The organism is Nonomuraea sp. NPDC003754 (assembly GCF_053605785.1).
Window position 1 is genome coordinate 54041 of record NZ_JBSGJX010000009.1, and the last position, 56079, is coordinate 110119.

A 56079-nucleotide genomic window follows, 5' to 3' on the forward strand; every position below is an offset into this window, starting at 1 on the left:
GAAGAGGGTCAAAAACGTATCCACTGTCGCCAGCGCGGTCCAGATGTTACTGAAGGTAATGATCGTGGCCGCGACCTGCGAAAAGATGATCTCCGTACTCCCCGGGGACCCGGTCGCGGTCAGGCCGACCCCGCGCCGGGCCCGACCGCGCGCTCCTGGCTACGATCTCTGACGCCGTCACCGCCACGGTGTTCCGGCGAAGGAGGTCTGACCCGAATGAAGATCGTCCTGGCGGGGGCCAACGGGGCCGTCGGCCGTCAGCTGGTGCCGCTGCTGCTCGAGGCGGGACACGAGGTGGTCGGCACCTCGCGGTCGGACGCGGGGGTCGCCGCGATCAGGGCCGCCGGCGCCGACGCCGTACGGCTGGACGTCCTCGACCGCGAGTCCACACTCGCCACGCTCGCCGCCGCCCGGCCCGACGCGGTGATCCACCAGTTGACCGCGCTGGGCGAGCGGCGCTTCGACCAGAACGCCCGGATCCGCCGCGAGGGCACCCGCAACCTGGTGGACGGGGCGCTGAAGGCGGGCGCGGGCCGCATCGTCGCCCAGTCGATCTCGTGGGTCTACGCCGCCGGTGACGCCCCCGCCACGGAGGAGGAGCCGCTGGATCCGGCGCGCGAGGGCATGGTCGGCCCGGTGATCGCGCTGGAGTCGGCCGCGGCCGAGGTGGAACGGCATGTCGTGCTCAGGTACGGCCTGCTGTACGGCCCCGGCACCTGGTACTCCCCGGGCGAGTGGGTCGCGGACCAGCTCCGCGAAGGACAGCTGGCGGCGGGCGCCGCGGTCAGCTCGTTCGTGCACGTGGCGGACGCCGCACTGGCGGCGCTCCTGGCACTCGACTGGCCCGACGGCGTCGTCAACGTCGTCGACGTCGTCGACGACGAGCCGGCTCCGGCCCGGGAGTGGGTGCCGGTGCTGGCGGCCGCCCTCGGCGAGCCCGCTCCGGAGCCAGTGCAGGAGCCAGTGCCGGAGAGCACGCCCGACAGCACAGGGCAGAGCACGGCGGGACGGGAGGGCTGGGAGCGCGGCGCCTCCAACGCGAAGGCCCGTGCCCTCGGCTGGACCCCCGCCTGGCCCTCCTGGCGAACCGGCTTCCCCGCCCTCACCGCCACGGCCTGACCGCGTCAGATCCCGGGTCGCCACCTGCGGCGCCGGGCCGTCGCGGGGCGCGTCCCGCCTCGTGTGGCGCGGTGCGTGGCCTGTCGCGGGGCGGTCAGAACAGCCAGCGGGTCTGGCCGTACTCGCCGTCCCTCGCGAAGCCGAAGGCCCGCTCGGGCGCGACCCTGAACACCGGCACCCGGCCACCCCGTCCGACGAACGCCCCGTCGGCGACGTCGAAGCGCCAGTCGGGGCCGTACTTGGTCGTGTACGCCTCGGCCAGCCGGCGCAGCTCGGCCTCGTCGGTCACCGGCTCCGCGCGTCCCTCGACCACCACGTCCGGGCCGCCGCTCATGGAGCTGGAGCCGGTGGTGAGCACGCAGCGCGTGTTGCTCTCCAGGTTCTTGGCCTTGCGCTCGGTCGCCCCCGTGCAGAAGTACAGCGCGCCGTCGTGCCAGACGGCGATCAGCGGGGTGACGTGCGGGCCGCCGTCCGGCCGTACGGTGGACAGCCAGTAGATTTCCGCCGCCGACAGGATGTCGCGCGCCTCCGCCCAGCTGGTGGGGGTGGCGTTGTCGCTGCTGAAGCGGCGGTCGAGCGTCGTCTCGGGATCCTTGTCCGCCATACCTCCGGCATATCATCCCCCGGCCGAGCGACGCACGAGGGCGCGCACCTCCTCGGCCAGGTCCGCGACGGGGCCCTCCACCGTGACGCCGGGCACCACCTGCTGGATCGGCAGCGCGTTGACGGGCGAGGCGGGCAGGCCGAGCTCGGCCCGCCAGGCGACGAACTGGGCGGCGGAGGCGGCGTAGACGATCCGGCCGAGCCCCACCCAGCCGTGCGCGGCCGAACACATCGGGCAGTGCTCGCCGGAGGTGTAGAGGGTCGTGCCGGCCCGCTCCTCCACCGGCAGGTTCGCGGCCGCCCACCTGGCCAGGTCGATCTCGGGGTGGCGGGTGGGGTCCGACTCGGAGGTCTCGCGGTTGCGGTCCTCGGCCAGGACGGTGCCGTCGGCGGCCACCAGCACCGAGCCGAACGGGTCGTCGCCCGACTCCAGCGCCTCGGCGGCCAGTTCCAGGCAGCGGCGCAGATGCCGCAGATCGATCTCGTTCACCGGCCCATGCTAGGCGCGGCCGGTGAACCCCGGCCGCGCACGACCGCCGCCGAGCACCGGCGTGTCGACAAGGACGGCTCGCCGGCGACCGTCCCGGCTCAGCGGAGGAAGGCCGCGGCGACCCCCGCGTCGACGGGGATGTGCAGCCCCGTGGTGAGCGACAGGTCGCCGCCGGTCAGCGCGAACACCGCCGCCGCGATGTGCTCGGGCAGGACCTCGCGCTTCAGCAGCGTCCGCTGGGCGTAGAACTCGCCCAGCTTCTCCTCCTCCACTCCGTAGACGGCGGCCCGGTTCGCCCCCCACCCTGACGCGAAGATGCCCGACCCCCTCACCACGCCGTCGGGGTTGACGCCGTTGACCCGGATGCCGTGGGCGCCCAGCTCGGCGGCCAGCAGGCGCACCTGGTGGGCCTGGTCCGCCTTGGCGGCTCCGTAGGCGAGGTTGTTCGGCCCGGCGAAGACGGCGTTCTTGGAGGAGATGTAGACGATGTCGCCGCCGATGTCCTGGAGGAGGAGCACTCGGGCGGTCTCCCGCGAGACGAGGAAGGAGCCCCTGGCCATGACGTCGTGCTGGAGGTTCCAGTCGTCGAGGGTGGTGTCGAGGAGCGACCGCGACAGGGACAGGCCGGCGTTGTTCACGATCAGGTCGACGCCGCCGAAGGCGAGGACGGCCTGCCGTACGCACGCGACGACCTGCTCCTCGGACGTGACGTCCACCGCGACGGCGACGGCCGTGTCCGCCCCCCGCCGGCCGGCGGGTTCCACGGCGCTCGGCCCGGCCGCGCCGGGAACGCCTGCGGCGGGCGGCAGGTGGGGGTGGCCGTTGAGCTCGGCGGCGACCTTCTCGGCGGCTGCGAGGTCGCGGTCGGCCACGACGACGCAGGCGCCCTCGGCGGCCAGGCGGCGGGCGGTGGCGGCGCCGATGCCCGAGCCGCCGCCGGTGACCAGCGCCACCCGTCCGGCCAGCGGCTTGGCCTTGGGGAGGCGGCGCAGCTTGGCCTCCTCGAGCTCCCAGTACTCGATGCGGAACTTCTCCGACTCGGGGATCGGCGCGTAGGTGGAGACGGCCTCGGCGCCGCGCATCACGTTGACGGCGTTGACGTAGAACTCGCCGGCGACCCGCGCGGTCTGCTTGTCCTTGCCGAAGGAGAACATGCCGACGCCGGGAACCAGCACGATCGCCGGGTCGGCGCCGCGCATCGCGGGCGAGTCCGGTACGGCATGCCGCCGGTAGTACGCCGCGTACCGGTCACGGTATTCGGCATGCAGGACGCGCAGCCGCGCCATCGCCTCGTCCAGCGAGGCGGTGGGGGGAAGATCGAGGACGAGGGGAGCCACCTTCGTCCGCAGGAAGTGGTCGGGGCAGGAGGTGCCCAGGGCGGCCAGGCGCGGGTGCTCGGCACGGGCGAGGAAGTCCAGGACCTCCGGGCTGTCGGTGTAGTGGCCGACCTGGCGGGCGTCGGTGGAGCACAGGCCGCGGACCAGCGGGAAGAGCGCGGCGGCGCGCGCCCTCCGCTCGGCGGCCGGTGGCGAGGGGTGGATCACCGGGCCGAAGGGTTCCGGCTTGCCGTGCTCGTCGATGTAGCGCTGGGCGGTGCGGATGATCTCGAGGGAGTTCGCCTGGCACTCCTGGCTCGTCGCGCCCCACGCGGTGATGCCGTGGCCGCCGAGGACGCAGCCGATGGCCTGCGGGTTGGCGGCCTGCAGCGCGGCGATGTCGAGACCGAGCTGGAAGCCGGGCCGCCGCCACGGCACCCACAGCACCCGGTCGCCGAAGATGCGGGCGGTCAGCTCGGGCCCGTCGGCGGCGGTGGCCAGGGCGATGCCGGAGTCGGGGTGGAGATGGTCGACGTGGGGCGCGTCGAGCAGGCCGTGCATGGCGGTGTCGATGGACGGCGCGGCGCCGCCCTTGCCGTGCAGGCAGAAGTCGAAGGCGGCGACCATCTCGTCCTCGCGCTCGACCCCCGGGTAGACGCCGGCGAGGGCGCGCAGCCGGTCCAGGCGCAGGACGGCCAGGCCGTCCTCGGTGAGGGTTCCGAGGTCGCCGCCGGAGCCCTTGACCCACATGAGCTCGACGTCGCCGCCGGTCACGGGGTCGCGCCGGACGCCCTTGGCCGAGGCGTTGCCGCCCGCGAAGTTGGTGTTGCGCGGGTCCGAGCCGAGGGCATGGGCCCGGTCGAGCAGCTCGGTAACCGTCATCAGGTGTCTCCCTTTGCGTGTGGTGTCGGTGATGGAGCTGGATCGTCAGACCGCGCCGGTGGGTCGCGGGGCAGGACCTGCCGGTTCATGCGCCCCATCCCGCCTGGGAGCCGCCCACCCGCTCGGCCGCGATCTTCTCGAAGTACCCGGACCTCGCGTACGCCGCCATCGGGTCGGGGTCCAGGCCCATCTCGGCCCGCAACTCCCCCAGCATGGCCCGCACGTCGGTGTTGTAGGCGTCCATCAGCACGGCGTTGGCCCCCAGCACGTCACCCTCGGCCTGCGCCGCGGCCAGTGCCTCCCGGTCGACGAGCAGCGCCTTGGCCGTGGCCTCCTGGACGTTCATGACCGACCTGATCTGCCCGGGGATCTTCGGCTCGATGTTGTGGCACTGGTCGAGCATGAAGGACACGTGCGGGCCGTACCCGCCCCCGCCGATCACCTCGAACATGATCCGAAACAGCTGGAACGGGTCGGCCGCGCCGACCATGAGGTCGTCGTCGGCGTAGAAGCGGGAGTTGAAGTCGAACCCGCCCAGCTTCCCCTCGCGCAGCAGGAACGCCACGATGAACTCGATGTTGGTGCCGGGCGCGTGGTGGCCGGTGTCGACGACGACCTGCGCCTTGTCGCCGAGGGCGCGGCAGTGGGCGTAGGCGGTCCCCCAGTCGGGCACGTCGGTGACGTAGAAGGCGGGCTCGAACAGCTTGTACTCCAGCAGGAGCCGCTGCCCCTCCCCCAGCCGCTCGTGGACCTGCTCCAGCGCGGAGGCCAGCCGGTCCTGGCGCGCCCTGATGTCGTCCTGGCCGGGGTAGTTGGTGCCGTCGGAGAACCACAGCTTGAGGGTGGCCGAGCCGGTGGCGTCCATGATGTCGACGCAGGCGAGCAGGTGGTCGAGGGCCTTGCGGCGGATCGCTGGGTCGGGGTGGGTGACGCTGCCGAGCTTGTAGTCGTCGTCCTGGAAGACGTTGGAGTTGATCGCGCCGATGCCGAGGCCGAGCGAGGCGGCATGGCCGGCGAGGTCCTCGTAGGAGTCGACCCGGTCCCACGGGATGTGCAGCGCCACAGTGGGCGCGATGCCGGTGAAGGCGTGCACCTGGGCGGCGTCGGCCAGCTTCTCGTAGGGGTCGCGGGGCACGCCCGGCTGGGCGAACACCTTGAACCTCGTGCCCGAGTTGCCGTACGCCCAGGAGGGCGTCTCGATGTGCTGCCGCCTGAGCAGGTCCTTGATCATGCGACTCCCCGCCTGGGTGCCTGAAACGTTTTAACGAAAACTAGACTCACCTCCGCTGAAGGTCAATGCCAAGCCGGGAAATACGTTTTAATCAGCGCATGCGAATCACAGCTGTCGACCTCGGCGCGTCCAGCGGCCGGGTCATGCGCGCCGAGGTCACGGCCGACCGGGTCGACCTCGTCGAGGTGCACCGCTTCCCCAACCGTCCCGTCACCGTCGCGGGCACCCTCCACTGGGACATCCTGGCCCTCTACCAGGACACCCTCGACGGCCTGCGGAGGGCCGGCGAGACCGACTCGATCGGCGTCGACTCGTGGGCGGTCGACTACGGCCTGCTGGACGGCGAGGGCGCGCTCATCGGCAACCCGGTCCACTACCGGGACGCGCGCACCGCCCGCTACACCGAGCGGCTCGACCTCGACCGCTACCAGGTCAACGGCCTGCAGTTCCTGCCGTTCAACACGCTCTACCAGCTGCTGGAGAGCCGGCTCGACCACGCCGAGACGCTGCTCCTCATCCCCGACCTGCTCACCTACTGGCTGACCGGCGTCAAGGGGGCCGAGCTCACCAACGCCTCCACCACCGGCCTGTTCGACGTCAGGGGAAGGGACTGGGCACGGCCGATGATCGCCGACCTCGGCCTGCCGGCGCGCATCTTCCCGCGGATCTCCCCTCCGGGGAGCGTGGTGGGCCCGCTGACGGCCGACGTCGGGCACCGCGCGGTCGTCACGCGGGTCGCCTCCCACGACACCGCCTCCGCCGTGGTCGCCGTGCCCGCGCGGACGCCGCGCTTCGCCTACGTCTCCTGTGGCACCTGGTCGCTGGTCGGCGTCGAGCTCGACGAACCGGTGCTGACCGACGGCAGCGTGGCCGCCAACTTCACCAACGAGGCGGGCGCCGACGGCACCATCCGCTACCTGCGCAACGTCATGGGCCTGTGGATTTTGCAGGAGTGCATGCGGGCATGGGGCGAGAGCGACCTGGAGGGCCTGCTGCGGGCGGCCGCGGCCGAACGGTCCACGGCGGTGATCGATCCTGACGATCCGAGCTTCCTGCCGCCGGGCGACATGCCGGCCCGCATCGCGGCCTACTGCGCGCGCACCGGGCAGCCCGCACCGTCGAGCAGGCCGCAGGCCGTACGATGCATCCTGGAAAGCCTCGCCCTCGCCTATCGGAGAGCCGTCAGCGACGCCGCGCGGCTGAGCGGACGGGAGGTCGAGGTCGTGCACATCGTCGGAGGCGGCGCTCGCAACGCGCTGCTGTGCCAGCTGACGGCCGACGCCACGGGCCTGCCCGTGGTCGCGGGGCCGGTGGAGGCGGCGGCGCTGGGCAACGTGCTGGTGCAGGCGCGTGCCCTGGGGCTGGTGGCCGACCCGCGCGAGCTGGTACGGCGCAGCCAGCCGCTGCGCACCTACCATCCGGGGGGCGGGCGTGGCTGAACCGGTCAGCATCAAGGAGGTCGCGGCCAGGGCGGGCGTGTCGCCCGGCACGGTGTCGAACGTCCTCAACCGCCCCGAGAAGGTCGCCGGCTCCACGCGCAGCCGGGTCGAGCAGGCGATCCGCGAGCTGGGCTTCGTCCGCCACGGGTCGGCCTCGACGCTGCGGGCGGGCCACAGCCGGACGATCGGCTTGTCCGTGATCGACATCGGCAACCCGTTCTTCACCGACGTCGCCGCCGGCGTGGAGGATCTGGCCAGCGACCGCGGCTACGCGGTGATCCTCGGCAACAGCTCAGGCAGCAGGGCCAAGGAGGAGCGCAACCTGCTGGTCTTCGCCGAGCAGCGGGTGCGCGGCGTGCTGATCACCCCGTCCGACGACGACTCGCGTCGCCTGGAGCGGCTGCGCTCGCGCGGCATCAGCGTGGTGCTCGTCGACCATCCCGCCGAGCGGCCCGACCAGTGCGCGGTGTCCGTCAACGACGTGATGGGCGGCATGATGGCGGTCTCCCACTTGCTGGCGGGCGGGGCCGAGCGGCTCGTCTACGTCGCCGGACCCGCCTCGATGCGGCAGTGCGGCGAGCGGCGCGAGGGGGCCGAGCGGGCGCTGGCCGCCGCCGGCCGCGACCCCGCCGAGCTGCGCGTGCTGGAGATGCCGTCGATGACCGCCAAGGCGGGCCAGCAGGCCGCGGAGATGCTCGTGGCCGACCTGCCGGACGCCGTCTTCTGCGCCAACGACCTGCTGGCGCTCGGCCTGCTGCGCGGCCTGCTGCAGGCGGGCGTGCGGGTGCCCGAGCAGGTGTCGCTGATCGGCTACGACGACATCGACTTCGCCGCCGCGTCGGCGGTCTCGCTCAGCTCGGTCAGGCAGCCGACCTACCAGCTCGGCAGGGTGGCCACCGAGTTGCTGCTGGACGAGTGTGACAATCCCAACACACACGCCCACCAGCAGATCATGTTCCAACCCGAACTGGTGATCAGGGAATCGACGCGGTGACGTCTAGACTTCCCAGCATGTCCAACGCTGTCCGCCATGTCCTCGGAGTGGTCGCTGGGCTGCTCCTGACTCCCCTGCTGGCCGTCGGCCTCGCCTTCGGCGCGGGCCAGATCCTGTTCGCGTTCAGGACCTACACCGGGCCGTGGTGGGGAGCACTCGCGCTCGCCGGAACCGCGATCGTGCTCGGATTCGTCGCCGGCTCGCGGCTGTCCCCCGTGGCCTCGCTGCTGGCCGGCCTCACCTACACCCTGATGGGCGTGGTGCTGGTCATGCCCTGGCTGTATCCGTCGGACCTGCTGCTCCTGCTGCCTGACACGCTCAAGTACGGCTTCGACGTGCTCGGCCCGACCGGCATGCTGCTCGCCCTCGGCGTGATGCTGGTGACCGTCTCCGCCTTCCCCTCGCGCTGGCGCTCGGCCAGGCCCGAGCTTCCCCCGCCGCCCGCCCCGTACGGCCCGCCGTCCCAGCAGCCGGCCTACCCCTCCGCCTTCACCCCCTTCCAGCGGCCCGACCGCGGCGACGACGACCAGACCAGGCCGCTGCCGCGCTGACCGGGAGACCCCCGATCGCCGAGACCGTCCACTGACCGCCCGGCGCGCCGTCCCTGCCGGGCGGCGTTCGACGATGCCCGCTCCGAGCTCGACCACCCCGCCGAGCCGATCCCCCACCCGGCTCAGAAAGGCCCACGATGCGTGAAGTCCTGATCGTGCAGAACGCCGCCAGCGGCGGCCCGAGAAGGGTCGGCGACTGGCTGGCCGAGGACGGTCTCGACCTGGAGGTCGTGCGGCCCTTCGACGGCGACGAGCTGCCGGCGCGGCTGGGCGGGCGCGCGCTGGTCGTGCTGGGCGGCGGCTACCTGCCCTCCGACGACGCCAGGGCGCCGTGGCTGCCGGCCACCAGGGAGCTGGTCCGGGAGGCGATCGACGACGGCAGGCCGTACCTGGGGATCTGCCTGGGCGGGCAGATGCTCGCCGAGGTGGCCGGCGGGCTGGTGAAGGCCGACGCGGGCGAGCCGGAGAACGGCAGCACGCCGATCACGCTGCGCCCGGAGGCCGCCGCCGACCCGCTCTTCCACGACCTGCCCGGGGTCGTCACCGCGATCGAGCACCACAAGGACGCGGTCGTCGAGCTGCCGGAGGGAGCCGTGTGGCTGGCGCGCACGGAGGCCTGTCCCTACCAGGCGTTCAGGGTCGGCTCGGCGGCGTGGGGCGTGCAGTTCCACCCCGAGGTGGCGCCCGAACGGATCCTGGAGTGGGACGACCGCGGCTTCGACCTGGCCGACCTGCATCGCAGGGCGCTGCTCGACGAACCCGCCGCCGTCGCCGTCTGGCGGGAGGTGACCAGGCGCTTCGCCGGGGTGGCGCGGATGTCGTAGACGAGGCGACGGCCCTCGGTTACGTTGCGGTGATGCGATCAATCCGATCACGCACCCTTATCGCCATGAGCGCGGCCGCGGGGCTCTTCCTCGCCACACCGGCGGCCGCCACCGACAAGGGCCCGGGCGCACCGGGCATCGGAGACTCCTACTTTCCCGAACACGGCAACGGCGGCTACGACGCCAGGCACTACAGCCTGACCCTGGACTACCAGCCCGGCACCGACCTGCTGCGCGGGAAGACCACGATCGTGGCCACGGCGACCCAGCACCTGACCCGCTTCAACCTCGACTTCCTGCTCAAGGTCGACAGCGTCAAGGTCAACGGCAGGACCGCCACGTTCGCCAGGTCCGGCCTGCACGAGCTGGAGATCACGCCGCCGCGCACGCTGGTCAGGGGCACGCCGTTCATCGTCGAGGTGACCTACGCCGACACCCCGTCGAAGGTGCCGGTGCCCGACGAGACGGGCGGCTTCACGCCGTGGATCGCCACCGCCGACGGCGCGCTCGCGCTGGGCCAGCCGCAGGTGGCCTGGTGGTGGTTCCCGAGCAACGACCACCCGCTCGACAAGGCCACCTACGACATCACGATCACCGTGCCCAAGGGCACGCAGGCCATCAGCAACGGTGTCAAGGTCGGGGAACGCACGCGAGGCGATCGGACGACCTCCACCTGGCGGATGGACAAGCCGATGGCCACCTACCTGGCCACGCTGTTCGTCGGGCAGCTCGACGTGCGACAGGGACGCTCGTCGGGCGGGCTGCCCGTCACCACCGCCTACAGCAAGAACCTGGGCCGCTACGAGGCGGCGGCCAAGGAGTCGGTGGAGCGGACGCCGGAGATCGTCGACTGGCTGGCGGACCGGTTCGGCCGCTACCCGTTCCACTCGATGGGCGGCTCGGTCACCAGCGCGCTGCCGGGCTTCGCGCTGGAGACGCAGACGCAGCCGGTCTACGACCCGCGCTTCTTCTCCGGCGGCCCCGACACCTACGTGGTCGTGCACGAGAACGCCCACCAGTGGTTCGGCGACAGCGTCGCGGTGAAGGACTGGAAGCACATCTGGCTCAACGAGGGCTTCGCCACCTACGCCGAGTGGATCTGGTCGGAGAAGCTGGGTGAGGGCACGGCCGCCGAGGTCGCCGACTTCTTCTACGACCAGTACCCGGCCGGTGACCCGTTCTGGCAGGTCAAGCCGGGCGACCCGGGCGCGGCCGACCTGTTCCACAACGCCACCTACTACCGCGGCGGCATGACGTTGCAGGCGCTGCGCACCGAGGTCGGCGACGCGGCCTTCTGGTCGATCATCAGGACGTGGGCGCGCGCCAAGGCGCACGGCAATGCCGAGACCGCCGAGTTCATCGCGCTGGCCGAGCGGATCTCGGGCAAGCAGCTGGACGCGCTGTTCGACACCTGGCTGTTCACGCCCGGCAAGCCGGCCACCTCGCCGACCGGCGCCACGCCCACGGCCGCCGCCAAGTCGGCCGCGGTCGCGCCGGCGTCCATCGCCAAGATCGAGAAGGTGCACGAGCTGCTGAAGCACCGCAAGCCGTGACCCCGCGGAGCCGGTACGGCATGCGCATGCCGTACCGGCTCCCATGACTTGGTGAAATCGGCTGCGCACGCCGCGTGACGCTCTCCACAATGTCGGCGTGCTGGCTTCCTTGATCCTCTTCGCCGGGCTGCTGACCGCGCCCGTCCAGGCCTACCAGGAGTACGTCGCGCTCGGCGACTCGTGGAGCGCCGACGTCTCCGTCCTGCACGTCACGGGTGCGCACGCGCCCCGCGGCTGCGCGCAGAGCACCTACAACTATCCCAAGCAGGTCGCCGCGGCGCTGGGGGTCCCGGTCTTCCGCGACGCGACCTGCGGCGGCGCGACGACCCGCCACATGACGGCCGAGCAGGACGTCAACCACGTCAGGCACCTGTTCGACGGGGTGAACCCGCCGCAGTTCGACCGGCTGACTACGACGACTGACCTGGTGACGCTGGGCATCGGCGGCAACGACGCCAAGCTGGCCACGGCGGCGGCCGGGTGCCTCAACCTGCTGCCCGCTCCGTTCGGCCGGCCGTGCAAGCCGGCGTGGGTGCGGGGCGGCGTCGACCGCATGTCGCGGGCCATCGTCGCGGCCGAGCCCAAGGTGGCGGCGGTCGTCGACGGGATCAGGCAGCGATCGCCACGCGCCCGGATCCTGCTCGTCGACTACCTGGCGGGGCTGCCGCAGGAGGGCGGCTGCTACCCCTACGTCCAGGCCGCCGACGACGACCTCGAATGGCTGGGCGACAAGCTGGAGGAGCTGAACGCCATGCTGGCGAGGGTGGCGGCGGCCAAGGGGATCGAGTTCGTCGACACCTACAGCACCAGCGTCGGGCACGACGTGTGCCGGCGTCCCGGCGTCAAGTGGGTCGAGGGCTACCTGCCGCTGTCGACCGACCCGCTCGGACCGGCCATCCCCCTGCACCCGAACCGGCGCGGCGCCGACCACCAGGCCCTCAGGGTGCTCGACACGTTGCAGCCCGCACGCTAGGCGAACGCGTCGATCCCCAGCTTGACGGCCACCGCCAGCCCGCAGGCCGCCGCCAGGTAGCGCAGCGACCTGCCGGGCAGGCGGCGGGCGATGGCGGGGCCGAGCCAGCCGCCGACGAGGAACCCGGCGGCCAGCGGCGCCACCGCCCACCACTCCACCGGGCCGAACAGCGCGAACCCGACGGCGGCCACGCAGTTGGCCAGCCCCGAGACGACGTTCTTGACCGCGTTCACCCTGGCGGGCGCCTGATCCATGATGGCGGTGAGCACGGCGAACATGAGGATCCCGCCCGCCGCCCCGAAGTAGCCGATGTATCCGGCGACCGCGAACAGCGCGACCCGGGTGAGCAGGCCGTGGTCGCCGTCCGGCCGCGTCCCCGGCGGGCGGACCAGCAGCACGGAGGCGAGCGCGATGAGGAAGGGCGCGATCATCTCGAACGTCCGCGAGGGCGTGAGCAGCAACAGCGCCGCGCCGGTGGCGCCGCCCAGCGCGGTGATCCAGCCCAGCCGCAGCACGAGGGAGCCCTGCCCGTGGAGCTCGGGCCGGGAGCCCGCCGCCGCCCCGACGGCGGTGAAGACCAGGGCGACGGTGTTGGTGACGTTGGCGGCCAGCGGTTGCAGTCCGAAGGCCAGCAGCGCCGGGTAGGAGACGATCGAGGCCAGGCTGACCACGGTGCTGACCACTCCGGCCACGACACCGACCGCGAGCAGGCCGAGCACTTCGAGCACCACGACATGCTACGGCCTGCCCGAAATGTCAGTTAATCCTGGTCGGCGAACCCGGGAATCCAGCGCTCGGCCTCGGCCCGGAAGGGCGCCTTCGCCGCCAGCTGCGACAGGATGCCGTAGCCCGCCGTGAGCACGCGGAAGCTCACGACGTAGTCGGGCGGCACGTTGAGCATGCGGAAGATGCTCGACCCGTCGCTGAACATGTACAGGCCGCGCTCGCGCATCCAGTCGCGGGTGAAGGCGAACTCCGGCACGGCGATCGGCTCGGCGTACGGCCCGACGAACGAGGCAAGGGCGGCCAGGTCGACCTCCACGCCCTCACGGATCACGCCTTCCCGCCGGAACACCTCGGCCACGCCCTCGATGTCGCCGGCGGCTCCGTGGCGCAGCAGCGGCCCGATCGCGGCCGGGTGCCCGCCGGGCAGCCGCTTGACGGCGCCGAAGTCGAGCACGCCCAGCCGCCCGTCCTGGGTGATCTTGAAGTTGCCCGGATGCGGGTCGCCGTGCAGCAGGCCGCAGCGGGTGGGCGCGGAGAAGGAGAAGCGCACCAGCTGCAGCGCGGCCCTGTCGCGCTCCTCCTGGGTGCCCTCCTCGATCACCCTGGACAGCGGCACGCCGTCCAGCCACTCGGTGACGATCACGTGCTCGGAGGCGGCCACGACAGGCGGGATCGCGAAGTCGGGGTCACCCTCGTACGCCTCGGCGAAGGCGTGCCACGCCTCGGCCTCCAGGCCGTAGTCGAGCTCCTCCTCGACCCGCTCCTGCAGCTCCTGGACAAACGCCTTCACATCGAGGCCGGGCAGCAGCACACCGAACAGCTTGGCGACCCTGCCGACCTGGCGCAGATCGGTGCGCAGCGCCCTGGCCGCGCCCGGGTACTGCACCTTGACCGCGACCGGCCTGCCGTCGGCCCACACCGCCCGGTGCACCTGTCCGATGGAGGCCGAGGCGGCGGGGGTGTCGTCGAAGGCGGCGAAGTGCTCGCGCCAGCCGTCCCCGAAGTCCTGCGCCAGCACCCGGTGCACCGTGGCGGAGGGCATGGCCGGCGCCGAGTCCTGCAGCCGGGTCAGCGCCCCCCGGTACGGCTCGACGATCGCGGGCGGCAGCGCCGACTCCAGCACCGACAGCAGCTGGCCCAGCTTCATGGCGCCGCCCTTGAGCTCGCCCAGCACCGTGAAGATCTGCTCGGCGGTGCGCGCCTGCACCTCGGCCGCGATCAGCTCGGCGGGTCTGCCGAACGCGCGCTTGCCGAGCCCCAGCGCGGTACGGCCGGCGTAGCCGAGGGGAAGCGTGGCGAGCTTGGCGGTGCGCGTCACCGCCAGACGGGGAAGGTGGGCCATGCCCTCATTTTTTGGACAGTTTTCTAATAAGGCAACGTGATGGTGACCACACCCTCCCCAGGGCGCCGGGTTCCGTTCACCGCAGACCGAGCACGTCGATCGCGCGCTCGCGCATCTCCACCTTCCTGATCTTGCCGGTGACCGTCATCGGGAAGCCCTCGACCACGTGGACGTAGCGCGGGATCTTGTAGTGGGCGATCTCCCCCGCGCAGAACTCCCTGACCGCCTCGGCCGTCAGCGGCGGCGCGCCCTCGCGCATGACGACCCAGGCCATCAGCTCCTCGCCGTACTTCTCGTCGGGGACGCCGATGACCTGGACGTCGGCGATGTCGGGGTGGCGGTGGAGGTACTCCTCGATCTCGCGCGGGTAGACGTTCTCCCCGCCCCTGATCACCATGTCCTTGATGCGGCCGACCACGCTGACGTAGCCGTCGGCGTCCATGACCGCCAGGTCGCCGGTGTGCATCCACCGGGCGGCGTCGATGGCCTCGGCCGTCTTGCCGGGCTCGTCCCAGTAGCCGAGCATCACCGAGTAGCCGCGGGTGCACAGCTCGCCCGGCTCGCCCCTCGGCACCGTCAGCCCGGTCTCCGGGTGCACGATCTTGACCTCGACGTGCGGCATCACCCGGCCGACCGTCTCGGTGCGGCGCTCCAGGGTGTCGTCGGTCCTGGTCATGGTGGAGACCGGGGAGGTCTCGGTCATGCCGTAGCAGATGGCGACCTCGGTCATGTGCATCTCGATGACGACCCGCTTCATCACCTCGACCGGGCAGGGCGAGCCCGCCATGATCCCGGTACGCAGGCTGGACAGGTCGAACCCGCCGGCCAGGGCCAGCTCGGCGATGAACATCGTCGGCACGCCGTACAGGCTGGTGCAGCGCTCCTGCTCGACCGCGCGCAGCGTGGCCTCGGGGTCGAAGCCGGCGGCGGGGATGACCACGCACGCGCCGTGGGAGACGGCGCCGAGGTTGCCCATCACCATGCCGAAGCAGTGGTAGAAGGGCACCGGAAGGCAGACCCTGTCGCGCTCGGTGTAGTGGATCAGCTCGCCGACGAAGTAGCCGTTGTTGAGGATGTTGTGGTGCGACAGCGTCGCGCCCTTGGGGAAGCCCGTCGTGCCGGAGGTGTACTGGATGTTGATGGGCTCGTCGGGCGACAGCTCGATCGCCGCCAGCCGCTCGGCGGGCACCCGCGCGGCCAGCAGCCGCTCCCAGCTGTCCTCGCCGAGATAGACGACGTCGGCGAAACCGATCTCCTCGATCATCTTCCGGTAGTCGCTGCCCTTGTGCGACACGGCGCTGATCAGCAGCCGCATGCCCGACTGCCGGACCACGTACTCCAGCTCGTGGCCGCGGTAGGCGGGGTTGACGTTGACGAGGATGGCGCCGATCTTCGCCGTGGCGTACTGGACGAAGACCCATTCGGCGCAGTTGGGCGCCCAGATGCCGACCCGGTCGCCCTTGCCGATCCCCCGGGCGAGCAGGGACCTGGCCAGGCCGTCCACCTCGGCGTTGAGTTCGGCGTAGGTCCACCGCCGGCCCGTGGGCACCTCCACGAGGGCCTCCCTGCCGCCGAAGCGGCTGACCGTGCGCTCGAGGTTCTGCCCGATCGTCTCGCCGAGCAGCGGCGCGTGCGCGGCGATGCTGGAGTAGGACTGCATGCTCACAGTCTGCGACCGGGCCGCGCGCCGTACCACCCCCGAACAGGGGTGGTGCCGCCCGGCCGCCAGTGGTTGGATCAGGGCATGCTCGAGCAGGTGGACGCGCTCCAGCAGGCGCTCAGCAGGCTGCAGCGCACGGCGGGCGTGCAGGTGGCCTTCGGCGGGATGGTCGGCGAGCGGCGCCACATCAGGATGTCGCAGCTGCGCGGCACCCGCACGAACGCGCTGCACGGGATCGCCGTGACCGCGGGGGCAGGCCTCGGCGGCAAGGTGCTCGCGCTGGCGCGGCCCGCGGCGGTGGGCGACTACGCCACGGCCACCGACATCACCCACGAGTACGACCGCCCCGTGCTCGCCGAGTCGCTGCGCTCGGTGCTGGCCGTGCCGGTCGTCGTCGACTCCGTGGTGCGGGCGGTGATCTACGGCGCGATCAGGGAGCCGCTGGCCTTCGGCGACCGGGTGCTGCTGGCCGCCATGCGGGTGAGCGGCGAGCTGGCCACCGAGCTGGCCGTCCGCGACGAGGTGTCCCGGCGGCTCGCGCTGGCCGAACGCGCGGGCGCGACGCCGGGCCGCGCACCCGGACAGGAGGATCTGCGCGAGGCCAACGCCGAACTGCGTGCCATCGCGCAGGAGGTCGACGCGCCCGAGCTGCGCGAGCGGCTGCTGACGGTCTGCGCGCGGCTGTCCGGTGAGGTCCGGCGCGACCCCGCGCCCCCGGTACGGCTGTCGCCGCGCGAGCTCGACGTGCTGGCCTGGGTCGGGCTCGGCTGCGGCAACGCCGAGATCGCCAGGCGCCTGGGGTTGCTGCCGGAGACCGTCAAGAGCTACCTGCGCGGGGCGATGCGCAAGCTCGGCACGCACAACCGGCACGAGACGGTGGTGGCCGCCCGGCGGCTGGGGCTGATGCCGTAGGCCCGGTCACATCCGAGGGGGGTCGGCGGCCATCGCCGGACGGCGGCGGCCGGTCCCGTCACGTCGTGCTGGGGGTGGGGCTCGGCGTCTCCTTGGGGTGCACCACGATGGGCACGCTGGACCTGACGACGCCCGAGCCCTTGATCGCCTGGCCGTCGTGCAGCTTCCAGGTCTCGAGCTGGTAGGTGCCCGGCGGGACGTCGGTCCACTTGTGGTACTGCCAGGCGTTGCAGGCGAACTGCACGGCCTCGCGGCTGGGCCGGACGGCCACCCAGTAGACGGTGGTCCCCTGGGGGCAGCTCTCGTACGACCAGAACTCGACATCCCCGTCGGCGGTCTGCGTCCACCACGGAGAGAAGATCCGGAACGCCATCCGGTCGATCCGGGTCGGGAACCCGTACCCCTTGACCACCTGCGGCGCCCCGGACACCGGCACGGCCAGCAGCGCGGCCGCCGGGCCGGTTCCGCTCTCCGACGGCGTCAACAGCGAGTAGCCGAGCAACAGAGCGGCGATCACGGCAGCGGCGGGAGCCAGGTAACGGGGCCGCCTCCACCAGGGGGCGACCGGCGGCGGCGACGCCACGGCGGGCGCGTCCGGCGGCGCCACGGCGGAGTCGTCCGGCCGAGGCCCGGCGGGGTTGTCCGGCTGGGTCTCGGCGGGGTCGTCCGGCTGGGTCTCGGCGGGCTGTTCGCCGAGTTCCCGCCGGCGTTCGAGCCACGGCTGCGGGTCGTGCCCGCAGGCCCGCACGTAGGCGTCCACGAACTCCTGCGGGGGCAACTCCTTCGGCGTGAGCCGCCGCGAGAGCGTGCTGGGGTGGTACCGCATCCGGCGCCCCAGCTCCTCCAAAGTCAGCGTGCCACGTAACCGCCGCAGATCGTCGACGAACTCCGCGACCGGACCCTCTTCCCGATCGATCGGGTGATCCTTGCGTCCACCTCGCGCCATGCTCTCCTCCGCTGTCGCTGTGCAGTTGTTGCGGTTGTTGCTGCTTTGTTTCCGCAGCTTGCAGGGGGTGTCGAAGGCCTACCGCCTAGGGCAGCATCGGTCCGGGACGATCACCATCCATGATCGCCATCATCTCATCCGCTCCCCCTCAGGAAGGACCCTCATGTCCACGATGTCTGCTTCTGCACGCCTTGCCGCGACGGTGGCTCTGACCTCCGGGCTCGCTCTGACCGGGTCTGTCGTCCACGCCCCCGCCGCCCAGGCCACGACCCAGGCCACGACCCAGGGCACGACCCAGGCCGCCACGCAGGGTCTGCCCTGCGCCGGTGAGCGCATCGGCCGCACCGAGATCACCGCCACGAACGGGGGCGCGCGGATGAAGGGCGCCTTCCTGCACGTCCACCGCAACGGCAGCCGCGTGTGCGCCTTCACCAACACCAGCCTCGCGGCCGAGGACTACGCCAAGTTCATGTCGGTCTCGATCTGGGTGTGCGGGCGCTCCGTCGCCGAGTGCCGTGACTACCAGGACCACCTCGACACCGGCGGCTACCACTACCGGGCCAACGCCGAGAGCCACGTGAAGCGGGGCTTCGTCCGGACCGACGGCGCCACCCTCATCGCCGGCAGCCAGTGCATCCGGGCCTGGGGGCGCGTGGTGTTCACCGACTCGAGCCGCAGGCAGTTCGCCGGGAACGCGAACAGCGCGATCTACTGCTGAGGCCGAGCCCAGCCCCCCACCCCCCGCCGCGCGGCCACGTAAGGACAAGGACAGTGACGGAGAAGTACGGCGAGTACGTGGTGGCCGGCACGCTCGGCTCGGGCGGCCAGGCCGTCGTCCACCTGGGCGTGGGAGCGGACGGCGGGCGGGTGGCCATCAAGGTGCTGCTCGACTCGATGGCCGGGGACCCCGACGCGCTGCGGCGCTTCGAACGCGAAGCCGCCGCCGCGCGCCGGGTGGCGCCGTTCTGCACGGCCAGGGTGCTGCACACCGGGGTGGACGGCGGCCGGCCCTACCTCGTCAGCGAGTACGTCCCCGGCCCCTCCCTGCACTCGCTGGTCAGGACGGACGGCCCGCGCACCGGCAGCGGCCTCGACCGCCTGGCCGTCGCGACCCTGGCGGCTCTCGTGGCCATCCACCGCGCCGGGGTCGTCCATCGCGACCTCAAGCCGTCCAACGTCATCATGGGCCCCGAGGGCCCCGTCGTGATCGACTTCGGGATCGCCAGCGCCACCGGCCACCTGCTCACCCGCAACGCCATGGGCACTCCGGCGTACATGTCCCCCGAGCAGTTCGAGCCGCGCGAGCCGACCCCGGCCACCGACCTGTTCAGCTGGGCCCGCACCATGATCTTCGCGAGCACGGGACGGCAGGCGTTCTCCGGTGACACCGTGCCGGCGCTCATGCACGCCGTCCTGACCACCGAACCCGACCTGACCGGCGTCCCCTCCGGGCTGCTCCCCCTCCTTCGCGACTGCCTCGCCAAGGACCCCGCCGCCCGTCCCACGGCCGCCGCCCTGCTGTCCCGGCTCCTCCACGACAACCCCGGCCTGTCGACCGCCGACGTCCGCCTCTCGCGCGGTCCTGTCCTGGACGGCCTCGGAGCGCCACAAGGCACTGCCGCTCCCCCGGACCCGGCCGTCCGGGCCTCGGTCACCCGCCCGCCCGGCACCGCCCGTCCGTGGTGGAAGACACCCCTCTCCGTGATCCCCGTCGCCGTCGTGATCTCCGCGCTGCTCCTGGTGTACCCGCCGGCGTTCTCCCCGGGGGACGCCGGCGGGAACGGGCCCGCGGCTCCGGCCGGCACCTCTTCACCCCGTGGGACGGGCCCGGCGGCCGTGCCGGTGTCCGGGGCGCCGCAGGTGGTCAAGGGGTATGGGTTCCCGGTCCGGATCGACCGGATGGCGTTCCGGATCTTCTCTCCGTGGTGGACGCAGACGGCCGAAGGGGATGTCGAGTTCTGGTCGTACGAGAGCTGTCCCCAGGGGACGACCGTCTACTGGGTGGCCGTCCGGCCCAGCCGCGAGGCCGTGCAGTTCGCCTGCAACGCCTGGCAGTACCACAAGTGGACCGACGTCCCGCCGGGCACCTACCAGCTCGACATCTGGAAGGCGCACGACGGCCATGCCATCAAGGGCTCGGGCGTCGTCAAGTCCAGCGCGCCCATCGTGGTGCACCCCAAGACCACCCCGCCGGCCGGCCCCTGACGGGCCGGTCGCCGATACGGCCGGCCGCCACCACTACCCGCGCGGATTCCGGTCACCAGCCCCGATCTCGTCACCGGGCGCAAGACATCAGCAATCTTCGAACGAAGGAGTCAGATACATGTTCTCCAAACTGAGCGCGATGGCCGGCCTGCTCTGCGCCGCACTCCTGCTCACCGCCTGCGGAAGCGGGCTGGGCGCGCTGGAGGGCGCATGGGAGGGGGAAACCGACGACTCTCAGGTGACGGTCGAGATCACCGAGGACGGCGCGATCACCACCAGCGCGGACGGTGGCGCCTGCGAGGGCACCGTCAAACCCGCCGACGACGGCTACAAGTTCTTCCTGGACTGCGGCTTCAGCAAGAGCAGCGGGACCCTCACCCTGTCCGATGACGAGGAGACGCTCACCGCCGTCTCCGGTGAGGAGGATCCGCTCGTCCTCTCCCGCGTCGACTAGGACATCCACGCCCACCAGCCGACGGAGGTGTTCCCGCTCCCCTGAGGGTAGGCGCAGGGGTGACCAGGAAGGAGGCTCCCATGGCGGATCAGACGGTACCCGAGCGGATGAACGAGAACGACGTCGTCGACCTGTTGCTCCACCAGCACGACCTGATCAAGGAGCTGTTCGCGGAGGTGGAGGGCGCGCCGCCCGACGCCCGCGGCGAGCCGTTCCAGCGACTGGTACGGCTGCTCGCCGTCCACGAGACGGCCGAGGAGCAGATCGTCCACCCCTACGCCCGGCGCAAGCTCCCGGGCGGGGAGGCGGTCGTGGACGAGCGGCTGGCCGAGGAGAACGCGGCCAAGGACATGCTCGCCGAGATGGAGAAGGCGGGCGTCGACGACCCGCAGTTCACGGCCAACCTCGCCACGCTGCGCGCGTCGGTGCTGGAACACGCCGCGGCCGAGGAACGCGAGGAGTTCCCCCAGCTGCGCGCCGAGACCAGCGAGGCCGAGCGCAGGACGATGGCCGTGGGAGTGAAGGCGGCCGAGGCGCTGGCGCCCACGCACCCGCACCCCGGCGTCGAGACGGCCACCGAGAACCTGCTGATGGGTCCGCTGGCGGCGGTCAAGGACAGGACGGTCGACGCCATCAGGAAGGCGATGGGCAAGCAGGCCTGACCGGTCCCGGCCTAGCGGGACCTTCTCCACGCGACGGCCCCGGCGATCAGCAGCCCGGCCGCCCCGGCCGCGGCCCACCGGCGCTGGCGGGCCACGCGCCGCTCCACCTCGGCGTACGGGGTGGTCGAGAAGGAGACCAGCTCGTAGCGGGACACGTAGCGGCCCGGCAGCGCCCGCTCCAGGGCGTGCTCGACGCGCTTCTGGGCGAGGAAGACCCGGGAGCCGACCTTGTCGCGCATCTCGACGAAGTTGTCCAGCGCGAGGCGGGCGATGACGTCGGTGTCGGCCTTGCGGCGCTGGAACAGCTCCAGCGCCCTGGCGAAGTCGTCGCCCGTCTCGTCGAGGCACCGGTCGAGCTCGACGCAGTCCTGGAAGCCGCAGTTGGCGCCCTGGCCGTAGAAGGGGACGATGGCGTGGGCCGCGTCGCCGATCAGCCCGACCAGGGTGCCGTTGACAGTCCCGTGCCAGGGGTCGCAGCGCATCGTGACCAGGTGCCCGACCGGGTTGCGGGCGTAGTCGGAGGCCAGGTGCGGCATCACCTCGGCGGCGTCGGGATACTCCTTGCCGAAGAAGGCGCGTACCTTCTCCGGCGTGTCGAGCGCCGCCAGCGCCTCGTGCGGCCAGAACAGCGTGCATGTGAAGGACTTGTCGGGGTTCGGCAGGGCGATCATCATCGACCGGCCGCGCGGCCAGATGTGCAACGCCCCCGGGTCGAAGGCGAACTCCCCCAGTTTGGGGGGAATCGTCAGCTCCTTGTAGCCGTAGTCGAGGTACTGCTGGCTGAAGTCGGTGCCCGGCAGCTGCTGAAGCCTGGCCCTGACCGCGCTGTAGGCGCCGTCGGCGCCGATGACGACCTGCTGGCCCTTCTCGACGATGCCGCCCTCGAACTCCAGCGTGCCGTCCCCGATGCCGGTCAGCCGGTGCCCGAACCTGACCCGCACGCCCTTGTGCGCCTCCGCCGCGTCGAGCAGCTTGCCGTTGAGCGCGCCCCGGCTGATGGAGTTGATCGCGTGCCGCTGGTCGGAGCTGTAGGGCTGGAAGGTGAGGGAGCCGTCGACGGCGTGCATCATCCGGCCCGGCATCGGGATGGCCTCCGCCAGCGCCTCCTCCGCCAGGCCGAGCCTGCGCAGCGCGTCGATGCCGCGCTCGGAGATCGCCAGGTTGATCGACCTGCCGCGCTCGGCGCCCGTCAGCCTGGGGTCGGGGCGACGCTCGTACAGCGTCACCTCGTGGCCTCTCCTGGCGAGAAAACAAGCCAGCAAGCAGCCCACCAGGCCGGCTCCGACGATCGAGACCTCCACGGTCGCTCCCTTCCCTCCCCTCCTTGGTACGGCGCGGCGGCGCGAAACACCAGGACCGGTTCCACGACACGGCACCACGCACTCCGGCCGGCACGCCTTTCCCTCGGCGGAACCCCGAAGCCGGGCCCGGCCCCGCGTGCGCTCCTCCGGGAGGGCGGGCACCCCTCCCGGAGGAGGGGCACCCCTCCCGGAGGGCGGGCACCCCTCCCAGAGGGCGGGCACCCCTCCGGGTAAGGCGAGCGCCTCTCCTGGAGAGGCGAGCACCTCCGGGAGAGGGCGGGAAGCGGGCGGGCCGGTCAGGCGGGCTTCGGCGGCGTGGCCTTGGCCAGGCGTTCGGCGATGGCGAGGGCGGTGGTGCGCCAGATGGGGGCGCGCGGCGAGATCACCGCGAAGTGGTCGCCCGACATCTCCATGTAGGTCACCTCGTCCCCGACCGCCTCGGCCGCCCTGGCGTACCTGCGGCTGAAGTCGATCAGGTCGAGGTCGTCGCCCGACCCCTGGACGATGAGCTGCGGCACCCCGAGCGGCAGCCGCAGCAGCGGGCTCGACGCCGCGTACGTCGCCTGCGGCGAGCCGCTGTCGAAACGTGCGTGCCCGCCCAGCGCCGCCGCCACCGCGCCGGAGCTGAGGTGCCGCCGGTCGCCTTCCACCAGGTCGAGCACGCCCGCGAGCGACACCGCCAGCGCCACCTTGGCGTTGTCGGCCGCCGCCCGCAGGGCGAGCTGGGCGCCTGCCGAGTGGCCGACGACCGCGACCCTGTCCAGGTCGAGCCGCGTGCCGGTCAGCGCGGCCGCCACGGTGGGCAGGGCGTCGAGCCCGGCGGCGACGTCGGCGGTCGTGGCCTCCCAGCCGTGCAGGTCGGGGCGGCGGTATTCCAGGTTCCACGCCGCGAGCCCGCGCGCCGCCAGGTCGGCGCAGAGCGCGTCCATCAGGTCGGCCGCCCACACCGAGCGCCAGTAGCCGCCGTGCACGAGGGCCACGACCGGCAGGGGCAGGTCGGCGGTGGCCCTGGCGGGCAGGTACAGGTCGCCCCACTGCTCGGGGTGCGTGCCGTAGGTGAAGCGCCGCGGCCGGTGCCGGTGCCGGTGGACGGCGTGCCTGATGGCCCACACCAGCCCGTCGATCCCCCTGCCCTGGATGTGCGCGGTTCCCTCGAGCTGGCGCACCCGGCTGAAGTCGCACCAGACGACGCCGTCCGCCGTCCCCATGAGTTCGCGCAGTTCCGGCGAGGGCCCGGGGATCGCCACGACGGGGCCGCCCGCCGTACCCGCAAGGAGGGCACGCGCCTCACCGGCGTCACGGGCGTGCCGCAGCGCCCCGCTCACTCCGAGCGCCGAGAACTCCCGCTCGGCCACCTCCCCCAGCAACGCCCAGTCGGCAGCCAGCCCCGGCCCGACGATCACCCGTACGTCCGTCATGAGGCAAGCATGCTGATCGTCCCGCAGGAGTCAAAGCCCATATGGACTTTTATCGACCTTTCTTCGGGATAAGGAGCCAAAGACCGGCCACCACGAGGGAGGGGCGGAGGAGGACACGGGGCGGCTGTCACAGCTCGGCGAGAACGGCCCGCGCGACGTCACCGGTCTCAGGACGAAGCACTGCGTGCCGAACGCGCGGGTGTGAACGCCCAGACGGCCAGCCACACGCTGAGACCCATGATCGTCATGCCGAGCGGCACGTGCAGCGCCGTCACGCCCGAGCCTCCCGTGGCCGACTGGACGAAGCCCAGCAGCAGGATCGCCAGGCCGGCCAGCGCCGGCCAGCCCGGGCCGCGTCCTGGACGCCACACCAGGACGCCGACGATCAGCAGGAGCAGCCCCACGGTATGCACGGCACCGGCGCCCATGCCGTGGAGCGCGCTGCCGCCGCCGCTGAGCAGCTGCCCCGCCGTGACGGCCTGGGCGAGCACGGCGGCGACGTTGAGCAGGGCGAGGATCTTGAAGGGGGTGAGGAATCTGACCATGTGAGCAAGGGTCACGCCGACGGCCGGCGACGGCATCCGCCACGCGTCGTCATCGCGACTACGCCGACGGGTGTACTCGGCCCGGCCCGCCCTCGCCGTACGGCACGCGGCCCTCGCCGAACGGCACGCGGCCCTCGTCCCGCGCCCTGCGGGCCCCCGCCGTTCACCGCCAGAAGGCCCCTGCGCTCACGGCCTGAAGGCCCGCGCCGTTCACCGCCAGAAGGCCCCTGCGCTCACGGCCAGAAGGGCCACGCCGTTCACCGCCAGAAGGCCCCTCCGTTCACGGCCTGAAGGCCCACGCCGCTCACCGCCGGAAGGCCCCTGCGCTCACGGGCTGAAGTAGCGCTCCAGCACCACGGCCACGCCGTCCTCGGCGTTCGACAGCGTGTGGCGCTCGACGGCGGCCAGCACGGTGTGGTGCGAGTTGGCCATCGCGTAGCCGGTGCCCGCGTAGGCGAGTACGGCCAGGTCGTTGGGCATGTCGCCGAAGGCCACCACGCCGGCGGGGTCGATGCCGCGCTCCCGGCAGAGCTCGGCCAGCGCGCCCGCCTTGGTCACCCCGGCCGCGCTGATCTCCAGCAGCCCGCCGCTGCCCGAATAGGTGAGCTCTGCCCTGCCGTCCACGGCGGCGGTCGCCGCGGTGAACATCTCGTCCGCGTGGTGGGCCGGCGACCAGGCCAGCAGCTTGACGACCGGCGCGGGGTCGGCCCACACCGACGCCACCTCCCGGCGGTAGGCGGCGTCATGGGGGACGTGCTTGCCGTACCCGGGCTCGAACAGCACACCGGTGCCCGTCTCGATCGCGAAGGTGAGGCCCGGCAACGCTTCGGCGAGGGACCGCGTGACCGCGCGGGCCTCGGCAGGGTCGAGCGTCCGGGTGGTGAGGGCGCGGCCCGCGGCGACGTCGTAGACGATCGCGCCGTTGCTGCAGATCGCCGTGCCGTCGACGCCGGTCTCCGCCGCGATGCGGGCGATGGAGCGCGGCGGTCTCGCGGTGACGAAGACCACCTCCGCGCCCGCCGTCCTGGCCGCCTCGAGGGCGCGGCGGGTGCGGGGGGTGACGGCACCGGCGGGGTCGAGGAGCGTGCCGTCGAGGTCGGTGGCGATCAGGCGGGGGAGGCTCATGCCGGGGATTATCCGGCACCCCGCCTCAGCGCGGGATCAGGGCCTTGATGTCGGAGAAGACCCGCTCGCAGGCGGGCCCGACCGCGTCGCCCGAGTCCTGGATGAACCCGTGCGCCAGGCCGGGCTCCTGCCGGTGCACGACCTTCACGCCGGCCTCGGCGAGCTTGGCGGCGTAGGCGTCGCCCTCGTCGCGCAGGGCGTCGTTCTCCGCGGTCACCAACAGCGTGGTCGGCAGGCCGTACAGGTTGGGGGACAGCAGGGGGCTGGCGCCGGGGCGCTGCGCGGGGTCGGGCACCCACTGGGCGACGAACCAGGCCAGAGTGTCGGCGTCCAGCCCGTAGCCGGAGCCCTTGGAGACGATGCTCGGCGAGGAGAGCGTGAGGTCGGTGTTCGGGCACAGCAGCACCTGCAGCGCCGGCATCGCGCAGCCCTCGTCGCGCAACCGCATGCACGCCATCGTGGCCAGGTAGCCGCCCGAGCTGTCGCCGGCGACCGCCACCGGCCTGGTCCAGCGCAGCACCTCGACCGCGTCGTCGAGCGCGGCGGGGCAGGGGTGCTCGGGGGCGAGCCGGTAGTCGACGGCCAGCACCTCGACGTCGCACTCGCGGGCGATCCTCCGGCAGGTCCTGTCGTGGGTTTCCAGGTCGCCGAAGACCCAGCCGCCGCCGTGCAGGTACACCATCAGCGGCCGCGGCCGGTCGGCCGGATGGTAGCGGCGCAGGCGCAGCCCCGACGGACTGGTCAGGTCGACGACCCGGGCAATATCGGGCCCGGGAGGGCGCTGCGGGGCGCGCGTCCTGAGCTCCACCAGTCTTATGTCAGACATAACGGCACATAGTAGGGTTTCCGGATGCCTGAAAAAGCCGGAATCAGCTCCGTGCTGCGATTCACCACCGAGTTGGTCGCCTGGATCGCGACGCCATGGGCACTGGCATCGCACTCCGTGACGCTGGCCGTACTGTCGGTCATCGCGCTCATCGGGCTGCCGACGGTCTTCGCCACCCCCGGCGACAAGCGCCAGGTGATCGTCGCGGTTCCGGGGATCGTGACGATCCTGCTGGTGATCCTGCAGCTGGTCGCCGCCGTGACCGCGGCGTGGGCGGCATGGGCGCGCCCGGTGGCGGTGGTCGTGACGGTGCTGGCCGCCGCGACCGTGGTGACCGAGCTGCCGCGCTGGCGCCGCCTGCTCAGCTGAACTCGTCCCACACCAGCAGGCCCTCCCGCGCCTCCGCCGACTCCTCGAGGGCGCTGCGCACCACGGTCAGCACGATCTCCAGCGCCTGCATCGAGTCGGCGCCCGTGACCTTCCGCTCCCGCTCCCAGCCGCCGAGGCCGTCGATCCGGTAGGGGCAGGACCACTCCCCCGTCGGCTCCTCGTACGGCAGGCCGATCGTCACCGTGACCTCGCCGGGCGGCTCGGTCAGCAGCGTGAGGACACGCTGGGCGATCTCGTACATACCAAGCGATCTACCCAGTCGCACGTACCGCGAAAGTGATCACACGGGTCTTCACGACCATGCTCCTGCCCACGCGCCGGCCCTCATGGTCGAGACTCTTGCCTTGACGCTACGGGCCGTATCGAAGGACTGAATGAGATGTCGCGTGTGCTGGTGACAGGGTTCGAGCCGTTCGGCGGGGAGACGACCAACCCCTCCTACGACGCCGCCGTGCTGGTTCCAGGGGCGACCGCGGTCGAGCTGCCGTGCGTGTTCGCCGACGCGCCGGCGGCGCTGCGGGAGGCGATCGAACGGTACGACCCCGACGTGGTCCTGTGCACGGGACAGGCCGGCGGCCGGGCCGGGATCACGATGGAGAAGGTGGCGATCAACCTCATCGAGGCACGCATCCCCGACAACGCGGGCGCCCGGCCGAGCGGCGTGCCGGTGGTGCCGGGCGGCCCCGACGCCTACCTGTCCAGGCTGCCGGTCAAGGCCATGGTGCGGGCGGTCAGGGCGGAGGGGATCCCGGCCGCCGTCTCCTACACGGCGGGCACGTTCGTGTGCAACCAGGTGGCCTACGAGCTCGCGCACCTGATCGCGACCGAGCGGCCCGGCCTGCGCGGCGGGTTCGTGCACGTGCCGTACGCGCCGCACCAGGTCACCGGCGCCGACCGGCCCAGCATGGACACCTCCACGGTGGCGCGGGCGCTGGGCGTGCTGGTCAAGGCGTCCGACGGCGTCGAGGACGACCTGCCCGAAGGCGCCGTCCAGTAGCGCCGGGGGCGCCGCGCGGTCGCCGAGGCCCTCGGCGACCGCGTCGCGGCGCCCCGGCGTTCGCGCGGGACCCACCGGCCCAGGCCGGCCCAGGTCCGTCCAGGTCAGCCCAGGGCGGCGTCGATCTCCGCGCGGGTCGGCATCGAGGTGCTGGCACCCTCACGCTGGACCGAGAGCGAGGCCGCCACCGAGGCGAAGCGGAGCGCCTCCTCCGGCGCCCGTCCCTCGGACCTGGCCACCGCCAGCGCGCCGACGAAGGTGTCGCCGGCCGCCGTGGTGTCGACCGCCTTCACCGGCTCGGCGGGGACCCGCAGCCGCGCGCCGTCGCGCGAGCCGTACAGCGCGCCCTCGGCGCCCAGGGTGATCACCGCCTCCGGCACGCGGTCGAGCAGCGCGTCCAGCGCCTTGCCTGGGTCCTCGACCCCGGTGATCGCCGCCGCCTCGTGCTCGTTCGGCACGATCAGCGTCACCGCCGCCAGCAGCTCGTCGGGCAGCGGCTGGGCGGGCGCGGGGGTGAGGATCACCGGCGCGTCGGCGGCCCGCGCCGCCTTCGCCGCGGCGACGACGGCCGCCATCGGCAGCTCGAGCTGCAGCAGCACCGCGGTCGAGCCCGCGATGAGCTCCAGGTCGTCGTCGGACGGCCCGGTCACGGTGCCGTTGGCGCCGGGCACCACGATGATCGAGTTGCCGCCGGAGTCCTCCACCACGATGTGCGCGATGCCGCTCGGCCCCGACACGTGCCGGAGCACGCTGACATCGACGCCCGACTCGACGAGCGTGGAGCGCAGCACCACGCCGAAGGGGTCGTCGCCGACCGCGCCGAGGAAGGCGACGTCCGCGCCCGCGCGGGAGGCGGCGATCGCCTGGTTGGCGCCCTTCCCGCCGGGGATGGTGCGGAAGGAGCGCCCGGTGACCGTTTCTCCGAGCCTGGGCGCCGTGGGCACGTAGGCGACCAGGTCCATGTTCACGCTGCCGAAAACCGAGATCATGACACCATCATCCTCTCCGTGCGCCGCGCCAGCTCGCTCAGGGCGATGCCGTCGAAGCCGGTCAGGCTGCTGGCCAGGCTGTCGCGCAGCCGCCACCGGTCCGGCACGCCCCCGTTGAGCGCGCCGGCGATCGAGCCGGCCGTGGCGCCGGCCGAGTCGGTGTCCCAGCCGCCCGCCACGGCCCCCGCGATCGTGGCGGTGAAGTCGCCGTCGGCGTGCACGAGCGTGGCCGCGACCAGGGCGGCGTTGTTGATCGTGTGCACCCAGTGCAGGTGCCCGTGCCGCTCGTACAGGCGGTCGACGACCTGCTCGAAGTCGTCCAGGCGGGTGGCGTCCGCGACGGCCTGCCGTACGGCCTCGGCCAGCCTGGAGCGGGGCGGGACCACGGACAGGCCCGCCTCGACGACCTCCTCGACCGAGCCGGCCACCATCGACTGGGCGCACATGGCGGCCACGAACATCGCGCCGTAGACGCCGTTGGCGGTGTGGGTGAGCCTGGCGTCGCGCCAGGCGTACTCGGCCGCCGTGGCGGGGTCGCCCGGGTTGACCCAGCCGTACAGGTCGGTCCTGATCAGCGCGCCGATCCACTCCCGGAACGGGTTGCGGTAGGTCGCGGTGGTCGGCGGTTCCATGCCCGCCAGCAGGTTGCGGTAGGCGACGCGCTCGGCGGTGAACGTCCGCCCGGCGGGCAGCTCGTCCAGCCACAGCGTGGCCACGTCGTCGGTGGTGAAGCCGCGGCCGTGCCGTTCCAGCACCGCCAGGGCCAGCAGCGGATAGTTGAGGTCGTCGTCCTCGGGGACGCCGTCGACGTTCTCGGCCAGCGAGTTGACCGCGCTGCGCCGGTTCCACGGCCAGCGCCGGTTGATCTCGGCGGGCAGCCCGGCGGCGGTGAACCAGCCGCGGATCGGCCAGTTGCCCGTCGCCTCGGCGATGGCCCTGACACCCTCGCGCGGGATCTTCTCCACCGGTTTGCCGAGCACGCACCCGGCGGCCCTGCCGAGCCACGCCCCGAGCATCCTGCCGGGCACGGGCGACGCCGCCGCCGCGCGGGCGGCGGGCCAGCCGGGGCACCGGGCGACGATCTCGGCCAGGTCGGTGGGCTCGTCCAGCGGCGACTCCCGCGCGGCCAGCTCGTCCAGCAGCTCCTCGGCCAGCCCGCGCAGCGCCAGCGCGTCGGGCGAGGAGGCGCCCGCGCGGGGCGGCGCGTCGTGGCCGCCCGCCGCGTGCCAGCGCGCCGCGACGTCGGCCACGTCGCGGCCGTCCTCGGCGGCCTGGCGGAGCTCGTGCCCCACCAGGTCCTCGGGCTGCACCCAGGTGAGCCTGATCACTGGCCGGCCAGCTCGGCGAAGGCGGCCTCGTGGGCGCGGCGCCGCTCCAGGTCGTCGCGGTGGATCCGCCGCGTCACCCCGGCCAGCGCCAGTCCGGGTGCCACCAGGTCGGTACGGCTGGCCGTACCGACCTGGTCGACCCACGCGGACGGCACGCAGGACAGCCCGCCGAGCGCCCCCGCCAGCGCCCCGCCCATGGAGGCGATGGAGTCGGCGTCGCGCCCGTAGTTGACGCCGCCGAGCACGGTGTCGCGGTAGTCACCCTTGGCGATCAGCAGGAACGCCAGCGCCAGGGGCAGTTCCTCGATGCTGTGCACCCGGGACGGCCGCCGGGCGCCGAGCCCCTGGTCGCGGTAGGTGTCGGCGACCGTGTCGTAGGGACGCATGGCCGCGCGCAGCCCCTCGAAGGAACCCTCCCAGTGCCCGAAGTCGCGCGCCCGCGAGCACACGGCCTCGATGGCGGCCCTGGTGCCGTCCTTGGCCAGCCGGGACGCCACGGCCACCACCGAGTCGGCCGTCGCGCCCGGCCGCATGGCCTCGGCGACCGCCGCCGCCATGACCCCGGCGGCCTCGCGCCCGTAGGAGGACTGGTGCGCCCCGGTCAGGTCGATCGCCTCGGCGTAGGCCGCGTCGGGGTCGCCGGCGTTGACCACGCCGACCGGCGCGACGTACATCGCGGCGCCGCAGTTGACGATGTTGCCGGTGCCGGCCTCGCGCGGGTCGACGTGACCGTAGTGCAGCCGCGCCACGATCCACTTCTCGGCCAGGAAGACCCGCTGCAGCGGCAGCGCCTCGGCCTCCAGCTCGGGGATCCACCGCTTCTCGGCCATCATCTCCGGCACCATGTGCTCGGCCATCGCGTAGGCGTCGAGGTGCCCGGCGGTCTTCTCGTAGACGCGGATCAGCGCGTGGGTCATCAGGGTGTCGTCGGTGATGTGGCCGTCGCCCTTGTGGTAGGGCGCGATCGGCCGGGCGTTGCGCCAGTCGGTGTTGAACGGCGGGACGACACCCTCGACCGTTCCCCCGTAACGCTGGGTGATCTGCTCGGGCGTCCAGCCTTCGGTGGCGCCGCCGAGGGCGTCACCGACCGCCGCTCCCGCCACGCACCCAGTGGCCTTGTCCTCCAGCGGCGTCATGCGATTCCCTCCGAGATATCAACGAGATCCCTGCCCGCCAGTTCGGGCAGGCAGCATCCGGCCAGCCTGCGCGCCGAGGCGGCCCATGCCTGCGGCACCGCCGAAAGACCGCCGCAGGCGCCGGTGAGCGCCCCGGTCAGCGCGGGCGCCGAGTCGGCCACCGCGGCCAGGCACGCCGCGGCCGGCACGGCCTCGGCGAGCGACCCGCCCGCCACCTCGGCCAACGCCAGCGCTATCGGCACGGTCACCGCGGCCGCGACGGCGTAGCTGTAGACGTGGTCGACGAGCGCGGCGTCGAGCGCGGGCACCGCGGCGAAGGCGCCTCCCGCCTCGCGGGCCACCCGCAGCGCCGTCCTGGCGTTGTGGCCGATCGCGGTGTCTTCGGGCAGTTCGGCCAGCGCCGCCTCGACCGCCGTGGCGGCCGGTGCGCCGGTGACGGCGGCCGCCACCGCCGCGGCCATCGCCCTGGCCCCGAGCACGCCGTCGCCGGCGTTGGTGACGTGCGCGTCGGCCGTGGGATCACGCCCCGTGACCCCGAACGCGACGGCCCGCACGGCGGCCGCGTCATCGAAGAAGTGCGGGTTGTCGTGCCCGCTGGCGGGCGGCTCGAGGCCGCGCCGCAGGTTGTCCAGCGCGCTCGCCACCGAGACGCGGGCCCGCAGGTCGTCGCGCCCGGCCAGGTCGAGGAAGGCCCCGGCCCGGTCCTGCGCGATGGTCAGCGCGGTCCACGCCAGCCACTCGGCGTCGTCGGACGGCCCGACGGCCAGCGGCGCGGTCGGCTGGTTGAGCGCGAACGGCACCGGCAGCGTGGTGACCCCGCGCTCCTCGGCGAAGGCGTCGAGCTCGCGATGCAGCCGCCTGCTCCACGGCGCGTGCAGCGCGGCGCGATGCCGGGCCGCCGGCCAGCCCGCCGCGTCGCCCACGGCCAGGCCGACGAACGCGCCTGTGATCCTGTCCCCCGACATGTGGTCTCTACTGTCCTCTCGCCCACTCGTCCTCGGCCGGTCCTCTCGCCAGCTCGTCCGCGACGTCGAGCACGTGCCTGCCCGCCACGACCGGCAGGCACTTGCCGGTGGCGGGGCCGACGCGCTCGGCCCATCTGCCCGGCACCCCGCCCTCGCCGCGCCCAGCGCCCGCCAGCGCGCCGGCGATGGCGCCGATGGTGTCGGCGTCGCGGCCCAGGCTGACCGCGTAGGTCACCGACTCCTCCACCTCGCCGTCACCGTGCAGGTAGGCGGCGAACGCCAGCGCCACGGCCTCGGGCGCCAGGTCGGTCCACGGGTAGTGCCTCATGACCACGGCCTCGTGCAGCCGCTCGGGCGAGTCCCTGAGCGGGCGGGCCCTGGTGACGGCACGGGCGGTCCACGAGTCGGCGGGGATCGCGGCCAGCCCGGCCTCGACCGCCTCCTCCGCCGTGGCCCCCGTCATCGCGACGGCCACGGCCGCGGCGACCGCCATGCCGCCGTTGATGCCCTCCCCGTCGGCGCTGACCAGGCCGTCCTGCTCGACCAGCCGGGCCGCCTCCGCCGGATCACCCGGGCAGAAGACACCGTACGGCGCCGCCCGCATCGCCAGGCCGTCCGACCAGCCGTGCGCGTGGACCTTGCCGGTCAGCGGCGGTTCGAGACCGCGCCGCAGCGCCTGGACGGTGCCGAGCTCGGAGAAGCCCGCGCCCCTCATCGGGCCGAGCACCGAGGGAATGATCTCCCTGCGGTAGGCGGCGGCGACGTCGGCGCTGGTCAGCTCGTGGCCGTGCCGTACGAGCAGCGACGCGGCGAAGATGGCGTACTCGGTGTCGTCGGTGCCGCCGCCCTCGATCTCGGTGAGCCTGCCCCACCTGGCGGCGATCTCGGCCGGTTCCATGTTCTCGGCGGGCGCGCCGAGGGCGTCGCCGGCCGCCAGGCCGAGCAGGCACCCCCGGGCGCGATCCTGCGTCAAGGTCACGAGGAGTACCGCTCCAGCACCTCGTTGCCCTCCTCGACCAGCTTGGCCGCCGCCTCGTCGAGGGAGATCTTGTTGGCGTAGTACTGCTGCAGGGTGGGGGTGGCCACCTTGCTCTTCCACTCGTCGAAGCCGTTGACCTTCAGGAACGGCGCGACGACCAGGTTCTTGGCCGAGGCGGTGGCCACGTCCCAGCCGTTCTCCTGGGTGGTCATCGACGGGTCGGCGGCGGCCTGCTGCGAGGTGGGCAGCAGCCAGTCACCCTTGGCGAGCTTGGCCTGGTTGGTGCCGTTCAGGAAGAAGGAGATGAACTTCAGCGCCTGGTCGGAGTGCTTGCTGTCGGCCGAGACGGACAAGGTCTGGGAGACCGCGCCCTGCTCGGAGGTGGTGCCCTTCAGCGGGGGCAGCGTGACCCACTCGAAGTCCTTGGGAGCCTGCTCGGCGACCTGCTGGCGCAGGTAGACGCCGGCGGGCAGCAGCGCGAACTTGCCGGCGTAGAAGGCGGGCAGCGGGTCGGCGCTGCCCTGGCCGAGCGCGGCGGGGTCGGCCGACTTGTCCTTCCAGAGCTGGTCGTGGATGCGCTGCAGCACCTCCTTCTCCTCCGGGCCGACCTTGACGGTGGTCTTGCCGTCGGCGCCGGTCTGGAAGAAGGTGCCGCCGTAGTTGAGCGCCAGGTTCAGCGTCTTGTTGACCGGGGACTTCATCGGCCAGGCCACACCGAAGCCGCCGTCCTTGGTCAGCTTCTTGCTGACCTCGGCGAACTCGTCCCACGTCCAGGGGTTGTCGGGCGTGGGGATGCGGACCTTGGCCGCGTCGAGCAGCTTCTTGTTGGCGATGATGACCTGCGACTCCTGCAGGAACGGCACGCCGTACACACCTTCGGTGCCCTTGCCGTCCTTGAAGGTCACGGTGTCCCACGCCTTCTGCGGGATGTCGCTCTTCAGCTCGGCGGGCAGCTTGTCCTTCAGGTCCAGCAGGTAGCCGTCGGCGGCGAAGCCGGACAGCGCGGGAGAGTCGTCGTGGATGACGTCAGGGGCGGTGCCGCCGGAGAACTGGGTGACCAGCTGGTCGTTGACGTTGTCCCAGCTGCCCTGCACGTAGGTGACCTGGATGTCGGGGTTGGCCTTGTTCCACTCCTCGACGAGCTCCTTGTTCGCCGCGAGCGACTCCTTCTGCCAGGCCAGGCTGAGGAAGTTGATCTTCACGGGCTCGCCGCCGGGCTTGGCGGACTCGGCGGCGCCGCCGCCACCCCCGCCGCCGCCACCGCACGCGGCCGCCATGGTCACGATGGCCGCAGCCGCCAAAGCGGACTTGATACGCATAAGAGCCTCCTAGCCCTTGACCGCTCCGGCCATGAGGCCGGACCTCAGCCGTCGCTGGATGATTGCGAAGAAGATCAGGCTCGGGATCGTCGCCATGAGCGACGCCGCGGCGAGCGGGCCGAGCCTGGCCACTCCCTCGGGTCCGGTGAACCGGACCAGGGTGAGCGGCAGGGTCATCACGTCGGGGTCCTGGAGGATCACGAGCGCGAAGAGGAACTCGTTCCATGAGGAGATGAACGAGAACAGCAGCGTCGCCACGACCCCGGGGGCCAGCAGCGGCGCCACCACGGTGGCGATGGTGCGCATGCGTCCCGCGCCGTCGACGGAGGCGGCTTCCTCCAGCTCGGGCGGTACGGCACGCACGTAGCCCTGCAGCATCCACAGCGCGAACGGCAGCGTGAACGTGACGTGCACGATCACCAGGCCGGGCAGCGTGTTCACCAGCTGCAGCTCCCGCAGCACCATGAAGAGCGGGATGATGATCAGGATGAACGGGAAGACCTGGCTGACCAGCACCCAGCCGAGCGCGATCCGGTTGACCAGGCTCCGGTGGCGGGCCATCGCGTAGGCGGCCGGCAGCGAGATCAGCACGGTGATCACGCTGGTGAAGACCGCCACGACCAGGCTCCTGCCGGCGGCGCCGAGCAGGTCCTGCTCGCCGAAGGCGTCGGAGAAGTTGGCCAGGGTCGGGTCGCGGGGGATCCAGGTGGGGTCGAGGCCGGCCATCTCCTGCGGCGTCTTGAGCGCCGTGGACAGCAGCCAGACCAGGGGGAAGGCCAGGAAGAGGATGTAGGCCAGGAGCGCCAGATATTTCGGGGCCTGCTTCACTTCGTCTCCCTCATCTGGCGCCACAGGTACAGCCCCAGCACCGCCAGCACGACGATCACCATCGCGACGCCGAGCATGGAGGCGTAGCCGAAGAAGCGGTACCGGAAGGCCTCCTCGTAGGCGAAGAGCATCGGCAGCCGCGTCTGGCCGCCCGGCCCGCCGGCGGTGAGCACGTAGACCAGGCCGAACTGGTTGATGTTCCACACGAAGTCGAGCGAGGTGATGGCCACGATGACCGGCCTGAGCTGCGGCAGCGTGATGTTCCAGAACCGCCGCCAGCGGCCCGCGCCGTCCACCTCGACCGCCTCGTACAGCTCCTTGGGGATGCTCTGCAGGCCGGCCAGCAGCACGACGGTGGTCTGCGGCATGCCCGTCCAGACGCCGACCACGATGATGGCCGGCAGCGCGAGCGAGAAGTCGGCCAGCCAGTCGATGTGCGTGCCGAGCATCGCGTTCAGGATGCCGGCGTCGGGGTGGTAGACCAGCTTCCACATCAGGCCGATGACCACGGGCGGCATCGCCCACGGCACCACGGCCAGCACCCTGGCCACGCCCCTGAAGCGCAGGTTCTGGTTGAGCAGCAGCGCCAGGCCCAGCGCGGCCAGGAACTGCAGCACGGTCACCGAGACGGCCCAGATCATGCCGATCCGGAACGAGGACCAGAACTTCTCGTCGGTCAGCAGCTGGCCGAGGTTCTCCAGGCCGGTGAACTCGATGTCCCTGTTCCTGCCGGCCCGCGCGTCGGTGAAGGCGAGGCTGATGCCGTAGAGCAGGGGCCCGAGGCTGAACAGCAGCACCGGCACCAGCGCGGGGAGCATCAGCAGCAGCGTCTCGCGGCCCTGCCGCGAGCGGACCTTGCGGCGCGGGCGCGGCGAGGTGTGCGGGGGTCTGGTCGCGACCGCCGTCATGGTGTGCCTCCCTGCGGGTCCGATGCGGCGTCGGCGGGCCGCGTGGCGGGGAGCGCCCGGACCGGCGGGACCGGTCCTCCCGCCGCGCCCTGTCCGACGGTGGAGGCCCGGACGGCGAGCACGGGCGGCACCGTGACCAGCCGCGGCTCCCTGCCGGTGTCCTTGAGGCGGTCGAGCATCAGCTCGGCGGCCGCCTTGCCGCGCTCGGCCGATCCGAGCGAGACGCTCGTGAGCGACGGCCACGAGGCCGCGGCCAGGTCGGTGTCGTCCATGCCGACCACCGCCACGTCCTCCGGCACCCGCAGGCCCCCCGCCCGCAGCACGTCGAGCGCGCCCAGCGCGATCAGGTCGTTGGCGCACATCAGCGCGTCCACGCCGGCCGCGCGCTCGAGCAGCGCGCGTGCCGCGCGCGCTCCCGCCGCCCGGTAGAAGTCGCCCACCTCGACGATCCCCTCGTCGTAGGGCAGTCCGCGCTCCTTCAGCGCCTCCCGGTAGGCCGCGGCGCGCGCCGCGCCCGGCACGGTGTCGAGCGGGCCGTTGAGGAATCCGATCCGGCGCCGGCCGAGCGCGTGGAGATGGTCGATGGCGAGCCTGACGCCGGTGCGCGAGTCGGCCCTGACGTTGTCGACCCGCGTGCCGTCCGGCACCGAGCCGATGATGACGACGGGCGCCCGGGCGGCCGCGATCATCTTCAGGTGCTCGTCGGTGACGCGCAGCGGGCTCATGATCAGCCCGTCGACGTAGCGCTCGCCGAGGCTGTGCAGCACGTCGATCTCGTCGGCCACGATGGCGTCGGTGGAGTGCAGGACCAGCCGGTAGCCCGCCGCCTTCAGCACCGGCTGGATCTGGCGCACCATCGCCAGGTAGACGGGGTTGCCGATGTCGGCCATGGCGAAGGCGATCTGGTGGGTGCGGCGCGACTTGAGGCTCCGGGCCACGGCGTTGCGCACGTAGCCGAGCTCTTCGGCGGCGGTCAGCACCCTGCGGACGGTCTCCTCACGGGTGGGCAGGCCGTTGAGCACACGGGAGACGGAGGCGATCGACACCCCGGCGCGCTCGGCGATCGTGGTGATCGTGGGTCCTTCGCCCAACGCTTGACCTCCCTGGGAACTGAAAACGTTTACAGTACGTTTACTGTAAACGTTTACGGAGCTGGGCTCATGAAACATGCCGGTAACGTCGAGGGTCAAGTCACGATCACATAACGCCAGGTCAGCGCGGTCTCGCGGGGCGGACCGGTCCAATGGGCGAAAGATCGTTCTGGTCGGGAAACGTTTACCAACCAGCCATCCGCGATCACTCGTCTGGACAACCATGATCCTTACGTTTGCGGCGTTTGTGCACATCCCCCCTCATCGCATGCGGAAGGACATTCATGCGGATCGGCACTCGTGCACTCGCCGTCATCGTGACGGCATGTCTGGCCATCACCTCGGCCGGGCTGTCCGGAGTCCCGGCGTTCGCGGCGGACGACCCCGCCCTCGCCGCCCTCACCCAGGTCGTCCCGGAGATCGTCGAGGAGGCCAGGACCACGCCGCCCACGGAGATCCCCGAGGGCAACACCCAGCGGCCCTTCGCGGCCTCCACCGCCACCGACACCGCGCTGACGGCGACCGTGAGCGACTCCGACATCGGCATCGGCACCCCCGACGCGCAGGGCACCGGCAACCAGCCGCTGCCGGGCCTGGTCACCTACGCCGCCAAGCAGCCCGGCGTCGCCTTCGCCCACAACCGCACCGGCCAGGTGGCCCGCGTGCTGACCGTGATCAAGGACTCCTCGGCGCCGACCGAGTACCGCTTCCCGATCAGCGCGCCGGAGAACAGCACGCTGGAACTCGACGAGGACGACCAGACGGTACTGATCTACAACGAGGAGGTCTACCTCGGCGAGATCGACGCCCCCTGGGCCAAGGACGCCAACGGCAACCCGGTCCCGACGACCTACCGGGTCGAGGGCATGACGCTGGTCCAGACCGTCCACCACGCGGGCGCCGCCTACCCCGTGGTCGCCGACCCCGCCCTGAAGCTGCAGTGCACCTGGTGGAAGGCGATGTGCCGGGTCATCTTCTCGCGCACGCTCACCAAGAAGATCCACAACGCCTGGCTGTACGGCGGCGCGGCCGCCGCCGCCGAGGTCCTCAAGTACGCCTGCGACAAGATCAAGGAGGCGCGGGCCAAGCTGATCTGCAAGGTGGCGGTCGTGACCGGCATCGCCTCGTTCATTTACAAGATCCGCGAAGCGGCCCAGAAGAACCAGTGCTTCGCCATCCGGGCGCAATGGCCGGGGCCGATCCTCTGGGGTGAGGTACGCAAGCAGAGCTGCTCGACCAGGTAGCCCTCTCTCCTCCGCTCTCCACCGACGCCCCCGTCACCGCGACGGGGGCGTCGCCCTACGTCCGCTTCCGGAGCACCCATGCCTGCCATCACGCCGCGGGCGGTCGCCTGCGGTCTCGCGATGATCGTCCTCCCCCTGGTCCCTTCCGCTCCCTCCGCCGCCGCGGCGGCCGAACCGCCCGCGCCCGTGACCACCCCGCCCCACGCGTCCCCGGCGTCGTCCCCCGCATCCCCCGCCCCGGCCGCCACCACGACCGGGACAGCGACCGGGACAGCGACCGGGACAGCGGCCGGGACGGCGCCCGACGAGGCCTCCGCCCGGCTCACCGCGCGCCTGACCGGCCGGCGGGTGGAGATCGAGTCCGCCCGCACGGAGACCACCACCACCTACGCCAACCCCGACGGCTCGATGACCGTCGACAGCTTCGCCGGACCGATCAGGTTCCGCCGCGACGGAGCCTGGGCGCCCGTCGACATCAGGCTCGCCGCCGACGCCACCGGCCGCATCGCGGCCCGCGGCCACCGGCGCGGGCTCACGCTGGGCGTCGGCGGCGGCGACCTCATCACCGTGGGCGAGGGCGAGTCCAGAGTCACCATGCGGTGGAAGGGCGCGCTGCCCACGCCCCGGCTGCACGGCGAGAGCGCCACGTATCCGGAGGTGCTGCCGGGCGCCGACCTGGTCGTCAGCGCCACCAGGACGGGCGCCGAGCAGTTCCTGCTGCTCAAGCGGCGGCCCACCACCCCGCTGCGGTACACGCTGCGGCTCGGGGCGCCCGGCATGACGGCCCGCCAGGCGGGCGACGGCGGCGTCGAGCTGGTGGACCGCAAGGGCAAGGTCGCCGTCACCATCCCCGCCCCGGTCATGTGGGACGCGCGGGTGCACCCGGTCTCCGGCGACCACCTGAACCGGGCGCCGGTGGCCATGACGCTGTCGGGCCAGGACCTCGTCCTGACCCCCGACCCCGCCTTCCTCGACGACCCGGCCACGCGGTACCCGGTCACCGTCGACCCCTCGCTCAACCTGGGCCAGGTCTTCGACACCTTCGTCCAGGAGGGCTACGGCACCGACCAGTCCGGCGCGACCGAACTCAAGATCGGCGACAACGGCGGCGGCCAGGTGGCCAGGTCGTTCATCACCTGGAAGACGCCCGGCATCGCGGGCAAGAAGATCCTCTCGGCGTCGCTGAAGCTGTGGAACCACCACTCCTGGTCCTGCAACGCCAGGACGTGGGAGGTCTGGTCGGCCAACCGCGCCGCCACCTCCTCCCGCTGGCCGGGGCCCACCATGGTCGCCCGCTACGCCACCTCGACCGAGACCAAGGGCTGGGGCAGCGGCTGCGCCGACGGCTGGGTGAGCGCCAACGTCACCTCCCTGGTGCAGATGTGGGCGGACAAGGCGTGGACGGAGTCGGGGATGGGCCTGCGGGCCGCCGACGAGGCCGACGAGTACGCCTGGAAGCGCTTCAACTCGGGCAACGCCTCCTCGGGCGTGCCGTACATCTCGGTGACCTACAACTCCTACCCCGACACGCCCCTGTCGACGTGGGTCTCGCCCTACACCGACAACGCGGGCACGCGATGGACCAACACCCTGACGCCGCAGTTGCGCAACCACGTGCGCGACCCCGACCAGGGCAACGTGCGCGGCCTGTTCGACGTCTATGACGGCGCCACCCTGGTCGTCGACAACCTCTGGGGCGGCTACGTGGCCAGCAACGGCTTCTCCGCCGCCGGCGTGCCCGCCGGAAAGCTGGTCCACGGCAGGTCCTACACGATCCGCTCCTGGGCCAACGACGGCGCCCTGTCGTCCAAGGCGTACCAGAGCGCCACGTTCACCGTCGACACCGTCAAGCCGCCCGCTCCCCGGGTGACCTCGGCGGACTACCCCGCCGACGGCGGGTGGCACGGCGACGCCGGCAAGCCGGGCGCCTTCACCCTGACGCCCGCCGACGCCGACTCCGCCCAGCTCGCCTACCGGCTCGACGGCGGCGCCGTGACCTCGGTGCCGACCACGGGCGCGGCCGTCAGCGTGAAGGTGACGCCGCCGTCCACCGGGGCGCACACGCTCAGCGTCTACACCGTGGACAAGGCGGGCAACGCCTCCCCCACGACCGCCTACACCTTCAACGTGGGCGCCGGCACCGCCGTGGCGGTGCTCACCTCTCCGGAGGACGGCGGCCGGACGACGGGCAGGCTGGCGCTGGCGGTCTCGGGCACCGGCTTCACCCAGGCCACCTTCCAGTACCGCAGAGCCGAGGCGGACACCTGGTCCGACATCCCCGTCGCCCACGTCGTCGGCGCCGACGGCAAGCCGCTGACCGCCTGGCCGGTGGCCGCCCCCGGCCGCCTGTCCGGCCTGGTCTGGGACGTGGGAACGCAGCTCGGCGACGCCGCCGTCCAGGTCCGCGCGGTGGTCTTCGGCAACGCCGCGGCCAGCGAGCCGGTCACCGTCGTCTCCGACCGGTCCGCCTCGACGGCCGCCCGCGCGCAGGTCGGTCCCGGCGAGGTCAACCTGCTGACCGGCGCCTACCGGCTGCGCGCCGCCGAGGGCGGCCCGTTCGGTCTGACCGTCGCCAGGTCGTACGGCTCGCGAGGCGGGGGCGGCCCGCTCGCCCCCTTCGGCAAGGAATGGCCGCTGGCCATCGCCTCCCTGCGGGAGACCTCACCCACCTCGGTCGAAGTGATCAACGAGGAGGGCCGGCCGGTCCAGTTCACCAGGGCGGGCGACGTCTGGCGGCCCGAGCTCGGCGCCGAGGACCTCACGCTCACCGGCTCCTACACCCTCACCGACTCCCGGGGCCGCACGACCGTCTTCGCCAGGCACGGCACGCTGTTCCTGCCGGCCGAGCACGGCTACGAGACGGTGGGCGACCAGGTCAGGCCGACCTCGATCGCCCAGGCGGGACGCCGGCTCGACCTGGCCTACGGCACCGACGGCCGGGCCGCCACGCTCAGCTTCAACGGCGTGGTCATCGCCCGGTACGCCTACGACGCCGCGGGCCGGCTGGCCGAGGTGTGGGACCCGCGCATCAGCCCTCCCCTCAAGACCCTGTACGGCTACGACGCCGCCGGCCGCCTGACCTCGATCACCCCGCCCGGTGAGCTGCCCTGGACGCCGCGGTACGACGCCGACGGCCGCCTGCTGTCGGTCACCCGCGCCACGCTCAGGCCCGGCACCGCCGACCAGGTGGCCGGGCAGGCCACCACCACCGTCGTGTACGGCGTGCCGCTCGATCGGGCCGCGGGCGGCCCCGCCGACGTGACGGCCAAGCAGGTCACCGCCTGGGGCCAGAAGAAGGCGCCCACCACCGCCACCGCGCTGCTCCCGCCCGACCAGCCGCCCGGCTCGTGGACCAGGGCCACGGTCACCTACCTGGACGAGGCGGGCCGCGCCGTCAACACCCTGGCGCCGGGCGGGCGCCTCGGCGCGGCCGAGTACGACCGCTTCGGGCATCTGGTCCGCGCCCTCACCCCGGGCAACAGGGAGCTGTCGCAGCGGCCCGACACCGACTACCGCCTCGGCGAGCTGGGCATCTCCGGCTACACCCCCGCCGAGCGCGCCGAGCTGCTGTCCACCCGCGTCGGCTACGACCAGACCGGGCGCAGGAAGCTGGAGGAGCTCGACCCGGTCCACATCGTCAACCTCGAGGCCGAGATCAGCGAGGACCTGCCCGCCGGCTTCGCCATCGGGGCCAGGACGCACGCCGTGTTCACCTACGACGAGCAGCGGCCCGCCGACGCAGCCGCCAGGGACCTGCCCACCACGGTCAGGAAGGGAGCCAGGATCGTCGGCAGGGAGTCCATGCCGGACGCCGACGTGCGCACCACCGCCACCGGCTACGACTGGACCACCGCGCTGCCGGTGCGGACCGTCCTCGACCCCGGCGGCCTGGCCGTCACCAGGACCGTCGACCGGCCCGTGCCCTACACCGCGGGCGGCACCGGCGTGTGCGGCGGCCGTCCCGAATGGGCGGGGCTGGCCTGCAAGGACGGCGACAAGATCGTCACCTACACCGCGATGGGCGAGGTCGACACGATCACCGAGGGCGGCGCCGTCACCGTCATCGGGCGCGACGACGCCGGACGGCCCGTCACGATCGGATCGCGAGAGCTCGGCTACGACCCGGCCACCGGCAGGGTGGTCGAGCGCAGGCAGGCGGGCGCGAAGGTCGTCTCCGCCTACGACCGGCTCGGGCGCCTCCTCTCGCACACCGACGCCGACGGGGCCGTCACCCGCACCGAGTACGACGATCTCGGCCGCCCGGCCAAGGTCAGCGACTCGGCGCCGTCGACCACCGTCTACGCCTACGACCACGCCGTCGAGCCGCGTGGCCTGCTCACCTCGGTCACCGACTCGGTGGCCGGCGTCTTCACCGCCCGCTACGACGACGACGGCCGCGTGGTGGCCGGCGAGCTGCCCGGTGGCCTGCGGCTGGCGGCGGTGTACGACGAGATCGGCCAGCCGTTCGCCCGGGTCTACACCCGTGACGGCGTGGACGGCCCCGTGCTGATCGACCAGGCCGGCCTGTCCGTGCACGGGCAGCCGGTGCTCCAGCTACGCACCGACACGATGACCGACCGCACGCTCGGCTACGACAGGGCGGGCCGGCCGACCTCGGTGCAGGAGATCGCCTTCCCGGTGTGCTCGCTGCGCCGCTACGCCTACGACGGGCAGGGCAACCGCACCCGGATGGCGGTGCAGAGTTCCGAGGAGGAGTGCCCGCAGGCCGACGACGCGGCCGCCACGGTCACCGGCTACACCTACACCGACGGCCGGCTGACCGGCGACGGTTACGGCTACGACGGGCTCGGCCGGACGACGGCGCTGCCCGGCGGCAGGACCGTGGACTACGCCGACGACGGCGCCCCTTCGAAGGTGACGGCCGGCGACCAGGCCCTCGCCTGGGCGCGCGACCCCATGGGCAGGGTCAGGTCGGAGACGGCGGAGACGGGCGCGGTGACCGTGCACCACTACGGCTCCGACGGCGAGGCGCCGCGCTGGCTGACCGAGGGCGGGGCGATCGTGCGGACCGTCGCCGGGATCGGCGGCGAACTGGCGGCGCTGACCTCGGCGACCGGCGCGGTCCGCGTGCAGCTGACCACGCTGCACGGTGACGTCGGCACCGAGCTCGACCTCGATTCGGGGGCGGCGACGGTGCTGGGCTTCGACGAGTTCGGCGTGGCCACCCGGCCGCGCAGGTACGGCTGGCTCGGCGGCCGGTTCGTCTCCGGCGTTCCTGGCGGCCTGCTGCTGGTCGGCACCCGCCTGTACGACCCGGCGCTCGGCCGCTTCCTGCAGTCGCCCTACGTGGGGTGAGCCGCCTGGGCCCCGCGCGCCGGCAGCGGCGCGCGGGGCCCGCGGGCCGCTCAGGACGAGGTCAGGTAGCGCTCGGCCAGCTCGCAGGTCCCGCGCGTGTAGCCGGCGCCGAGCTCTCGGGCGAGGTCCACGCCCTGGTGCGACCCGATCCACGCCACCAGCAGGAGCCTTCTGAACAGGATGAACGTCCAGATCTCCCGCTCGTCCGCCGCGTCGAACGGCTCCTCGCCGCGGTAGCCGTCCAGCCACGAGTCGATCAGCTCGGGCACCACCGGCTCGTGCTCGATGAAGCTGAGGGCGGCGGCCAGGTCGTAGACGTGCCAGCCGAACCCGCAGTCGTCGAAGTCGATCACGCTGGGTTCGGGGCCGCCGTCGTCGAGCAGGTTGGCCAGGCGCATGTCGGCGTGGATCAGCCCGAACCGCTCGGGCGGCTGCCCGTAGCGGCCGACACGCTCGCGCAGCCGATGCTCCAGCCGCCGCAGCAGGGCGCGGGCCTCGCCGTCGACGCCGACGCCGTCCTGCCATCGTCCCCACCTGGCGTGGGCGCCGAAGGCGGCCTCCCAGTCCCACGCGAACCTGGTGAAGCCGTCGGGCCGCCGCCACCGTACGGCGTGCCGATGCATGCGCGCGGTCACCGCGCCGAGCTGCTTGAACCCGTCGACCAGGCGTTCCTGCCGCGGCTCGGTGCCCGGCAGGAACGCGAACATCACGGCGTTCCTGCCGCCCACCTGGACCACCCGCGCGCCGTCGGCCGACTCGATCACGCCCGGCGTGCGCACGCCCTCCTCCCGTCTGAGCGCCTCCAGCCAGGCCAGCTCGGAGCCGATCGCCTGCGCCGAGTGGTAGCCGAGCCGGTGCACCCGCAGGATCGACCGCGCTCCTGTGTCGGGGTCGTCCACGCGGAACGTGGCGTTCTCCGAGACGTTGATCAGCGTCACCGTGCTGGCGGGCGAGACCCGGTAGCGGGTCAGCGCCGCCCGCGCCACCTCGCCGACGCGGTCGAGGACGCCGTCTCCGGCGGACAGATCATGTAGCTCCACCCGAGCATTGTCCCGGCAGCGCGGGAGCGGGCGATCAGCGGCCCGCGGGGACCGGCTCGGGAACCGTGGTGATCGCCCGGATCGCGGGGGTGCCGGCCAGGCCGACCACCGCGGCCAGCACGGCGGGGATGACCAGCGCGACGGGCAGCGACGAGTGTTCCGTGACGAATCCGAGGACGGCGGGCCCGACCAGCAGCCCCGAGTACCCGAACGCCGTCACCAGCGACAGCGCCCGGCCGACCGCCCCGCCGGCCGCGCCCACGGCGCTGAAGACGACGGGCACCACGGTGGCCAGGCCGATGCCCGCCAGCGCCCACCCGGCCCACGCGCCGGCGACGGTGGGCACGAACAGGACCAGCAGGTATCCGGCCGTGGCGAAGGCGCCGGCGAGCTGGATCGTGCGGACCGGTCCCAGCCTGGCCCTGATCGGGTCGCCGAGCAGCCGCACCGACGTCATCGCCACGGAGAACACCGTGTACGCCAGCGGCGCGGCGGCGGGGTCGGTGCCCAGCACCCACACCGCGTGCAGGGCCGCCCAGTCGATGGCCGCGCCCTCGCTGAGGTGCCCGGCGAAGGCGACCAGGCCGAGCAGGGCGACCAGGCCCCACCGCATGGCTCCCATGCCGCCGCCCGGCTGCGCCGACGAGGCCGCCGGCCGTCCTGGCAGCAGGAGGCGGGCGGCGGGCAGGTACAGGAACGGCACGACGACGGCGGCGCCGACCAGCAGCGCCTGGCCGTCCACGCCCAGCTTGAGCCCGAGCGCGGTGAGCGCGCCGCCGGTCGCACCACCCAGGCTCCACGTGCCGTGGAAGGCCGAGATGATCGGCCGGCCGTAGGCCTGCTCGACCTCGACGGAGTGGACGTTCATCGCCACCTCGATCGCGCCGAGGCCCAGGCCGAAGACGACGGCCGTGACGGTCAGCACCGCGTAGGAGGGCGCCAGCGCGGGGCCGAGCAGCACCGCGGCCGACACCGGACCGGCGATCCAGCACACCGTCCTGCTGGTCCACCGGTCCACGATCCGGCCGGCCAGCAGCATCGACACCAGGGCGCCGAGCGACACGAGCAGCAGCGTGTAGCCGATCCGCTCGGGCCCGAGGGCCAGCCGCTGGTTCAGGGCCGGCAGGCCGGCCGCCCACATGCCCATGACGAGCCCGCAGAGGAAGAAGAAGCCGAAAACACCGATCCGCGCTCTTTTGTTCACGGCTAGAGCATAAACTGACTTCCATGGATGTGGGAGACCTGCGCGTGCACAATCGCCTGCGGCTGCTGCGCGCGGTGCACGACTGCGCGGCCGGCCGTACGAGGTCCCAGCTCACCCGCGACCTGGCCCTGGCGCGCGGCACCGCGTCGGTGCTGGTGGCCGGGCTGGTCGAGGACGAGCTGCTCCAGGAGGCGCCGCCGCGCGAGCACGCGAGGGGGCGGCCGACCCAGGTGCCGGGCCCGCACCCCGACGGGCCGCTCGCCCTGGCCGCCGACCTGCGGGAGGACACCTGGACGATCGCGGCGGGCGAGCTCGGCGGCGGCTCGCGCGTGCTGGCCACGCGCGGCCACGACGGCACGCCCGGCGACGCCCTGCCGTCCCTCGGGGCGGCATTGCGCGAACGGCTCGGGCGGCTAGGGCCCCGGGTGGTGGGCGTCGGCCTGTCGGCGGCGGGCCCCGTGCGCGCGGACGGGATGCTGGACATCTCCCACCTCGGCTGGGTCGACGTCGACGTGGCCCAGGCGCTCGCGCTCGGCGACGTGCCCCTGCTGGTGGGCAACGACGCCAGGCTGGCGGGCCTGGCCGAGGCCCGCCGCGGCCACCTGCGGGGCGTGGACGTGGGCCTGCACATCCACGTCGACTTCGACCCCGGCGGCGCCCTGCTCGTCGAGGGCCGCCCCCTGACCGGAGCGGGCGGTACGGCCGGCGAGTTCGGCCACATGCCGCTGGCCGGCGGCGACGAGCCGTGCCCGTGCGGCGCCCGGGGCTGCCTCAGCCTCGCGGTGGGCCGCAACGCGCTGCTCCGGCACCTCGGCCTGAAGGCGGGTCGCGGCAGGGGCAGGGACCAGGCCGAAGGCATCGTCGCGGCCGCCGCGGCCGGCGATCCCGCGGCCATGGCGGCGATCGAGGCGAACGCCGCGGCGCTCGGCAGGGGCATCGGCGCGCTCGTCAACGCCCTCGACCCCGGGACGGTCACGGTGTCGGGCATCGGCGTCGCGCTGGTCGGCGAGCGGTTGCGGCGCTCCTGTGACGAGGCGCTCATGGAACTGCGCCGCCGCCGGCCGCCGGCGATCCTGCCCTCCGCCCTGGCCGACACGGGCCCGCTCGTCGGGGCGATGGAGTCGGTTTTCGACGCCTTCCTGACCCCCGACGGCCTCGAAATCTGGCACGCGACACGCCCGAAACGGGAAATGTGACAGAAACCACGATGATCTTGCAATCGTGACGCGGCGGACGATACCCATGAGTCCATGAAATTTCGGGACACAGTGGGGTTGGAGATCGCGTTACGGATGTGCGAGGCGGCGATCAGGCAGGCCCGCCGCGAGGGCGCGCTCGTCTCCGTAGCGGTGGTCGACGCGGGCGGACATCTGGTGAGCTTCCAGCGCATGGAAGGCGCCGAGATCGCCGGTCCCGTCCTGGCTCCCGGTAAGGCCTACACCTCGGTGGCCAACCGGATGGCGACCGCCGACCTGGCCCCGCTCACCGTCCCGGGAGGCGAGCTGTACGGCCTCGCGGGCGACCGTTTCGTCTGCTTCGGAGGTGGCATCCCCTTGTGGGCGGACTACGGTGAAGGAGAGCGCGTGGTCGGCGGCGTGGGGGTCAGCGGGGGCACCGTCGCGCAGGACGTGGCGTGCGCCGAGGCGGCCGCTTCGGTCTGGCGCACCGGCTGAGCGGCGGCTTTCCGCAACACGAACCGCTGGCATCCGCCATGATTAGCCGCGACACCACGGGTAACACAATCCCGAAGCATTACTCCCCGAGGAGAGATCGAGATGGCACTTCCCACTCTTACCCCCGAGCAGCGCAAGGCGGCGCTGGAGAAGGCCGCTGAGGCCCGTGCCGCTCGCACCGCTCTGCTCGCGAAGGTCAAGGCCGGTGAGCTGACCTTCGCCGACCTGCTGGAGCGTGACGACGACATCGCCAAGAAGATCAAGGTCTCGCAGGCGCTGCGCGCCGTCAAGGGCGTCGGGCCGGCCAAGGCCAACGCGCTCATGGAGGAGGCCGGCGTCGACGAGAAGCGCCGTCTCGGTGGCCTGGGCGCCCAGCAGCGCAAGAAGCTGGTGGACGCGCTCGGGGCCTGAGTCCCCTCGCGGCCGGTCCTGACGGGACCGGCCGCGCGCCTCAGCCGCGCAGGTACGCCAGCACGGCCAGCACCCTGCGATGCTGGTCGCCGTCGTCGGCGTAGAGCCCGAGCTTGGCGAAGATGCTCCTGATGTGCTTCTCCACCGCCCCGTCACTGATCACCAGGTGCCTGCCGATGGCCGGGTTGGACCTGCCCTCCGCCATCAGGGCCAGCACCTCCCGCTCCCGCGGTGTCAGCTGGGCCAGCGGATCGTCCCTGCGCCTGCGCACCATCAGCTGGGCCACCACCTGGGGGTCGAAGACCGTGCCGCCCGAGGCCACGCGCCGCAGCCCCTCCATGAACTCGTCGACGTCGACGACCCTGTCCTTCAGCAGGTAGCCGACCGCGCCGCGGGCGTCGGCCAGCAGGTCGTCGGCATAGGAGACCTCGACGTACTGCGACAGGATCAGCACGGGCGCCCCCGGCACCCGTCCGCGGGCCCGCACCGCCGCGCGCAGCCCCTCGTCGGTGAACGACGGCGGCATCCGCACGTCGACCACCGACACGTCCGGCTTGTGGATGGCCACGGCCTCGACCAGCGCGTCTCCGTCGCCGACCGCCGCCACCACCTCGCAGCCGAACTCCTCCAGCAGCCTGATCAGGCCCTCCCTGATCAGGACCGCGTCATCGGCCACGACTACCCGCACGGCACCTCCGCGATGATCACTGTCGGCCCGCCCACGGGCGAGCTCACGACCAGCTCGCCGTCGACCGCGCGCAGCCGGTCGGCCAGCCCGGCCAGACCGTGTCCCTTGGCGACGTGTGCGCCGCCCACCCCATCATCGCCGATCGTCAGCATCAGCGTGTTCCCCACCCTGCTGAGTTGCACCGAACAGGTGGTGGCGCGGCTGTGCTTGGCGATGTTCGTCAGCGACTCGGCGACGACGTAGTAGACCGTGTTCTCCACTGCCGCGACGTAGCGCTCGGCGACCTGCACGTCCAGGTCGACGGGCACCGTGCACCTGCCCGCCAGGGCGGCCAGCGCGGGCGCCAGGCCCCGGTCGGCCAGGATCGGCGGCGCGATGCCGCGCGAGAGGGCGCGCAGCTCGTCCAGCGTCTCGCGGGTGGCGGTGATGGCCCCGTCGAGCGTCGCGTGGGCGGCCTGCGGGTCTTTCTTCAGCTGGCGCTGCGCCCTGGACAGGTCCATCGCCAGCGACACCAGGCGCTGCTGCGGGCCGTCGTGGATGTCGCGCTCCAGCCGGCGCAGCGCGTCGGCCTCGGCCGAGACCGCCGCGGCCCGGCCCTCCGCCAGGTCGTCGATGCGCTCCTGCAGCTCGGCGACACTCGTCAGCAGCGCCCTGCCGAGCCCCGCGCGCAGCAGCGCCGCGCCCCTGACCACGAACGGCAGGACCAGGGCGCCCGCCAGGCCGATCGCGACGTAGAAGGCCGTGTTGACCAGGTAGCCGTCGCCCAGGCCGAGCAGTTCGGGAAGCTCCATGTTCCCGGGGATGCGGGAGGTGATCCAGCCGTAGACCGGATAGGACAGCCCCAGGATCGGGACCGCCCAGAACACCACCGTCACCACGAACGTGGCGATCGCGATCGGGAAGTTGACGATGCCGTGCAGCAGGTCCAGCCATGACTGGCCCGCGGTCAGCGGGTTCACCAGGCGGCGGAAACGGCCCGCGCCCTCCGGCGGCTGCCGGTAGCGGGGCCTGATGGCGGGACGGTGGAGTACGTCGGACAGCCAGCCGCGCTCCACGTCGGCGAACCCCCTGGCCACCATCAGGGTGCCGCACAGGACGGGCACCCCGACCCACACCACCACGGTACCGAGACCCAGCGCGAATCCGGAGACGAGCAGGAGGAAGGCGATGATCGCCGTGGGGAAGCCGACCAGCAGGTAGCGCGTGTCCAGCAGGACACGTCTCATCAGGGAGCGCATGACACCACGCTACGAGCCCGGCGGACCCGTTCTCGCCCCTGCGGGCAGGCGTCCGGGGGTAGGGCCAGCCCTACCACCCGCGGTGGTGAGATCTTGACCACAAGACGGCGGGCTGCGGGACTGTGCTCGGCGGCCCCGGACGGAAGCCTTGAACCACCACCTTCCGAATCGAGGCCTCCCCATGACCGTCCTGCTCGAACGCCCCGCCGTACGCGCCCCTGCCAGGGACTCCTTCATCGACGTGCTGCGGCTCGCGGGCATGGCCCTGGTGGTGCTCCAGCACTGGACGATCCCCGTCCTGGGCTACGACGGTGTCCGCCTGACCACGGGGAACGCGCTGTCGGCCCCCGGCGTGTGGGTGGTCACCTGGATCAGCCAGGTCATGCCGCTGGTGTTCTTCGCGGGCGGCGCGGCCAACGCCATCAGCTTCCGCCGTGCACCCGGCACCGCGCCCGCGTGGCTGGCCGTACGGCTGCGCCGGCTGGCCTGGCCGGTGCTGCCGCTGGCGGCGGTCTGGATCCCGCTCCCGCACGTGCTGGCCACGTTCGGGGTGCCCGCGCAGCCGCTGGAGGTGGGCTCGCGGCTGACCGGGCAGCTGCTGTGGTTCCTGGTCGTCTACCTGATCGCGGTCGCCGCGACGCCGCTGATGCTCAGGCTGCACGACCGGTACGGCTGGCGGGTGCCGGCCGTCCTGGTCGCCGGCGCGGTGGCCACCGACCTGGTCAGGTTCACCTCCGGTGTCGACCTGGTCGGCTACCTCAACATCGGCTTCGTGTGGCTGGCCGTCCACCAGCTCGGCTTCTGCTACACCGACGGCAGGCTGGGCCGTCCCGGCCTGCTGGCCGTGGCGGGGTACGGCGCCGCGGCGCTGCTGGTGGGCTTCGGCCCCTACCCCGGCAGCATGATCGGGCTGCCCGGCGCCGGGATGTCGAACATGGCGCCGCCCACGCTGGCCGTCCTGGCCGTCGGCGTCGGGCAGATCGGCCTGGCCACGCTGCTGCGGCCGTGGATCACGCGGCTGCGCACCGAGCGGCTGGTGGCCTGGGCGGGGCCCAGGATGATGACCGTCTACCTGTGGCACATGCCCGCGCTGTTCGCGGTGAGCGGCGTGGTGGTGGTCGGGCTCGGCGTCGGCACCCCCGAGCCTGGCGGACTCGGCTGGCTGGCGGGGTGGCCGGTGTGGTTCGGCGCGCTCTGCCTGGTCATCTGGCCGCTGCTGCGGATGTTCGCCAGGTTCGAGGAGCCGCCGGCGCTGCCGTACGGGATCGCCACGTGGCGCAGCTCGCTGGCCGCCGCGGCGCTGGTCGGCGGCGGGCTGCTGGGGCTGACCGCCTTCGGTTTCGCGCCGGGCGCGGTCCCCGTGGTCTCGACGCTCGCCATCGCGGGCGGCCTGCTCCTGACCGCTCCCCGCGCTCGCCTGTGATTCCTCACCGCCTCCGTACGCGGTCCTGACGGCCGCTCGTTAACCAGTTCGGCCCTGTCCTTGGCAAGATGGAGAGGGTGAGCCTCATTGACCGCCTCCCCGAAGAGATCGACGCCGATCCCGATGCCATCTTCGACGCGTTCGTCACGTGGAACTCCGAACGGGGGCTCACCCTCTATCCGGCGCAGGAAGAGGCGCTGATCGAGGTCGTCTCGGGAAACAACCTGATCCTCGCCACCCCGACCGGGTCCGGCAAGAGCCTGGTCGCGGCGGGAGCCCACTTCGCCGCCCTGACCCGCGACCAGCGCACGTTCTACACCGCGCCGATCAAGGCGCTGGTCTCGGAGAAGTTCTTCGACCTGGTGGCGTTGTTCGGCACCGAGAACGTCGGCATGATGACCGGCGACGCCAGCGTCAACCCCGGCGCGCCGATCATCTGCTGCACCGCCGAGATCCTGGCCAACGTGGCCCTGCGCGACGGCGCCGCCGCCGACATCGGCCAGGTCGTCATGGACGAGTTCCACTTCTACGCCGAGCCCGACCGCGGCTGGGCGTGGCAGGTGCCGTTGCTGGAGCTGCCGCACGTGCAGTTCGTACTGATGTCGGCCACGCTCGGCGACGTCAGCATGTTCATGGAGGACCTCACCCGGCGCACCGGCAGGGAGACCTCGGTCGTCAAGCACGCCGAGCGGCCCGTCCCGCTGGTCTACTCCTACCGGATGACCCCGCTGCACGAGACTCTCGAGGAGATGCTCAGCACGGGCCAGGCGCCCGTCTACGTGGTCCACTTCACCCAGGCCGCCGCGATGGAGCGCGCCCAGTCCCTGATGTCCATCAACATGGCGACGAAGGCCGAGAAGGAGGCCATCGCCGCCCTGATCGGCAACTTCCGGTTCACCACCCGGTTCGGGCGGGCCCTGTCCCGCCTGGTACGGCACGGCATCGGCGTCCACCACGCCGGCATGCTGCCCAAGTACCGGCGCCTGGTGGAGCGGCTGGCCCAGGCCGGCCTGCTGAAGGTCATCTGCGGCACCGACACGCTCGGCGTCGGCGTCAACGTCCCCATCAGGACCGTGCTGTTCACCGCCCTGTCGAAGTACGACGGCAACAGGGTGCGCCGGCTGCGCGCCCGCGAGTTCCACCAGATCGCCGGGCGCGCGGGCCGCGCCGGCTTCGACACGATCGGCTACGTCGCCTGCCAGGCCCCCGAGCACGACATCGAGAACGCCAAGGCACTGGCCAAGATCGGCGACGACCCCAAGCGGCGCCGCGGCTACGCCCGCAAGAAGCCGCCGGAGGGGTTCGTCGGCTGGAGCGAGGAGACGTTCGAGAAGCTGCAGACGGCCGAGCCCGAGCCGCTGGCCTCCCGCTTCAAGGTCAGCAACGCCATGCTGCTCGCCGTCATCAACCGGCCAGGCGACTGCTTCGCGGCCATGAAGCACCTGCTGACCGACAACCACGAGGACCGCAAGTGGCAGCGGCGGCACATCAGCCAGGCCATCGCGATCTACCGCTCGCTGCTGGCCGGCGGCGTGGTGGAGAAGCTGCGCGAGCCCGACGAGCAGGGCAGGATGGCGCGCCTCACCATCGACCTGCAGGAGGACTTCGCCCTCAACCAGGCGCTGTCCACCTTCGCGCTGGCCGCCTTCGACCTGCTCGACCTCGAGTCGCCCAGCTACGCGCTCGACATGGTTTCGATCGTCGAGTCCATCCTCGATGACCCGCGCCAGGTGCTGTCGGCGCAGCTGAAGAAGGCCCGCGGCGAGGCCGTGGCGCAGATGAAGGCCGACGGCGTCGAGTACGAAGAGCGCATGGAACAGCTGCAGGAGATCATGTATCCGATGCCGCTGGAGACGCTGCTGCTCGGCGCCTACGAGACCTACCGGCGCGGCCACCCCTGGGTCGCCGACTACACCGTCAGCCCCAAGGCCGTCGTGCGCGACATGTACGAGCGCGCGATGACCTTCACCGAGTACATCCAGTTCTACGAGCTGTCCCGGTCGGAAGGCGCGGTGCTGCGCTACCTCGCCGACGCCTACCGGACGCTGAGCCGTACGATCCCCGAGCATCTCAAGACCGACGACCTCGTCGACCTCATCGAATGGCTCGGCGAGCTGGTTCGCCAGGTCGACTCCTCGCTGATCGACGAGTGGGAGAAGCTCAGCAACCCCGAGGCGGCGCTGGAGCAGGAACAGGAGCTGGAGCGCACGGTCAGGCCCGTCACCGGCAACCCGCGCGCGTTCCGCGTCCTGGTCAGGAACGCGATGTTCCGGCTGGTCGAGCTGTGCTCGCTGGAGAAGGAGCACGAGCTCGAGGAACTGGCTCCCGACGTCGACTGGGGCGCGGCGCTCGACGCCTACTACGACGAGCACGAGGAGATCTTCACCGACGCCGACGCCCGCGGACCCGGCCTGCTGCGCATCTCGGAGGAGAAGGAGCTCTGGAAGGTGCGCCAGGTCATCAAGGATCCGGCGGGCGACGGCGACTGGGGCATCGACGCGCAGGTCGACCTGGCCGCCTCCGACGAGGAAGGCCGCGCCGTCCTCCACGTCCTCGGTCTGAACCGCCTGTGACCGGGGCTCCCAGGCGGGGCTGAGGTCCGCCACGGGGAAAGGACCATCATGACGTCGGGGAGCCCGCGCGTGCTGCGGACACTCAACGAGCGCGCCGCCCTCGAGCTCCTGCTCGGCGACGGACCGCTCACCAGGGGCGAGCTCGAGTCCAGGACCGGGCTGTCGAAGGCGGCCGCCGCCGAGGTGCTGCGCCGCCTGGAGAGCGCGGGCCTGGTGCGCAAGGGCGGGCGCAAGTCGGGAAGCGTGGGCCCCGCCGCCCAGATGTGGGCGCTGGACGGCTCCGCCGGACACGTGGCGGGCGTCGACGTCACCTCCTCCCGGCTCGACGTGGCGGTGGCCGACCTCGCGGGCCGGCCGATCGCCGAGCACAGGATCGCCACGACCGGAGAGCGCGACCCCGTCACCACGCTCGCCGGGGCGCTGCACGCGGCGGCGGGCAAGGCGGGGCTGGCGGCGGCCGCCCTCGACCAGATCGTGGTGGGCATGCCGGGCATCGTCGACAGCGGCGCCGGCGACCGCCTCGACACGGTGAGCGGGCTGCCCCACCGGCGGCGGGTGCACGACCTCGCGCCGCTGCGCGAACTGCTCGGCAATCCCCGCATCCGCATGGAGAACGACGTCAACCTGGTCGCCCTCGAGGAGCAGGCGGCCGGCGCCGCCCGGGGAGCCGACACCTTCGCGCTGCTCTGGCTCGGCCAGGGGCTCGGCTCGGGCATCGTCCTGAACGGCAGGCTCTGGCGCGGCGCGTCCGGCCGGGGCGGCGAGGTGGGGTCCATCCTGACGCCCGACGGCCGCCCCCTCGGCTCGCTGCTGGGCGCCGACGCGGTCAACGACCTCGTCCGCGCCTGGGGCGCCGCCCGCGCGCCGGGCGCCCCGGAAGAGACGCGCGCCGCCGTCCGGATGCCGGGTGGCGCCTCGGAGTCCTGGGATGCCACCGAGGCCGCGGCCCGCGCGCTCGCGAGCGGGCACCCCGCGCTTCTCGACGAGGTGGCCGCCCGCCTGGCCGTCGCCGTCAGCGGGCTCGTCGCGGTCCTCGACCCAGGTCTCGTGGTGCTCGGCGGGCCGCTCCTGCGGGCGGGAGGCCAGGCGCTCCACCAGCGCGTCGCCGACCGAGTCGCCGATGTCGAGGCGCGCACCGTGCTGCTGCCCAGCGTCGTCGGCGGCAACGCGGTCCGGGCGGGCGCCGTCGAGTTCGCCCTGTCCCTCGCCAGGGAGCGTGTGTTCCACGCGGGCACGGCGGGCCGCCACCGCTGACCAGAACGGCCGGCGTCACCGGCGGACACCCAGGTTTCCCGGCGGGCGCGTCATCACCGCCCAGAGCCGGCCGCGATCGGCGTACGAGCCCGCGGAAACGATGAACGTGTGCCGGAACGGACTGGCAATGGACGCCCCGGCACACGTTTCTCCACCAAGCCTCCCGTCACGACGCCGCGATCGTGTCATGATCCTGTCTCAAGCTCGTGACATTCAGCACGACGCGATCGTGCAGATCTTCCCCAGCATCTTCGTGGCGTCCTTCGTCTGGGCCGCGAAATCCGCGGCGGCGGGCTTGCCCCACTCCCCCGCCTGCGAGTACAGCACCAGGGCGGTGCCCTTGCGGGCGACGATCGCGCGCTCGCCGCCGATGGCGGCCTTGCGGCCCATGTAGACCTGCCCGGTCACGGCCAGGCCCTCGTCGCCCAGCGTGACGGCCTTCACCGAGTACCTGTAGTCCGACTGACCGCTCTTGGCCGACGCGCAGGTCCGCACCGCCGACCTGAGATCCGCCAGCGCCTGCGTGGCCTGCTCCTTGGTCGAGTAGAGGATCACCTGCTCGGACTTCTGGAAGTCGGGGACCGCCGTGTAGATGATCGTCCGAGCGGCGACGCGGCCCGCCGAGGCGAGCGCGGCCTTGTCGCACGGGTTCACGGTCAGCTTGGCCGTGGTGCGCCTGCTGACGGCCCAGTTCGTCTCGGGGTCGTTGTCCTTCGCGGTCGCCGCCTTGTCCCAGAGCAGGAAGCCAGGGGGGACGGTGGGGGCGGAGGCGGTCAACGCGAGGGCGCCGGCGAGCAGGAAGTTGGTCATCACGGTGGATCAGACGCTTGAGGTGATCCAATGGTTCAAAATGGCTGCATGAACGACGAAGACATCCGGCGAGTCCTCGGGCTCCTCCACCAGGACGCGACGTTGCGCGCCTTCGCCGCGCTGGTGCTGGGCGAGCGGCCGGAGGCCGACGAGGACGTCCTCGTCCGGCTCGAGCGCG

52 protein-coding genes (2 of these 52 only partly in view) are annotated in these 56079 nt (G+C 72.5%); 23 read left to right on the plus strand and 29 right to left on the minus strand.

Annotation, left to right across the window (positions count from 1 at the left end; genetic code table 11):
• A protein-coding gene (locus tag ACWEVS_RS13955; protein WP_452551732.1) for a hypothetical protein crosses the window boundary here: on the minus strand, window positions 1-12 show its start. 147 nt of this gene lie to the left of the window's left edge; only the first 12 of its 159 coding nucleotides appear in the window; the start codon lies at window positions 10-12; its stop codon lies beyond the left edge, outside the window.
• Between the two features lie 204 nt (window positions 13-216).
• Here ACWEVS_RS13955 and ACWEVS_RS13960 point away from each other — a divergent pair, with 204 nt between their 5' ends.
• Complete coding sequence (locus ACWEVS_RS13960) at window positions 217-1119, plus strand: NAD-dependent epimerase/dehydratase family protein (RefSeq protein ID WP_452551734.1); 903 nt, start codon at window positions 217-219, stop codon at window positions 1117-1119.
• A 94-nt stretch (window positions 1120-1213) separates the two neighbouring features.
• On the opposite strand, the gene ACWEVS_RS13965 is transcribed toward ACWEVS_RS13960, so the two are convergent.
• From ACWEVS_RS13965 to rhaI, 4 genes are all read right to left on the minus strand, one after another.
• Entirely contained in the window at window positions 1214-1723 is a 510-nt protein-coding gene (locus tag ACWEVS_RS13965) for a pyridoxamine 5'-phosphate oxidase family protein (RefSeq protein WP_354912312.1), read from the minus strand.
• A 12-nt stretch (window positions 1724-1735) separates the two neighbouring features.
• Window positions 1736-2212: a nucleoside deaminase gene (locus ACWEVS_RS13970; RefSeq protein ID WP_449926195.1), complete on the minus strand. Its 477-nt coding sequence runs from the start codon at window positions 2210-2212 to the stop codon at window positions 1736-1738.
• A 98-nt stretch (window positions 2213-2310) separates the two neighbouring features.
• A complete protein-coding gene (locus ACWEVS_RS13975; RefSeq protein WP_452416632.1) occupies window positions 2311-4410 on the minus strand; it encodes a bifunctional aldolase/short-chain dehydrogenase in 2100 nt (699 codons plus the stop codon).
• An 85-nt stretch (window positions 4411-4495) separates the two neighbouring features.
• Window positions 4496-5641, minus strand: coding sequence for an L-rhamnose isomerase (rhaI, locus tag ACWEVS_RS13980; RefSeq protein ID WP_452416634.1), 1146 nt, complete (start codon window positions 5639-5641; stop codon window positions 4496-4498).
• Between the two features lie 98 nt (window positions 5642-5739).
• Here rhaI and ACWEVS_RS13985 point away from each other — a divergent pair, with 98 nt between their 5' ends.
• The 6 genes from ACWEVS_RS13985 to ACWEVS_RS14010 all read left to right on the plus strand — a co-directional run bounded on the left by ACWEVS_RS13985 (window position 5740) and on the right by ACWEVS_RS14010 (window position 11975).
• Window positions 5740-7080, plus strand: a complete 1341-nt coding sequence (locus ACWEVS_RS13985; protein ID WP_452551737.1) for a rhamnulokinase — start codon at window positions 5740-5742, stop codon at window positions 7078-7080.
• Entirely contained in the window at window positions 7073-8074 is a 1002-nt protein-coding gene (locus ACWEVS_RS13990; RefSeq protein WP_452551739.1) for a LacI family DNA-binding transcriptional regulator, read from the plus strand. The genes ACWEVS_RS13985 and ACWEVS_RS13990 overlap by 8 nt, the downstream gene beginning before the upstream one ends.
• Before the next feature lie 17 nt (window positions 8075-8091).
• Window positions 8092-8625, plus strand: a complete 534-nt coding sequence (locus ACWEVS_RS13995) for a hypothetical protein (protein ID WP_449926181.1) — start codon at window positions 8092-8094, stop codon at window positions 8623-8625.
• A 137-nt stretch (window positions 8626-8762) separates the two neighbouring features.
• A complete protein-coding gene (locus tag ACWEVS_RS14000) occupies window positions 8763-9449 on the plus strand; it encodes a type 1 glutamine amidotransferase (protein WP_452416640.1) in 687 nt (228 codons plus the stop codon).
• A gap of 65 nt (window positions 9450-9514) precedes the next feature.
• A complete protein-coding gene (locus ACWEVS_RS14005) occupies window positions 9515-11002 on the plus strand; it encodes a M1 family metallopeptidase (RefSeq protein ID WP_452416642.1) in 1488 nt (495 codons plus the stop codon).
• Window positions 11003-11099: 97 nt separating this feature from the next.
• Entirely contained in the window at window positions 11100-11975 is an 876-nt protein-coding gene (locus tag ACWEVS_RS14010; protein WP_452551741.1) for an SGNH/GDSL hydrolase family protein, read from the plus strand.
• Here the strand turns inward: ACWEVS_RS14010 and ACWEVS_RS14015 are convergent.
• The 3 genes from ACWEVS_RS14015 to ACWEVS_RS14025 form a co-directional block, all read right to left on the minus strand.
• Entirely contained in the window at window positions 11972-12703 is a 732-nt protein-coding gene (locus ACWEVS_RS14015; RefSeq protein ID WP_354912340.1) for a sulfite exporter TauE/SafE family protein, read from the minus strand. The genes ACWEVS_RS14010 and ACWEVS_RS14015 overlap by 4 nt on opposite strands.
• A gap of 32 nt (window positions 12704-12735) precedes the next feature.
• A complete protein-coding gene (locus ACWEVS_RS14020; protein ID WP_452416644.1) occupies window positions 12736-14043 on the minus strand; it encodes an ABC1 kinase family protein in 1308 nt (435 codons plus the stop codon).
• Between the two features lie 76 nt (window positions 14044-14119).
• Window positions 14120-15703 (minus strand): AMP-binding protein, encoded by a 1584-nt coding sequence (locus tag ACWEVS_RS14025; protein WP_449926164.1) that lies wholly within the window; start codon window positions 15701-15703, stop codon window positions 14120-14122.
• A gap of 84 nt (window positions 15704-15787) precedes the next feature.
• On the opposite strand from ACWEVS_RS14025, the gene ACWEVS_RS14030 reads away from it, so the two are divergent.
• Window positions 15788-16615: a response regulator transcription factor gene (locus tag ACWEVS_RS14030; protein WP_452551743.1), complete on the plus strand. Its 828-nt coding sequence runs from the start codon at window positions 15788-15790 to the stop codon at window positions 16613-16615.
• A 58-nt stretch (window positions 16616-16673) separates the two neighbouring features.
• Here the strand turns inward: ACWEVS_RS14030 and ACWEVS_RS14035 are convergent, their stop codons facing one another.
• A complete protein-coding gene (locus tag ACWEVS_RS14035; protein WP_452551745.1) occupies window positions 16674-17561 on the minus strand; it encodes a helix-turn-helix domain-containing protein in 888 nt (295 codons plus the stop codon).
• 172 nt (window positions 17562-17733) lie between these two features.
• On the opposite strand from ACWEVS_RS14035, the gene ACWEVS_RS14040 reads away from it, so the two are divergent.
• From ACWEVS_RS14040 to ACWEVS_RS14055, 4 genes are all read left to right on the plus strand, one after another.
• Window positions 17734-18279, plus strand: coding sequence for a hypothetical protein (locus tag ACWEVS_RS14040; protein ID WP_452551747.1), 546 nt, complete (start codon window positions 17734-17736; stop codon window positions 18277-18279).
• A 53-nt stretch (window positions 18280-18332) separates the two neighbouring features.
• Entirely contained in the window at window positions 18333-19766 is a 1434-nt protein-coding gene (locus ACWEVS_RS14045) for a serine/threonine protein kinase (protein WP_452551748.1), read from the plus strand.
• 118 nt (window positions 19767-19884) lie between these two features.
• Window positions 19885-20220: a hypothetical protein gene (locus tag ACWEVS_RS14050; RefSeq protein ID WP_452416651.1), complete on the plus strand. Its 336-nt coding sequence runs from the start codon at window positions 19885-19887 to the stop codon at window positions 20218-20220.
• A gap of 80 nt (window positions 20221-20300) precedes the next feature.
• The gene (locus ACWEVS_RS14055) at window positions 20301-20882 is read left to right on the plus strand and encodes a hemerythrin domain-containing protein (RefSeq protein WP_354912363.1); all 582 of its coding nucleotides are present in this window, start codon (window positions 20301-20303) and stop codon (window positions 20880-20882) included.
• A gap of 11 nt (window positions 20883-20893) precedes the next feature.
• Here the strand turns inward: ACWEVS_RS14055 and ACWEVS_RS14060 are convergent, their stop codons facing one another.
• The 5 genes from ACWEVS_RS14060 to ACWEVS_RS14080 form a co-directional block, all read right to left on the minus strand.
• A complete protein-coding gene (locus ACWEVS_RS14060) occupies window positions 20894-22183 on the minus strand; it encodes an FAD-dependent oxidoreductase (RefSeq protein ID WP_449926145.1) in 1290 nt (429 codons plus the stop codon).
• 296 nt (window positions 22184-22479) lie between these two features.
• Window positions 22480-23601: an alpha/beta hydrolase gene (locus tag ACWEVS_RS14065; protein ID WP_452416652.1), complete on the minus strand. Its 1122-nt coding sequence runs from the start codon at window positions 23599-23601 to the stop codon at window positions 22480-22482.
• Window positions 23602-23768: 167 nt separating this feature from the next.
• Window positions 23769-24146, minus strand: coding sequence for a hypothetical protein (locus ACWEVS_RS14070; protein ID WP_354912372.1), 378 nt, complete (start codon window positions 24144-24146; stop codon window positions 23769-23771).
• A 327-nt stretch (window positions 24147-24473) separates the two neighbouring features.
• Entirely contained in the window at window positions 24474-25271 is a 798-nt protein-coding gene (locus ACWEVS_RS14075; RefSeq protein WP_449926139.1) for an HAD family hydrolase, read from the minus strand.
• Between the two features lie 25 nt (window positions 25272-25296).
• Window positions 25297-26097: an alpha/beta hydrolase gene (locus tag ACWEVS_RS14080; RefSeq protein WP_354912378.1), complete on the minus strand. Its 801-nt coding sequence runs from the start codon at window positions 26095-26097 to the stop codon at window positions 25297-25299.
• A gap of 24 nt (window positions 26098-26121) precedes the next feature.
• Between ACWEVS_RS14080 and ACWEVS_RS14085 the strand changes: the two genes are divergently transcribed.
• The gene (locus ACWEVS_RS14085; protein WP_449926135.1) at window positions 26122-26466 is read left to right on the plus strand and encodes a hypothetical protein; all 345 of its coding nucleotides are present in this window, start codon (window positions 26122-26124) and stop codon (window positions 26464-26466) included.
• Here ACWEVS_RS14085 and ACWEVS_RS14090 read toward each other — a convergent pair.
• Window positions 26459-26728 (minus strand): DUF6968 family protein, encoded by a 270-nt coding sequence (locus ACWEVS_RS14090; RefSeq protein WP_449926132.1) that lies wholly within the window; start codon window positions 26726-26728, stop codon window positions 26459-26461. The genes ACWEVS_RS14085 and ACWEVS_RS14090 overlap by 8 nt on opposite strands.
• Before the next feature lie 138 nt (window positions 26729-26866).
• Between ACWEVS_RS14090 and pcp the strand changes: the two genes are divergently transcribed.
• Window positions 26867-27484, plus strand: coding sequence for a pyroglutamyl-peptidase I (pcp, locus tag ACWEVS_RS14095; RefSeq protein WP_452551750.1), 618 nt, complete (start codon window positions 26867-26869; stop codon window positions 27482-27484).
• Between the two features lie 104 nt (window positions 27485-27588).
• Here the strand turns inward: pcp and rbsK are convergent, their stop codons facing one another.
• From rbsK to ACWEVS_RS14140, 9 genes are read right to left on the minus strand one after another with little or no spacing between them, the layout of a single operon-like run.
• The gene (rbsK, locus tag ACWEVS_RS14100; RefSeq protein WP_452551752.1) at window positions 27589-28473 is read right to left on the minus strand and encodes a ribokinase; all 885 of its coding nucleotides are present in this window, start codon (window positions 28471-28473) and stop codon (window positions 27589-27591) included.
• Window positions 28470-29801, minus strand: a complete 1332-nt coding sequence (locus tag ACWEVS_RS14105; RefSeq protein WP_452551754.1) for an ADP-ribosylglycohydrolase family protein — start codon at window positions 29799-29801, stop codon at window positions 28470-28472. The genes rbsK and ACWEVS_RS14105 overlap by 4 nt, the downstream gene beginning before the upstream one ends.
• Window positions 29798-30937 carry an ADP-ribosylglycohydrolase family protein gene (locus ACWEVS_RS14110; RefSeq protein ID WP_354912391.1) on the minus strand — a complete coding sequence of 380 codons (1140 nt, stop codon included), beginning with the start codon at window positions 30935-30937 and terminating at the stop codon, window positions 29798-29800. The genes ACWEVS_RS14105 and ACWEVS_RS14110 overlap by 4 nt, the downstream gene beginning before the upstream one ends.
• A complete protein-coding gene (locus tag ACWEVS_RS14115; protein ID WP_449926121.1) occupies window positions 30934-31902 on the minus strand; it encodes an ADP-ribosylglycohydrolase family protein in 969 nt (322 codons plus the stop codon). The genes ACWEVS_RS14110 and ACWEVS_RS14115 overlap by 4 nt, the downstream gene beginning before the upstream one ends.
• Window positions 31903-31909: 7 nt before the next feature.
• Entirely contained in the window at window positions 31910-32881 is a 972-nt protein-coding gene (locus tag ACWEVS_RS14120; protein ID WP_452416661.1) for an ADP-ribosylglycohydrolase family protein, read from the minus strand.
• A complete protein-coding gene (locus ACWEVS_RS14125) occupies window positions 32878-34200 on the minus strand; it encodes an ABC transporter substrate-binding protein (RefSeq protein WP_354912397.1) in 1323 nt (440 codons plus the stop codon). Before ACWEVS_RS14125 ends, ACWEVS_RS14120 begins: the two co-directional genes overlap by 4 nt.
• A gap of 9 nt (window positions 34201-34209) precedes the next feature.
• Window positions 34210-35028, minus strand: a complete 819-nt coding sequence (locus ACWEVS_RS14130; protein WP_354912399.1) for a carbohydrate ABC transporter permease — start codon at window positions 35026-35028, stop codon at window positions 34210-34212.
• The gene (locus ACWEVS_RS14135) at window positions 35025-35936 is read right to left on the minus strand and encodes a carbohydrate ABC transporter permease (RefSeq protein WP_354912401.1); all 912 of its coding nucleotides are present in this window, start codon (window positions 35934-35936) and stop codon (window positions 35025-35027) included. Before ACWEVS_RS14135 ends, ACWEVS_RS14130 begins: the two co-directional genes overlap by 4 nt.
• A complete protein-coding gene (locus tag ACWEVS_RS14140; RefSeq protein ID WP_449926113.1) occupies window positions 35933-37027 on the minus strand; it encodes a LacI family DNA-binding transcriptional regulator in 1095 nt (364 codons plus the stop codon). The genes ACWEVS_RS14135 and ACWEVS_RS14140 overlap by 4 nt, the downstream gene beginning before the upstream one ends.
• A 284-nt stretch (window positions 37028-37311) precedes the next feature.
• Here ACWEVS_RS14140 and ACWEVS_RS14145 point away from each other — a divergent pair, with 284 nt between their 5' ends.
• Both ACWEVS_RS14145 and ACWEVS_RS14150 read left to right on the plus strand, forming a co-directional pair.
• Window positions 37312-38271: a hypothetical protein gene (locus ACWEVS_RS14145; protein ID WP_452551756.1), complete on the plus strand. Its 960-nt coding sequence runs from the start codon at window positions 37312-37314 to the stop codon at window positions 38269-38271.
• 78 nt (window positions 38272-38349) lie between these two features.
• Entirely contained in the window at window positions 38350-43587 is a 5238-nt protein-coding gene (locus tag ACWEVS_RS14150; RefSeq protein WP_452551758.1) for a DNRLRE domain-containing protein, read from the plus strand.
• A gap of 50 nt (window positions 43588-43637) precedes the next feature.
• Here ACWEVS_RS14150 and ACWEVS_RS14155 read toward each other — a convergent pair whose 3' ends face one another.
• Complete coding sequence (locus ACWEVS_RS14155) at window positions 43638-44627, minus strand: phosphotransferase enzyme family protein (protein ID WP_354912405.1); 990 nt, start codon at window positions 44625-44627, stop codon at window positions 43638-43640.
• Window positions 44628-44661: 34 nt separating this feature from the next.
• Window positions 44662-45831, minus strand: coding sequence for an MFS transporter (locus ACWEVS_RS14160; protein ID WP_449926101.1), 1170 nt, complete (start codon window positions 45829-45831; stop codon window positions 44662-44664).
• A 23-nt stretch (window positions 45832-45854) separates the two neighbouring features.
• Between ACWEVS_RS14160 and ACWEVS_RS14165 the strand changes: the two genes are divergently transcribed.
• The 3 genes from ACWEVS_RS14165 (at window position 45855) to mihF (ending at window position 47915) form a co-directional block, all read left to right on the plus strand.
• On the plus strand, window positions 45855-47027 hold the full coding sequence (locus tag ACWEVS_RS14165; protein WP_452551760.1) for an ROK family protein: 1173 nt from the start codon (window positions 45855-45857) through the stop codon (window positions 47025-47027).
• A 54-nt stretch (window positions 47028-47081) separates the two neighbouring features.
• The gene (locus tag ACWEVS_RS14170; RefSeq protein ID WP_354912411.1) at window positions 47082-47504 is read left to right on the plus strand and encodes a GlcG/HbpS family heme-binding protein; all 423 of its coding nucleotides are present in this window, start codon (window positions 47082-47084) and stop codon (window positions 47502-47504) included.
• Window positions 47505-47606: 102 nt separating this feature from the next.
• Window positions 47607-47915: an integration host factor, actinobacterial type gene (gene mihF, locus ACWEVS_RS14175; protein WP_354912413.1), complete on the plus strand. Its 309-nt coding sequence runs from the start codon at window positions 47607-47609 to the stop codon at window positions 47913-47915.
• A 40-nt stretch (window positions 47916-47955) separates the two neighbouring features.
• Here mihF and ACWEVS_RS14180 read toward each other — a convergent pair whose 3' ends face one another.
• Both ACWEVS_RS14180 and ACWEVS_RS14185 read right to left on the minus strand, forming a co-directional pair.
• Window positions 47956-48603: a response regulator gene (locus tag ACWEVS_RS14180; RefSeq protein WP_452551763.1), complete on the minus strand. Its 648-nt coding sequence runs from the start codon at window positions 48601-48603 to the stop codon at window positions 47956-47958.
• Complete coding sequence (locus ACWEVS_RS14185; protein WP_449926094.1) at window positions 48594-49841, minus strand: sensor histidine kinase; 1248 nt, start codon at window positions 49839-49841, stop codon at window positions 48594-48596. The genes ACWEVS_RS14180 and ACWEVS_RS14185 overlap by 10 nt, the downstream gene beginning before the upstream one ends.
• Window positions 49842-50022: 181 nt before the next feature.
• Here ACWEVS_RS14185 and ACWEVS_RS14190 point away from each other — a divergent pair, with 181 nt between their 5' ends.
• The 3 genes from ACWEVS_RS14190 (at window position 50023) to ACWEVS_RS14200 (ending at window position 55091) form a co-directional block, all read left to right on the plus strand.
• The gene (locus tag ACWEVS_RS14190) at window positions 50023-51264 is read left to right on the plus strand and encodes an acyltransferase family protein (RefSeq protein ID WP_452551765.1); all 1242 of its coding nucleotides are present in this window, start codon (window positions 50023-50025) and stop codon (window positions 51262-51264) included.
• Between the two features lie 68 nt (window positions 51265-51332).
• Window positions 51333-53837: a DEAD/DEAH box helicase gene (locus tag ACWEVS_RS14195; protein WP_452551767.1), complete on the plus strand. Its 2505-nt coding sequence runs from the start codon at window positions 51333-51335 to the stop codon at window positions 53835-53837.
• Between the two features lie 69 nt (window positions 53838-53906).
• The gene (locus ACWEVS_RS14200) at window positions 53907-55091 is read left to right on the plus strand and encodes an ROK family transcriptional regulator (RefSeq protein ID WP_452551768.1); all 1185 of its coding nucleotides are present in this window, start codon (window positions 53907-53909) and stop codon (window positions 55089-55091) included.
• 213 nt (window positions 55092-55304) lie between these two features.
• On the opposite strand, the gene ACWEVS_RS14205 is transcribed toward ACWEVS_RS14200, so the two are convergent.
• Window positions 55305-55901, minus strand: a complete 597-nt coding sequence (locus ACWEVS_RS14205; RefSeq protein WP_452551770.1) for a hypothetical protein — start codon at window positions 55899-55901, stop codon at window positions 55305-55307.
• A gap of 48 nt (window positions 55902-55949) precedes the next feature.
• On the opposite strand from ACWEVS_RS14205, the gene ACWEVS_RS14210 reads away from it, so the two are divergent.
• Window positions 55950-56079: the 5' end (the start) of a DUF2087 domain-containing protein gene (locus ACWEVS_RS14210; protein ID WP_449926082.1), read on the plus strand. It continues 365 nt past the right edge of the window; only the first 130 of its 495 coding nucleotides appear in the window; it begins with the start codon at window positions 55950-55952; its stop codon lies beyond the right edge, outside the window.

Bases quoted from the DNA above. Each gene is read 5' to 3' on its own strand.
- ACWEVS_RS13960 (WP_452551734.1), top strand. From the start codon at position 217: ATGAAGATCGTCCTGGCGGGGGCCAACGGGGCCGTCGGCCGTCAGCTG.
- ACWEVS_RS13965 (WP_354912312.1), bottom strand. From the start codon at position 1,723: ATGGCGGACAAGGATCCCGAGACGACGCTCGACCGCCGCTTCAGCAGC.
- ACWEVS_RS13975 (WP_452416632.1), bottom strand. From the start codon at position 4,410: ATGACGGTTACCGAGCTGCTCGACCGGGCCCATGCCCTCGGCTCGGAC.
- rhaI (WP_452416634.1), bottom strand. From the start codon at position 5,641: ATGATCAAGGACCTGCTCAGGCGGCAGCACATCGAGACGCCCTCCTGG.
- ACWEVS_RS13985 (WP_452551737.1), top strand. From the start codon at position 5,740: ATGCGAATCACAGCTGTCGACCTCGGCGCGTCCAGCGGCCGGGTCATG.
- ACWEVS_RS13995 (WP_449926181.1), top strand. From the start codon at position 8,092: ATGTCCAACGCTGTCCGCCATGTCCTCGGAGTGGTCGCTGGGCTGCTC.
- ACWEVS_RS14000 (WP_452416640.1), top strand. From the start codon at position 8,763: ATGCGTGAAGTCCTGATCGTGCAGAACGCCGCCAGCGGCGGCCCGAGA.
- ACWEVS_RS14005 (WP_452416642.1), top strand. From the start codon at position 9,515: ATGAGCGCGGCCGCGGGGCTCTTCCTCGCCACACCGGCGGCCGCCACC.
- ACWEVS_RS14020 (WP_452416644.1), bottom strand. From the start codon at position 14,043: ATGGCCCACCTTCCCCGTCTGGCGGTGACGCGCACCGCCAAGCTCGCC.
- ACWEVS_RS14025 (WP_449926164.1), bottom strand. From the start codon at position 15,703: ATGCAGTCCTACTCCAGCATCGCCGCGCACGCGCCGCTGCTCGGCGAG.
- ACWEVS_RS14030 (WP_452551743.1), top strand. From the start codon at position 15,788: ATGCTCGAGCAGGTGGACGCGCTCCAGCAGGCGCTCAGCAGGCTGCAG.
- ACWEVS_RS14035 (WP_452551745.1), bottom strand. From the start codon at position 17,561: ATGGCGCGAGGTGGACGCAAGGATCACCCGATCGATCGGGAAGAGGGT.
- ACWEVS_RS14040 (WP_452551747.1), top strand. From the start codon at position 17,734: ATGTCTGCTTCTGCACGCCTTGCCGCGACGGTGGCTCTGACCTCCGGG.
- ACWEVS_RS14050 (WP_452416651.1), top strand. From the start codon at position 19,885: ATGTTCTCCAAACTGAGCGCGATGGCCGGCCTGCTCTGCGCCGCACTC.
- ACWEVS_RS14055 (WP_354912363.1), top strand. From the start codon at position 20,301: ATGGCGGATCAGACGGTACCCGAGCGGATGAACGAGAACGACGTCGTC.
- ACWEVS_RS14065 (WP_452416652.1), bottom strand. From the start codon at position 23,601: ATGACGGACGTACGGGTGATCGTCGGGCCGGGGCTGGCTGCCGACTGG.
- ACWEVS_RS14070 (WP_354912372.1), bottom strand. From the start codon at position 24,146: ATGGTCAGATTCCTCACCCCCTTCAAGATCCTCGCCCTGCTCAACGTC.
- ACWEVS_RS14075 (WP_449926139.1), bottom strand. From the start codon at position 25,271: ATGAGCCTCCCCCGCCTGATCGCCACCGACCTCGACGGCACGCTCCTC.
- ACWEVS_RS14080 (WP_354912378.1), bottom strand. From the start codon at position 26,097: ATGTCTGACATAAGACTGGTGGAGCTCAGGACGCGCGCCCCGCAGCGC.
- ACWEVS_RS14085 (WP_449926135.1), top strand. From the start codon at position 26,122: ATGCCTGAAAAAGCCGGAATCAGCTCCGTGCTGCGATTCACCACCGAG.
- ACWEVS_RS14090 (WP_449926132.1), bottom strand. From the start codon at position 26,728: ATGTACGAGATCGCCCAGCGTGTCCTCACGCTGCTGACCGAGCCGCCC.
- pcp (WP_452551750.1), top strand. From the start codon at position 26,867: ATGTCGCGTGTGCTGGTGACAGGGTTCGAGCCGTTCGGCGGGGAGACG.
- rbsK (WP_452551752.1), bottom strand. From the start codon at position 28,473: ATGATCTCGGTTTTCGGCAGCGTGAACATGGACCTGGTCGCCTACGTG.
- ACWEVS_RS14110 (WP_354912391.1), bottom strand. From the start codon at position 30,937: ATGACGCCGCTGGAGGACAAGGCCACTGGGTGCGTGGCGGGAGCGGCG.
- ACWEVS_RS14115 (WP_449926121.1), bottom strand. From the start codon at position 31,902: ATGTCGGGGGACAGGATCACAGGCGCGTTCGTCGGCCTGGCCGTGGGC.
- ACWEVS_RS14125 (WP_354912397.1), bottom strand. From the start codon at position 34,200: ATGCGTATCAAGTCCGCTTTGGCGGCTGCGGCCATCGTGACCATGGCG.
- ACWEVS_RS14135 (WP_354912401.1), bottom strand. From the start codon at position 35,936: ATGACGGCGGTCGCGACCAGACCCCCGCACACCTCGCCGCGCCCGCGC.
- ACWEVS_RS14145 (WP_452551756.1), top strand. From the start codon at position 37,312: ATGCGGATCGGCACTCGTGCACTCGCCGTCATCGTGACGGCATGTCTG.
- ACWEVS_RS14150 (WP_452551758.1), top strand. From the start codon at position 38,350: ATGCCTGCCATCACGCCGCGGGCGGTCGCCTGCGGTCTCGCGATGATC.
- ACWEVS_RS14165 (WP_452551760.1), top strand. From the start codon at position 45,855: ATGGATGTGGGAGACCTGCGCGTGCACAATCGCCTGCGGCTGCTGCGC.
- ACWEVS_RS14170 (WP_354912411.1), top strand. From the start codon at position 47,082: ATGAAATTTCGGGACACAGTGGGGTTGGAGATCGCGTTACGGATGTGC.
- mihF (WP_354912413.1), top strand. From the start codon at position 47,607: ATGGCACTTCCCACTCTTACCCCCGAGCAGCGCAAGGCGGCGCTGGAG.
- ACWEVS_RS14185 (WP_449926094.1), bottom strand. From the start codon at position 49,841: ATGCGCTCCCTGATGAGACGTGTCCTGCTGGACACGCGCTACCTGCTG.
- ACWEVS_RS14190 (WP_452551765.1), top strand. From the start codon at position 50,023: ATGACCGTCCTGCTCGAACGCCCCGCCGTACGCGCCCCTGCCAGGGAC.
- ACWEVS_RS14195 (WP_452551767.1), top strand. From the start codon at position 51,333: ATGGAGAGGGTGAGCCTCATTGACCGCCTCCCCGAAGAGATCGACGCC.
- ACWEVS_RS14205 (WP_452551770.1), bottom strand. From the start codon at position 55,901: ATGACCAACTTCCTGCTCGCCGGCGCCCTCGCGTTGACCGCCTCCGCC.